Origin of the sequence: Kitasatospora sp. NBC_01250 (genome assembly GCF_036226465.1) — a bacterium.
In the GTDB taxonomy this organism is placed as follows: domain Bacteria; phylum Actinomycetota; class Actinomycetes; order Streptomycetales; family Streptomycetaceae; genus Kitasatospora.
The window spans coordinates 1654392-1712062 of record NZ_CP108476.1 but is presented as its reverse complement, the minus strand read 5'-3'; the positions used below and the strand labels follow the sequence as shown (position 1 = coordinate 1712062).

Annotated in this window: 19 protein-coding genes and 5 pseudogenes (2 of these 24 cut by a window edge); 21 read left to right on the top strand and 3 right to left on the bottom strand. The window is 75.9% G+C overall.

Going from position 1 to position 57671, the window contains the following annotated elements:
• The 17 genes and pseudogenes from OG500_RS38080 to OG500_RS07415 all read left to right on the top strand — a co-directional run.
• Positions 1-663: pseudogene (locus OG500_RS38080) on the top strand (SDR family NAD(P)-dependent oxidoreductase); its annotated part reaches 8211 nt to the left of the window's first position; the annotation flags it as partial.
• Between the two features lie 24 nt (positions 664-687).
• Positions 688-1368: pseudogene (locus tag OG500_RS38075) on the top strand (alcohol dehydrogenase catalytic domain-containing protein); the annotation flags it as partial.
• Positions 1348-2031, top strand: a pseudogene (locus tag OG500_RS38070) (zinc-binding dehydrogenase); the annotation flags it as partial. The pseudogenes OG500_RS38075 and OG500_RS38070, both read left to right, overlap by 21 nt.
• A gap of 3 nt (positions 2032-2034) precedes the next feature.
• Positions 2035-2580, top strand: a pseudogene (locus OG500_RS38065) (SDR family NAD(P)-dependent oxidoreductase); the annotation flags it as partial.
• Positions 2581-2649: 69 nt separating this feature from the next.
• Complete coding sequence (locus OG500_RS38060) at positions 2650-3366, top strand: phosphopantetheine-binding protein (RefSeq protein WP_442907127.1); 717 nt, start codon at positions 2650-2652, stop codon at positions 3364-3366.
• Complete coding sequence (locus OG500_RS07470) at positions 3363-21353, top strand: type I polyketide synthase (RefSeq protein WP_329577952.1); 17991 nt, start codon at positions 3363-3365, stop codon at positions 21351-21353. Before OG500_RS38060 ends, OG500_RS07470 begins: the two co-directional genes overlap by 4 nt.
• Positions 21353-38647, top strand: a complete 17295-nt coding sequence (locus OG500_RS07465) for an SDR family NAD(P)-dependent oxidoreductase (RefSeq protein ID WP_329577949.1) — start codon at positions 21353-21355, stop codon at positions 38645-38647. Before OG500_RS07470 ends, OG500_RS07465 begins: the two co-directional genes overlap by 1 nt.
• A 73-nt stretch (positions 38648-38720) precedes the next feature.
• Positions 38721-40031, top strand: coding sequence for a methyltransferase domain-containing protein (locus OG500_RS07460; RefSeq protein ID WP_327065606.1), 1311 nt, complete (start codon positions 38721-38723; stop codon positions 40029-40031).
• A gap of 158 nt (positions 40032-40189) precedes the next feature.
• Positions 40190-40957, top strand: coding sequence for a thioesterase II family protein (locus tag OG500_RS07455; RefSeq protein ID WP_329577945.1), 768 nt, complete (start codon positions 40190-40192; stop codon positions 40955-40957).
• Positions 40958-41144: 187 nt separating this feature from the next.
• Positions 41145-42743, top strand: a pseudogene (locus OG500_RS07450) (AMP-binding protein); the annotation flags it as partial.
• On the top strand, positions 42723-43214 hold the full coding sequence (locus OG500_RS07445) for an acyl-CoA thioesterase (protein ID WP_327071468.1): 492 nt from the start codon (positions 42723-42725) through the stop codon (positions 43212-43214). The pseudogene OG500_RS07450 and the gene OG500_RS07445, both read left to right, overlap by 21 nt.
• Before the next feature lie 100 nt (positions 43215-43314).
• Entirely contained in the window at positions 43315-45666 is a 2352-nt protein-coding gene (locus OG500_RS07440) for an oxidoreductase (protein WP_329577942.1), read from the top strand.
• A 15-nt stretch (positions 45667-45681) separates the two neighbouring features.
• A complete protein-coding gene (locus OG500_RS07435) occupies positions 45682-46704 on the top strand; it encodes a carbon-nitrogen hydrolase family protein (protein ID WP_327065603.1) in 1023 nt (340 codons plus the stop codon).
• Positions 46701-47834 (top strand): cupin domain-containing protein, encoded by a 1134-nt coding sequence (locus tag OG500_RS07430; protein ID WP_329577939.1) that lies wholly within the window; start codon positions 46701-46703, stop codon positions 47832-47834. The genes OG500_RS07435 and OG500_RS07430 overlap by 4 nt, the downstream gene beginning before the upstream one ends.
• A 32-nt stretch (positions 47835-47866) precedes the next feature.
• On the top strand, positions 47867-48820 hold the full coding sequence (locus tag OG500_RS07425) for a fumarylacetoacetate hydrolase family protein (protein WP_329577936.1): 954 nt from the start codon (positions 47867-47869) through the stop codon (positions 48818-48820).
• 118 nt (positions 48821-48938) lie between these two features.
• Complete coding sequence (locus OG500_RS07420; protein ID WP_329587437.1) at positions 48939-49721, top strand: maleate cis-trans isomerase family protein; 783 nt, start codon at positions 48939-48941, stop codon at positions 49719-49721.
• Positions 49722-49753: 32 nt separating this feature from the next.
• Positions 49754-50590, top strand: a complete 837-nt coding sequence (locus OG500_RS07415) for a PaaX family transcriptional regulator (protein WP_327065600.1) — start codon at positions 49754-49756, stop codon at positions 50588-50590.
• 62 nt (positions 50591-50652) lie between these two features.
• Here OG500_RS07415 and OG500_RS07410 read toward each other — a convergent pair whose 3' ends face one another.
• Entirely contained in the window at positions 50653-52086 is a 1434-nt protein-coding gene (locus OG500_RS07410; protein ID WP_329577933.1) for a hypothetical protein, read from the bottom strand.
• Between the two features lie 294 nt (positions 52087-52380).
• On the opposite strand from OG500_RS07410, the gene OG500_RS07405 reads away from it, so the two are divergent.
• Positions 52381-53427 (top strand): glycosyltransferase, encoded by a 1047-nt coding sequence (locus tag OG500_RS07405; RefSeq protein ID WP_329577928.1) that lies wholly within the window; start codon positions 52381-52383, stop codon positions 53425-53427.
• Positions 53428-53448: 21 nt separating this feature from the next.
• Here OG500_RS07405 and OG500_RS07400 read toward each other — a convergent pair whose 3' ends face one another.
• The gene (locus OG500_RS07400; protein WP_329577925.1) at positions 53449-54867 is read right to left on the bottom strand and encodes a DUF2079 domain-containing protein; all 1419 of its coding nucleotides are present in this window, start codon (positions 54865-54867) and stop codon (positions 53449-53451) included.
• Positions 54868-55056: 189 nt separating this feature from the next.
• Positions 55057-55512: a cold-shock protein gene (locus OG500_RS07395; protein WP_327071466.1), complete on the bottom strand. Its 456-nt coding sequence runs from the start codon at positions 55510-55512 to the stop codon at positions 55057-55059.
• Between the two features lie 232 nt (positions 55513-55744).
• On the opposite strand from OG500_RS07395, the gene OG500_RS07390 reads away from it, so the two are divergent.
• From OG500_RS07390 to OG500_RS07380, 3 genes are all read left to right on the top strand, one after another.
• Entirely contained in the window at positions 55745-56338 is a 594-nt protein-coding gene (locus OG500_RS07390) for a hypothetical protein (RefSeq protein ID WP_329577923.1), read from the top strand.
• Positions 56339-56342: 4 nt separating this feature from the next.
• Positions 56343-56768 carry a hypothetical protein gene (locus OG500_RS07385; RefSeq protein ID WP_329577920.1) on the top strand — a complete coding sequence of 142 codons (426 nt, stop codon included), beginning with the start codon at positions 56343-56345 and terminating at the stop codon, positions 56766-56768.
• A gap of 230 nt (positions 56769-56998) precedes the next feature.
• A protein-coding gene (locus tag OG500_RS07380; RefSeq protein ID WP_329577917.1) for an ArnT family glycosyltransferase crosses the window boundary here: on the top strand, positions 56999-57671 show its start. It continues 1325 nt past the right edge of the window; the window shows 673 of its 1998 coding nt (coding positions 1-673); it begins with the start codon at positions 56999-57001; its stop codon lies beyond the right edge, outside the window.

Genomic DNA, 57671 nt, shown 5'->3' with positions numbered 1-57671 from the left:
CCTGGCACCGGCTTCGTCGACCTGGTGGTCCACGCCGGTCTGGCGGTGGGCTGCGACCTGGTGGAGGAACTGACCCTGGACGCCCCGCTGCTGCTGCCCGCGGCCGGTCCGGTGCGCCTGCAGGTCACCGTCGCCGAGCCGGACGCGCAGGGGCGGCGCACCGTGCGCCTGCACTCACAGGCCGGCGACGGCACGCCGTGGACCGCGCACGGCACCGCCGTGCTCGCCGTCGCCGCGAGCACCGAAGCCGCGCCCGCCCCCGCCGCGCTCCCCGAGGGCGGCACCGCCTACGACGTCGACGACGTGTACGCCACGCTCACCGCGCGCGGCTACGCCTACGGCCCCGCCTTCCGCGCGCTGCGCACGGTGCGCGAGCTCCCCGGCGCCCTGGTCGCCGAGGTGGCGCTGCCCACCGGCGACGCGGACGGGTTCGGCCTGCACCCGGTGCTGCTGGACGCCGCCATGCACGCGCTGGCCGCCACCTCGGACAGTACCGGTGAGGTGCTGCTGCCCTTCTCCTGGAACGGGATCCGGGTGCACGCCACCGGCGCCGCCGCGGTCGGGGTGGAGCTGGTCCGCCACACGCCCGAGACCGTGTCGGCCCGCTTCACCGACGCTTCTGGCGCGCCGGTCGCCACCATCGACTCACTGGTCTTCCGCCCGCTGCCCGCGGCCGGCGCCGTCACGGTGCCGCTGCTGGAGCTCGACTGGGTCGCCCCCGAGGCGGCGCCGCAGCCGGTGGCCGTGCCGGAGCTGGTGGAGCGGATCCCGGCGGGCGCCGACCCCCGGGCCGCGCTGGAGCACGTTCTGACGGTCTGTCAGCACCAGGAGCCGGACCGCATCGCCTTCGTCACTACCGGTGCCGACCAGGACCCCGGCGCGGCGGCCGTGCGCGGCTTCGTCCGCTCGGCCCAGCAGGAGCAGCCGGGCCGGTTCCTCCTGATCGACCGTCAGCCCGGCACGGACGAAGCCGCGTTGGCCGCCGCGCTCGCCACCGGTGAGGCCGAGGTCGCCGTGCGTGGCGGCTCCCCGCTGGTACCCCGGCTGACCCGGCTCGATGCGCCCGCGCCGCTGGTCCCGCCGCAGGGCTCGGACACCTGGCGGCTGGAGGTGGCCGAACGCGGCACGCTGGAGAACCTCGTGCTGCTCGACCACCCGCCGGCCCGCGCCCCGCTGGCTCCCGGCGAGGTCCGGGTCGCGGTGCGGGCCGCCGGGGTGAACTTCCGGGACGTGCTCAACGCGCTCGGCATGTACCCCGGCAAGGCGGGCCCGCTCGGCATCGAGGCGGCCGGCGTGGTGCTGGAGACCGGCGCCGACGTCACCGGACTGGCCGTCGGCGACCGGGTGATGGGCCTGATGCCGGGCGCCTGCGGCCCGGTGGTGGTCACCGACCGCCGCTACCTGGTCCCGGTGCCGTCGGGCTGGACCTTCGCCGAGGCGGCCTCCGTCCCGGTCGGCTTCAGCACCGCCTGGTACGCCCTGATCGACCTGGCCGGCCTCGAGCCGGGCGAGGCGCTGCTGGTGCACTCCGGTGCGGGCGGCGTCGGCTCGGCCGCCCTCCAACTGGCCCGGCACTGGGGGGTGGAGGTGTTCGCCACCGCCAGCCCCGGCAAGTGGGACGTGCTGCGCGCGGCCGGACTCGACGACCAGCACATCGCCTCCTCGCGCACCCTGGACTTCGAGGCCCACTTCACCGCCGCCACCGGCGGGCGCGGCGTGGACGTCGTCCTGGACTGCCTGGCGGGCGAGTTCGTGGACGCCTCGCTGCGGCTGCTGCCGCGCGGCGGGCGGTTCGTCGAGATGGGCAAGACGGACGTGCGGGACGCCGCCGAGGTGGCCAGGACCCACCCGGGCGTCGGCTACCAGGCCTTCGACGTGATCGACGCGGGCCCCGACCGGATCGCCGAGATCCTCGCGGAGCTGGTCTCGCTGGCCAGGCAGGGCGTGCTGCGCCCGCTGCCGGTCACCACCTGGGACGTGCGGCGCGCCCCGCAGGCGTACCGCTTCCTGAGCCAGGCCCGGCAGGTCGGCAAGGTGGTGCTGACCGTGCCGCCGCCGCTGGACCCCGAGGGCAGCGTGCTGGTCACCGGCGGCACCGGGGCCCTCGGCGCCGCGCTGGCCCGGCACCTGGTGACCGCGCGCGGCGCCCGCCACCTGGTGCTGGCCGGCCGCCGCGGCCGGCTGGACGAGGCCGTCGCGGCCGAGCTGGCCGCCGCCGGGGCCGAGGTCCGCGCCGTCGCCTGCGACGTGGGCGACCGCGCCGCGCTGGCGGGCCTGCTGGCCGCGCTCGACCGCCCGCTGACCGCCGTCTACCACCTGGCCGGTGTCACCGACGACGGCCTGCTCGACGGGTTGGACGCCGAGCGGCTGGACGGCGTGCTGCGGCCCAAGGCCGACGCCGCCCGCCACCTGCACGAGCTCACCGCCGATGCCGACCTCGCCGAGTTCGTGCTCTTCTCCTCGGTCTCCGGCCTCTTCGGCAGTCCGGGCCAGGCCGGCTACGCCGCCGCCAACGCCGCCCTGGACGCGGTGGCCCGGCTGCGCCGCGACCGCGGCCTGCCCGCGCTCTCGGTGGACTGGGGGCTGTGGGCGGCGACCGAGGTCGACAGCGCCATCACCGGCCACCTGGCACCCGCCGACCTCGACCGGATGACCCGCTCGGGCCTGGCCCCGCTCACCGCGGCCGAGGCGATGGACCTGCTCGACCGGGCGCTGGGCAGCGGCGAGCCGGTGGTGGCCGCGCTGCGGATCGAGCCGGCCGCGCTCGGCGAGGGGGCACCGGCGCTGCTGCGCGGCCTGGCGCCCCGCCCGGTCCGCCGGGCCGTCACCGCCGCCCCGGCCGTGCCCACCCTGGCCGCGCCCGCCCCCGGCGGCCCGGCCGCGCCCGGCCCGCTCGCGCTGGACGCGCTGGTCGCCGAGCAGACCGCCTGGGTGCTCGGCCACCGCGACCCGGCCGCGGTCGACCCCCGCAAGCCCTTCACCGAGCTGGGCTTCGACTCGCTCACCGCCGTCGAGCTGCGCAACCGGCTCGCCGCCGCCACCGGGCGGCGGCTGCCGGCGGCCCTGGTCTTCGACCACCCGACCCCGGCCGCCCTGGTCGGCTTCCTCACCACGCTGCTCGCCCCGCCGGCCGACCCCGGCGCCGAGTTGGACCGCATCGAGCGGATGGTCCGCGAGGAGGCGCTGGACGAGGCGGCCCGGGACAGCCTGGCCGACCGGCTGCGGGCCCTGCTCGCCACCGTCACCTCCCTCGGCGGACCGGCCCCGGCCGCCGCCGCGGCCCCCGTCGGCGACCCGGCCGACGTGCTCCAAGCCACCACGCTCAGCGAAGTCTTCGACCTCATCGATCGGGAGATCGGCCAGTGAACGACGATCAGAAGGTCCTCGACTACCTCAAGCGCACGCTCGCCGAGCTGCAGGACACCCGGCGCCGGCTGAACGAGCTGGAGTCCCGGCGCAGCGAGCCGATCGCCGTGGTCGGCATGAGCTGCCGGTTCCCCGGCAGCGTGCGCAGCCCGGAGCAGCTCTGGGAGCTGGTGGTGAACGGCCGCGACGCGATCACCGGGTTCCCCACCGACCGCGGCTGGGGGCTGGGCGCCCTGTACCACCCGGACCCGGACCACCCGGGCACCAGCTACGCGCGGCACGGCGGATTCCTGCACGACGCCGCCGAGTTCGACCCGGCGTTCTTCGGCATCAGCCCCCGCGAGGCGCTGGCCGTCGACCCGCAGCAGCGGCTGCTGCTCGAAGGGGCCTGGGAGGCCGTGGAGCGCGCCGGCCTGGACCCGCGCGCCCTGCGCGGCAGCCGCACCGGGGTCTTCGTCGGCTCCATCTACGAGGACTACGGCTCCCGGCTGTGGCGCAACCCGCCGGCCGGCTTCGAGGGGCACCTCGGCAACGGCAGCATGAGCAGCGTGGCCTCCGGGCGGATCGCCTACACCCTGGGCCTGACCGGTCCGACGCTGACCGTGGACACCGCCTGCTCCTCCTCGCTGGTCGCCCTGCACCTGGCGATCCAGGCGCTGCAGCGCGACGAGTGCACGGCGGCGCTGGTCGGCGGCGTGTCGGTGATGGCCACCCCGCTGCCGTTCGTGGAGTTCTCCCGGCAGCGCGGGCTGGCCGCCGACGGCCGCTGCAAGCCCTTCTCGGCCGCGGCCGACGGCACCAGCTGGGCCGAGGGCATGGGCATGCTGCTGGTCGAGCGGCTCAGCGAGGCCGAGCGGCTGGGGCACCGGGTGCTGGCCGTGGTGCGCGGCTCGGCGGTCAACTCCGACGGCGCCACCAACGGTCTGACCGCGCCGAACGGCCCTGCCCAGCAGCGGGTGATCCGGGCCGCGCTGGCCGCCGGCGACCTGTCGGCGGCGGACGTCGACCTGGTCGAGGCGCACGGCACCGGCACCCGGCTCGGCGACCCGATCGAGGCGGACGCCCTGCTGGCCACCTACGGCCAGGGCCGGTCCGCGGACCGGCCGCTGCGGCTCGGCTCGGTGAAGTCCAACTTCGGCCACGCCCAGGCGGCGGCCGGGGTCGCCGGGATCATCAAGGCCGTCATGGCGATGCGGCACGGCGTGCTGCCGCCGACCCTGCACGCCGAGCAGCCCTCGGCCCACGTCGACTGGTCCTCGGGCGCGCTGCGCCTGGTGACCGCCGCGGAGCCGTGGCCGGAGCTGGAGAGGCCGCGCCGCGCCGCCGTCTCCGCCTTCGGGGTGAGCGGGACCAATGCGCACGTGGTGCTGGAGGGCGTCCCCGACCCCGGGCCCACGCCCGAGTCCCTTGCCCATCCGCGGTCCGCCGATCCCGTCCCGGTGCTGCTGTCGGCCCGCGACCCGCGCGCGCTCGCGGCCCGTGCCCGGGAGCTGCGCGCCTTCCTCGCCGACCACCCCGGCGCCGAACTCGCCGACGTGGCCTACTCGCTGGCCACCGCCCGGACCGCCTTCGAGCACCGCGCGGCCACCGTCGCCGGCTCCCGCGAGGAACTGCTGGGCTGGCTCGACGAGCTGGCGCACACCGCGCCGGACAGCCGGCCCGCGCCCAACGCCACCAGCGCCGACCTCGCCGTCGTCTTCGCCGGGCAGGGCTCGCTCGGCCTGGCGGCGGCGCGCGAACTGCACGCCGCGTTCCCGGCCTTCGCGCGGGCCCTGGACGAGGTGTGCGCCGCGATGACCGGGCAGCTCGACCGCGACCTGCGGGAGCTGCTCTTCGACGGTCCGGCGCAGCTGCTGGAGCGCACCGAGTACGCCCAACCCGCGCTGTTCGCCTTCGAGGTGGCCCTGTTCCGGCTGCTGGAGTCCTGCGGGGTCACCCCCGGGCTGCTGATCGGCCACTCGCTCGGCGAGCTGACCGCCGCCCACCTGGCGGGCGTCTTCTCGCTCGCCGACGCCTGCCGGGTGGTCGCCGCCCGAGGCCGGCTGATGCAGGAGCTGGAGCCCGGCGCCATGGTCGCCCTGCCCGCGGCCGAGGCGGAGCTGGCCCCGCTGCCGGCGGGCGGCGCGGTCGCGCTGGCGGCCGTCAACGGGCCGCAGTCGGTGGTGATCTCGGGTGCGGAGGCGGCGGTCCTGGCGGTCGCCGAGCGGTTCCCGCGGGCCCGCCGGCTGCCGGTCGACCGCGCCTTCCACTCGGCGCTGGTGGAGCCGATGCTGGAGCCGTTCCGCCGGCTGCTGGCGACCGTCGCCTTCCGGCGGCCGACCCGCGCGGTGGTCTCCACCCGCACCGGCGAGGCGGCCGACCCGGAGCTGCTGTGCGGCGCCGACCACTGGGTGCGCCACGCGCGCGAGGCCGTCCGGTTCGACGCCGCGCTGCGCACCGCCCGGGCCGCCGGGGTCCGGACCTTCCTCGAAATCGGCCCGGACGGCTCACTGTCCGCGCTGACCGGCGGCATCGCGGGCCAGCGCCGGGGCAAGCAGGCGGTCCCGGCGCTGCTCGCGGCGCTGGCCGGGCTCCACCTGGCGGGCAGCGAGATCGACTGGCGGTCCGTCCTCGGCCAGGGCACCGTGCTCGACCTGCCCACCTACCCCTTCCAGCGCGAGCGGTACTGGCTGGACGCCGTCGCCGAGGCACCGAACACCGGCCGCTACCAGGTGGTCTGGCGACCCCACCGGCTCCCGGCCGTTGCCGCAGCCGCTGCCGTTTCCACCACCGCTGCCACGGTCACCGGTCGCTGGCTGGTCGCCGTCCCCGAGGCGGGACCGAGCCCGGTGGCCGAGGCGATCGTCGCGGCGCTGGCGGCGCGCGGTGCCGTCGCCTCGCTCCTCACGCCCGAGGACCCGGACCAGAAGCTCGACGGCGTGACCGGCGTGCTCTCGCTGCTGGCGACCGCGGGCGGCGGCTTCACCGCCGACCTCGCCCTGCTGCGGCGCCTGCGCGGCACCGGCGCGCGGCTCTGGCTGGCCACCCGAGGGGCGGTCGCGGTGCTGCCGGGCGAGGGCGCCGACGTCGCGCAGGCCGCCAGTTGGGGAGCGGGACGGGTGCTCGCGCTGGAGGAGCCCGAGCTCTGGGGCGGCCTGGTCGACCTGCCGACCGCGCCGCTGGGCGAGGCGGAGCTGTCGGTCCTGGTCGGCCTGCTCACCGCGCCGACCGACGAGGACCAGTTCGCCGTGCGCGGCGGGCGGGCCCGTGTGCGCCGCCTGGTGCGCGACACCGCACCCGCGGGGCAAGGGAGTTGGCGCCCGCGCGGCACCGTGCTGGTGACCGGTGGCACCGGGGCGCTCGGCCGCCGGGTGGCCCGCCGGCTCGCCGAGCGCGGCGCCGAGCGCGTGCTGCTGCTCGGTCGGCGCGGCGCCGAGGCCGAGGGCATGGCGGAGCTGACCGAGCAACTCGCTGCGCTCGGCACCGAGGCGCTGCCGGTCGCCTGTGACGTCACCGACCGGGCCGCGCTCGCCCGGGTGCTGGCGGAGCACCCGGTGACCGCCGTGGTGCACGCCGCCGGCGTCGAGCGGTCCGCGCCGCTGGCCGAGCTGACCGCCGCCGACTTCGACGAGGTCCTCGCGGCGAAGGTCACCGGCGCGGTGCACCTGTCCGAGCTGCTGGCCGGCGCGCCGCTGGACGCCTTCGTGCTCTTCTCCTCGATCTCCGGCGTCTGGGGCAGCGCCCGGCAGGCCGCCTACGCCGCCGCCAACGCCTGCCTGGACGCGCTCGCCCACCAGCGCCGGGCCCGCGGCGAGAGCGCGCTCTCGGTGGCCTGGGGCCCGTGGGAGGGGCCCGGCATGGCCGACGGCGCGGCCGGGGACCACCTGCGGGCCCACGGTCTGGACCTGCTCGACCCGGACGCGGCACTGCTGGCGCTGGAGTCGGCGCTGGGTCAGGACACGCCCGCCACCGTGGTGGCCGAGGTCGACTGGGACCGGTTCCTGCCGCTGTTCACCGCCAGCCGGCCACGCCCGTTCCTGGCCGAGCTGGCCCCCGCGGCCCCGGCCCCCGCGCCCGCCGCCGCGCCGCCCGGCCACGCGCTGGCCGAACTCGCCGGGCTGGCCCCCGCCGAGCGCGCCCGGCAGCTGCTCGACCTGGTCAAGGAGGCGGTGAGCGGTGTCCTCGGCCACCGCGAGGCCGCCGACGTCGAGCCCGACCAGCCCTTCCGCGAGGCCGGGTTCGACTCCTTGATGGCGGTCGAGCTGCGCAACCGGCTCACCGCCCGCACCGGGCTCGACCTGCCCACCACCGTCGTCTTCGACCATCCGAGCGCGGCGGCGCTCGCCCGCCTGCTCGACGAGCTGATCGCGCCTGCCGCGGCACCGGCCGCGACAGCGGTCGCCGCGCGCACCCTGGTGGCCGACCAGCCGATCGCGATCGTCGCGATGGGCTGCCGCTTCCCCGGCCAGGTGGCCTCGCCCGAGGACCTGTGGGCGCTGGTCCGCGACGGCGTCGACGCGATCGGCGAGATCCCGGCCGACCGCGGCTGGGACCTCGTCTACCACCCGGACCCCGACCACAAGGGCACCAGCTACGCCCGCGAGGGCGGATTCGTCGACGGCGTCGCCGACTTCGACGCGGAGTTCTTCGGCATCGCGCCACGCGAGGCGCTCGCGATGGACCCGCAGCAGCGGCTGCTCCTGGAGGTGGCCTGGGAGGCGCTGGAGCGGGCGGGCGTCGAGCCAGGCTCGCTGCGCGGCTCGGCGACCGGCGTCTTCGTCGGCGCCGGCTACCAGGGCTACGGGCACCCCGGCGGCCGGGTCCCCGAGGACGTGGAGGGCTACCTGCTCACCGGGAACGTCTCCAGCGTGCTCTCCGGCCGCCTCGCCTACACCCTTGGCCTGGAAGGGCCCTCGCTGACGGTGGACACCGCGTGCTCCTCCTCGCTGGTGGCGCTGCACCTGGCGGCGCAGGCCCTGCGGTCCGGGGAGTGCGAGCTGGCACTGGCCGGCGGCGTCACCGTGATGACCGGCGGCGAGGCCTTCGTCGAGTACTCCCGCCAGCGCGCGCTGGCCGCCGACGGGCGGTGCAAGGCCTTCGCCGCCGAGGCGGACGGCACGGGCTGGGCGGAGGGTGCGGGTCTGCTGGTGCTGGAGCGGCTCTCCGACGCCGAGCGGCTCGGTCACCCGGTGCTCGCGGTGGTGCGCGGTTCGGCGGTCAACTCCGACGGCGCGTCCAACGGTCTGACGGCGCCGAACGGGCTGGCGCAGCAGCGGGTGATCCGGGCGGCGCTGGCGAACGCCGGGCTGTCGACGGCGGATGTGGACGTGGTGGAGGCGCACGGGACGGGGACGCGGCTGGGCGACCCGATCGAGGCGCAGGCACTGCTGGCCACCTACGGGCAGGACCGGTCGCCGGAACAGCCCCTGTGGCTCGGCTCGTTGAAGTCGAACATCGGCCACGCCCAGGCGGCGGCCGGGGTCGGTGGCGTGATCAAGATGGTGCTGGCGATGCGCCACGGCGAACTGCCGCGCACCCTGCACGCCGAGCACCCCACCACCCACGTCGACTGGGACCACGGGGGCGTCCGCCTGCTGACCCACCCCGCCCCCTGGCCGCACCCCGACCACCGCCGCGCAGCCGTCTCCGCCTTCGGCGTGAGCGGCACCAACGCCCACGTGGTCCTGGAAGCGGCCCCCACCCCGGAGGCTGCCAACGACCCGCTGCCCGCAGGGAGCGGGACGGACGGCGCCGTTGCGCCGGCGGCCGGTCCCGGCTCGCAGGTGCTCGCAGCGAGCGGGACGGACGGCGCCGTTGCGCCGGCGGCCGACCACCCGGCGGCCCACCCCGACACGTCGGTGCCCACCAGCGACCCGCTGCCCGCCGACCCCGGGCCCGCCGCCCCCCTGCCCGTCCTGCTGCACGGGCGGACCAGGGCCGCGCTGCGCGAGCAGGCCGCTCGGCTGGCCGACCACCTCGCGGCCCGGCCCGAGGTGGCGCTGTCCGCAGTGGCGCGCACCCTCGCCACTGCCCGCACGCCCTTCGCCGAACGCGCGGCCGTGCTGGCGCCCGACCGCCCGGCCCTGCTCGCGGCCCTGCGCGAGCTCGCCGCCGACGGCGCCCACCCCGCCCTGGTGACCGGTGTGGCGCGGCGAACCGGCTTGCCGGTGCTCGTGTTTCCGGGTCAGGGGTCGCAGTGGGTGGGGATGGGGCGGGAGTTGTTGGTGTCCTCGCCGGTGTTCGCGGCGCGGATGGGGGAGTGTGCGGCGGCGTTGGCGCCGTTCGTGGAGTGGGAGTTGGTGGAGGTGCTGGGGGACGCGGAGTTGTTGGGCCGCGTGGATGTGGTGCAGCCGGTGTTGTGGGCGGTGATGGTGTCGTTGGCGGCGGTGTGGGAGGCCGCTGGTGTGGTGCCGTCGGCGGTGGTGGGTCATTCGCAGGGTGAGATCGCGGCGGCCTGTGTGGCGGGTGCCCTGTCGCTGGCGGATGGTGCTCGGGTGGTGGCGTTGCGCTCGAAGGCGATCGCCGGGTCCCTGGCGGGCCGTGGCGGCATGGTCTCGGTCGCGCTCCCTCGTGCCGATGTCGAGCCGTTCCTGCGCGCCGGGGTGGAGGTCGCTGCGGTCAACGGTCCGGCTGCCACGGTGATCGCGGGTGCGAGTGCCCCGCTCGAGGAGGTCTTCGCGGCGCTGGCCGTGGCGGGTGTGCAGCCGCGCCGGATCGCGGTGGACTATGCCTCGCACTCGGTGCAGGTGGAGCTGATCCGCGCGGAGGTCCTCGACGCTCTCGCTGCGGTGTCCCCGCGTCCGTCCCGTATTCCGTTCCACTCCTCGGTCACTGGTGGCCGGATCGACACCACCACCCTTGACGCCGCCTACTGGTACGAGAATCTGCGCAGTACGGTGCTCTTCGAGCAGGCGGTGGCCTCGCTGGGTGAGGCCGTGTTCGTCGAGTGCAGTCCGCATCCGGTGCTGGCGAGCGCGCTGCCCGATGCCACGGGCACGCTGCGCCGTGACGACGGCGGCTGGGACCGTTTCCTGACCTCCGCCGCCCAGGCCCACGCCGCGGGCGTCCCGGTCGCCTGGCCGCTGCTCCTGGGCGAGGGTGCCAGGGCCGAGCTGCCCACCTATCCCTTCCAACGCACCCGCTACTGGCTCCCCGACCAGATCCGCACCGCCGCGGACCGCCTCGACCGCAACGTCGGTGAGGTCGACGTCCGGGACGCCGACTTCTGGGACGCCGTCGAACGCGGTGACCAGGCGGCCCTGACCGCGATGCTCGGCGCCGACGCCACCGAGGCGCTGACCGCACCGAATGCGCTGCCCGTGCTGCCCGCCCTGACGCGCTGGCGCCGTGACCGCACCCGGCGGGCCGCGGTCGACGGCTGGCGCTACCGGGTCGTGTGGCGGCCCGTCACCGCCCGCACCGCGACCGCCCTGGGCGGCCACTGGATCGTCGTCACCACCGGCGAGCAGCCCACCCAGCCCACCGACCGCGCCCAACCCACCGAGCCCACCCGCCCCACCGAGCTCGCCGACCTCGTCGCGGCGCTCCGCGCGCACGGCGCCGAGACCGTCACCGTGACCGACCTGACCGACCCGGCCGGCCTCGCCGCGCAGTTGCCCACCGCCACCGGCGTCCTCTCGCTGCTCCCGCTCGCCCAGCAGGGCGACGCGGCGTTCGACCCGCAGGCCTCGCTCGCCCTGTGCCAGGCCGTCGCGCGGGCCGAGGTCCCGCTCTGGACGGCCACCCGCGGTGCGGTCGCGACCGGCACCGCCGACCGGCTCGACCACCCCGGCCAGGCGGCCGTGTGGGGGCTGGGCCGGGTGCTGGCGCTGGAACACCCCGCAGCCTGGGGCGGTCTGATCGACCTGCCCGCCCGGCTCGACCGGCGCGCGCTCGACCGGCTGTGCGCACTGCTCGCCGGCGCCCACGGGGACGAGGACCAGGTGGCGCTGCGCGCCTCCGGCCTCTTCGTCCGCCGCCTGGTGGCCGCGCCCGCCCGCCCGACCACCGCGACCCCGTGGCAGCCCGAGGGCACCGTGCTCGTCACCGGCGGCACCGGCGCGCTCGGCGCCCGGGTGGCCCGGCTGCTGGCCGCCCGCGGGGTGCGCCACCTGCTGCTCGCCGGCCGCCGCGGGCCCGCCGCGCCGGGCGCGGCCGAGCTGGTCGCCGAGCTGGCCGAGCTCGGCTGCACGGCGACCGTGGCGGCCTGCGACGTATCCGACCGGGCCGCGCTCGCCGCGCTGCTCGCCACCGTCCCGGCCGACCGCCCGGTCGGCTGCGCGGTGCACGCGGCGGGCACCGGCGAGGGCATCGCGCTGGCCGACACCACGGCCGAGGACCTGCGGGCGGCGCTGGCCGCCAAGACGCTCGGCGCCGCCCACCTGGACGCCCTGCTGCCGGGCACCCTGGTGCTCTTCTCCTCCGGCGCCGCCACCTGGGGCAGTGCCGGCCAGGCCGCCTACGGCGCCGCCAACGCCTGCCTGGACGCGCTCGCCGAGCACCGCCGGGGCCGCGGCCTGCCCGCGCTCAGCATCGCCTGGGGAGCCTGGGACGGCGGCGGGATGGTCGACGAGCAGGTGCGCGCCCACCTGTCGCTCCGGGGCCTGAACCCGATGGACCCCGACCTGGCGCTCACCGCGCTGGAGGAGGCCGTCACCGGCGGCGAGAGCACGCTGGTGGTCGCCGACATCGACTGGGACCGGTTCCTGCCGCTGTTCACCAGCGCCCGGCCACGCCCGCTGACCGAGGCCTTCGCCCGGTCCGCACCCGTGCCGGAGGCCGCCGGCACCGCCGGTCCGGACGGTCTCGACGCCCTGCCCGCGGTCGAACGCGAGCGGCGGATCCGTCGGCTGGTGCTGGCCACCGCGGCCGCCGTGCTCGGCCACGACAGCGCGGACGCCCTCGACCCCGAGCGCAGCTTCAGCGAACTGGGCGTCAACTCGCTGACCGCCGTCGACCTGCGCAACCGGCTGGCCGCCGCGCTCGGCCGCCCGCTGCCGCCGACCCTGGCCTTCGACCACCCCACCCCGGCCCGCCTCGCCGCGCACCTGATCGGCGCCGCCCAGGCCGCCGCCCAGGCCACCGCCCAGGGCGCCGCCGGGGCCATCGCCGAGGCCGACACCCCCGCCCGTTCCGCCCCGACCGCCGCCGCCGTCGACGACGACCCGATCGTGGTCGTCTCGGCCGCCTGCCGGCTGCCCGGCGGCGTCCGCAGCCCCGAGGACCTGTGGCAGCTGCTGGCCGAGGGCCGCGACGCCGTCACCGCCTTCCCCACCGACCGCGGCTGGGACCTGGACGCCCTCTACGACCCCGACCCGGGCCGCCCGGGGCGGACCTACGCCTTCGAGGGCGGCTTCCTGGCGGACGCGGGCGGCTTCGACGCCGACTTCTTCGGCATCAGCCCGCGCGAGGCGCTGGCCATGGACCCCCAGCAGCGCGTCCTGCTGGAGACCGCCTGGGAGGCCGTGGAACGGGCCGGCATCGACCCGGGCACGCTGCGCGGCAGCGACACCGGGGTGTTCGTCGGCGCGATCCACCAGGGCTACGGCGTCCAGTCAGGCGCCGTGCCACCGGAGTTGGAGGGCTACTTCCTGACCGGCAACGCCGCCAGCGTGATCTCGGGCCGGGTCGCCTACACCCTCGGTCTCGCGGGCCCGGCGGTCACCGTCGACACCGCGTGCTCCTCCTCGCTGGTCGCCATCCACTGGGCCGCCCAGGCGCTGCGCTCCGGCGAGTGCACCCTCGCGCTGGCCGGCGGCGTCACCGTGATGGCGAGCCCCGCGACCTTCGTGGAGTTCTCCCGCCAGCGGGGTCTGGCGGCCGACGGGCGGTGCAAGTCCTTCGCCGACGCGGCGGACGGCACCGGCTGGGCCGAGGGCGCCGGCGTCGTGCTGCTGGAACGGCTCTCCGACGCCCGGCGCAACGGGCACCGGGTGCTGGGCGTGCTGCGCGGCAGCGCCGTCAACTCCGACGGCGCGAGCAACGGCCTGGCCGCGCCCAACGGCCCGGCCCAGGAGCGGGTGATCCGCCAGGCGCTGGCCGACGCGGGCCTGACGGCCGCCGAGGTGGACGCCGTGGAGGGCCACGGCACCGGCACCCGGCTCGGCGACCCGATCGAGGCGCACGCCCTGCTCGCCACCTACGGCCAACAGCGCCAGGAGCCCTTGTGGCTGGGGTCGTTGAAGTCCAACATCGGCCATGCGCAGGCCGCCTCCGGCGTGGCGGGGGTGATCAAGCTGCTGCTCGCCCTGGGCCACGGCGTGCTGCCGAGGACGCTGCACGTGGACGCGCCCAGCACCCAGGTCTCCTGGGGGACCGGCGCGGTCGAGCTGCTCACCGAGGAGGTCGCCTGGCCCGAGACCGGGCGACCGCGGCGGGCCGCGATCTCGGCCTTCGGGGTCAGCGGCACCAACGCCCACCTGATCCTGGAGCAGGCCCCGCCGCAGCCGGCGCCGGAGCCGTCCGAGGAACAGCCCGACGCCCCGGTCCCCGTGCTGCTCTCCGCCGCCGGCCCGGCCGCGCTGCGCGCCCAGGCCACCCGGCTGCGCGCGCACCTCGCAACGGACCGACCGCCGCTGCGGGACGTCGCGTTCACCCTGGCCGCCACCCGCGCCGGGCTGCGCCACCGCCGGGCCCTGGTGGTCGGCGACCGGGACGAGCTGCTGGCCGCGCTGGACGCCGTCGCCGCCGGACCGGACGCGCCCGCGGCCGGCCCCGGCGCCGGCACCGCGCTCGTCTTCTCCGGCCAGGGCTCCCAGCGGCTCGGCGCCGGAAGGGAGTTGCGCGAGCGCTTCGCCGTCTTCGCCGACGCCTACGACGAGGTGTGCGCCCGCTTCGACGGCCTGCTGCCCAAGCCGCTGATCGAGGTCGCCCACGGCCGGGACGCCGAGCTGCTGGCCCGCACCGAGTTCGCCCAGCCCGCCCTCTTCGCCCTGCAGACGGCCCTGTTCCGGCTGGTGCGGTCCTGGGGCGTGCGCCCCGCGGTGCTGCTCGGGCACTCGGTGGGCGAGCTGGCCGCCGCCCACGCGGCCGGCGCGCTGTCGCTGGACGACGCCGTCGCGCTGGTGGCCGCCCGCGGGCGGCTGATGCAGGCGCTGCCCGGCGGCGCGATGGTCGCGGTCGACGCCGCCGAGGAGCTGGTCCGTCCGCTGCTGACCGAGGGCGTCGAGCTGGGGGCGGTCAACGGCCCCTCCTCGGTGGTGCTTTCGGGCCACCCCGAGGCAGTGGCGGCAGTCGCCGCGCGGCTCGCGGCGGCCGGTCACCGCACCAAGCGGCTCGCGGTCGGCCACGCCTTCCACTCCGCGCTGATCGAGCCGGCCCTGGACGGCCTGCGGGCCGCCGCCAGCAGCCTGGTGCCCGGCGCGCTGGAGTTCCCGGTGCTCTCCACGGTGACCGGCCGCCCGGTCGACGCCGCCACCCTGGCCTCGGCCGACCACTGGGTGGGCCACGCGCGGGCCACCGTCCGGTTCGCCGACGCGGTGCGCCATGCCACCGCCGACGGCGTCACCGACTGGCTGGAGGTGGGCCCGGACGCCGTGCTCGCCCCCCTGCTCGCGGACGGGGCGGTGCCGCTGCTGCGTGCCGACCGTGCCGAGCCGCACTCCGCGCTGGCCGCCGTCGCCGCGCTGCACGAGCGGGGTGCGGCCGTTGACACCGCCGCCCTGGTGGGCGGGGGCCGACGGGTCGAGCTGCCGGGCTACGCCTTCCAGCACGAGCACTTCTGGCTCCACCCGGCCCCGGCTCCGGCCCCCGACACCGCGCGGACCGGCGCCGACACGGCCTTCTGGGCCGCCGTGGAGGCCGCCGACCTGGACGCCCTCAGCACGGAGGCCGCCGACGACGGCGCCGACCAGGCCGCCGACCGGGCCGCGCTCGCCGCGGCGCTGCCCGCCCTGAGCCGCTGGCGCGGCGCCCAGCGGGCCCGTTCGGCCGCCGAGGGCCACCGCTACCGGGTCCGCTGGCAGCCGGCCGGCGAGCTGTCGGCCACCGCCGAGGGCGACTGGCTCGTGGTGCACCCGCCCGGCCTCGGCACCGACTGGGCCGCCGGGCTCGCCGCACCATCCTTCGTGACGCCCTCCTTCGTGACGCCCTCCTTCGAGACGCGCTCCTTCGAGACGCTCTGCGTCGACCCGGAGCAGGCCGACCCCGGCGCCGAGGTGGCGCGGGCGCTGGCCGGGCGTCAGGTGGCGGGCGTGCTCTCGCTCCTCGGGCTCGACACCGCACCGCACCCGCTGCACCCAGGCGTGCCGCGCGGCACCGCCGCCACCCTCTCGCTGGCCCGCGCCGGGCTCTCGGTGCCGCTCTGGCTGGCCACCGCCGGGGCCGTTGCGGTCGGCCGCGCCGACGCCGCCCCCGACCCGGCCGCCGCGCTCGTCTGGGGGCTGGGCCGGGTGCTCGCGCTGGAACAGCCCGACGCCTGGGGCGGTCTGATCGACCTTCCGGCCACCGCCGACCCGCGTGCGGTGGAGCGGCTGCGCCGGGTGCTGCGGGCCACCGGCGGCGAGGACCAGGTGGCGCTGCGCGCCTCCGGCGTCTTCGTCCCGCGCCTGGTCCGCGCACCGCTGGAGCGCACCGAGCGCCGCGGCGGGTGGACCCCGGGCGGCACCGTGCTGGTCACCGGCGGCACCGGCGGGCTCGGCGCGCAGACCGCGCGCCGGCTGCTGGCCGCCGGCGCCGCGCACGTGGTGCTGGCCGGCCGCCGCGGCCCGCGGGCCGCGGGCACCGCCGCGCTGCAGGCCGAGCTGGGCACCCGGGTGACCATCGCGGCCTGCGACGTCACCGACCGCGCGGCGCTCGCCGAGCTGGTCACCGGCCACCGGATCACGGCGGTGGTGCACGCCGCCGGAATCGGGCAGGCCACGCCGCTGGCCCGCACCGGCCTCGAGGAGTTCGCCGAGGTGCTGGCCGCCAAGGTCACCGGCGCCGCCCACCTGGACGACCTGCTGGGCGCGGAGGCCGAGGCGTTCGTGCTCTACTCCTCGGTCTCCGGCGTCTGGGGCGCGGGCGACCAGGGCGGGTACGCCGCCGCCAACGCCTACCTGCTGGCGCTGGCCGAACGCCGCCGGGCCCGGGGGCTGAAGGCCACCGCGCTCGCCTGGGGGCCGTGGGCCGGTGACGGCATGGCCGCCGGCGCCGTCGGCGAGCACCTGCGCCGCCGCGGCCTGACCGAGCTGGCGCCCGCCGCTGCGCTCGACGCCCTGGTCCGGGCGCTCGCGGACGACGACTCGGGCCTGGTGCTCGCCGACGTCGACTGGGCGCGCTTCACCCCCGCCTTCACCGCCGCCCGGCCGCGCCCGCTGCTGGCCGCGCTGCCCGAGGCGGACGCCGCGACGGCACAGCCCGACCCCGGGCAGTCCGCGGCCGCGCCGGGCGCCGTCGGACTGGCCGCGCTGCCGCCCGCCGAGCTGCGCCCGGCGCTGACCGAACGGGTGCTGGCCGCCACCGCCGCCGTGCTGGGCCACGCCGACCCGGCCCGGGTGGCGCCCGAACGGGCCTTCACCGAGCTGGGCTTCGACTCGCTGACCGCGCTCGACCTGCGCAACCGGCTGACCGAGTCCACCGCGCTGCGGCTGCCCGCGACGCTGGTCTTCGACCACCCCAGCCCCGCCGCCCTGATCGACCACCTGGTCACCCTGCTGGCCGGCCGCGCCACCGAGCCGGCCGGGCCGACCGCACCGGCCGGTGCGGCGCGCACCGAGGAGCCGATCGCGATCGTCGGCATGGGCTGCCGGTTCCCCGGCGGCGTGCGCGACCCGCAGGGGCTGTGGCAGCTGCTGGTGGAGGGCCGGGACGCGATCACCGGGTTCCCCACCGACCGCGGCTGGGACGTGGAGCACCTCTACCACCCCGACCCGGACCACCCGGGCACCAGCTACGTCCGCGAGGGCGGATTCCTGGACGCGGCGGGCGACTTCGACGCCGACTTCTTCGGCATCGGCCCCCGCGAGGCAGCCGCGATGGACCCGCAGCAGCGGCTGCTGCTGGAGACGGCCTGGGAGGGCTTCGAGAGCGCCGGGATCGACCCGCAGGCCGTGCGGGACACCGCGACCGGGGTCTTCGTCGGCCTCTCCTACCAGGGCTACGGGCTGGGCGCGGCGCCCGACGGCGCCGAGGGCTACCTGCTGACCGGCACCACCACCAGCGTCGCCTCGGGCCGCCTCGCCTACGCGCTCGGCCTGACCGGGCCCGCGATCACCGTGGACACCGCCTGCTCCTCCTCGCTGGTCGCGCTGCACCTGGCCGTGCAGTCGCTGCGCGCGGGCGAGTGCAGCCTCGCGCTGGCGGGCGGTGCGACCGTGATGGCGAGCCCGGCCACCTTCGTGGAGTTCTCCCGGCAGCGCGGGCTGGCCGCCGACGGGCGGTGCAAGGCGTTCGCCGACGGAGCGGACGGCACCGGCTGGGGCGAGGGCGCCGCGGTGCTGCTGGTGGAGCGGCTGAGCGATGCGCAGCGCCACGGGCACCCGGTGCTCGCGGTGGTGCGCGGCTCGGCGGTCAACTCCGACGGCGCGTCCAACGGCCTGACGGCGCCCAACGGCCCGGCCCAGCAGCGGGTGATCCGCAGCGCGCTGGCGGCGGCCGGGCTGGCGCCCGCCGAGGTGGACGCCGTGGAGGCGCACGGCACCGGCACCGCGCTGGGCGACCCGATCGAGGCCCAGGCGCTGCTCGCCACCTACGGGCAGGACCGCCAGGAGCCGCTCTGGCTGGGCTCGGTGAAGTCCAACATCGGCCACACCCAGGCGGCGGCCGGCGCGGCCGGGCTGATCAAGACGGTGCTGGCGCTGCGCGCGGGCGTGCTGCCGCGGACGCTGCACGCCGCCACCCCCTCCTCCCACGTGGACTGGTCCGGCGGCGCGGTCCGGCTGCTCGCCGAGCAGCGGGCCTGGCCCGAGACCGGCCGGCCGCGGCGCGCGGCGGTGTCGGCCTTCGGGATCAGCGGCACCAACGCCCATGTCGTGCTGGAGCAGGCGCCGCCCGCCGCGCCGAGCGCCACGCCGCCCGCGCCCGCCACGGGCCCGGCGCCGCTGCTGCTCTCCGGGCGCACGGCGGCGGGGCTGCGGGCCCAGGCGGCCCGCCTGCTCGACCACCTGCGGGCGTACCCCGACGACACGCTGCACGACGTCGGCCGCTCGCTGGCCGCGGGCCGGCCCCGGCTGGAGCGGCGGGCCGTGATCGTGGCGGACGACCGCGAGCGGGCGATCGCCCGGCTGGCCGCGCTCGCCGACGACGCCCCCCTCGCGGCGCCGGTGCGATCGGGGTCGCCGGCCGTGGTGTTCAGCGGCCAGGGCGCCCAGCACCCGGGGATGGGCCGCGAGCTGTACGCGGCGTTCCCGGTCTTCGCCGACGCCTTCGACGAGGTCTGCGCGCACTTCGACCTGGAGCTGCCGCTGCCGCTGCGCGAGGTCGTGCTCGGCCGGGACACCGAGCCGCTGGAGCGCACCGAGTACGCCCAGCCCGCGCTCTTCGCCGTCGAGGTGGCGCTCTACCGGCTCGTCCGGTCCTTCGGCCTGCGGCCCCGGTCCGTGGCCGGGCACTCGATCGGCGGGATCACCGCCGCGTACGTGGCCGGGCTCTGGTCGCTGCCGGACGCCTGCCGGCTGGTGGCCGCCCGCGGCCGGCTGATGCAGGCCATGCCGCCCGGCGCGATGGCCGCGATCGAGGCGGACGAGCACGAGGTGAGCGGCATCGCACTGGCCGCGGTCAACGCGCCCGGCTCGGTGGTGGTCTCCGGGACGGTCGCCGAGGTCGAGGCGGTGATGGCGCACTGGCGCGAGCGCGGGCGCCGGGTCACCCGGCTGCGGGTCGGTCACGCCTTCCACTCGCCGCTGATGGACGGCATGCTCGCCGACTTCGCGCAGGTGCTGCGCGGCCTGGCCTTCGCCGAGCCCTCGCTGCCGGTGGTCTCCGACCTGACGGGGCGTTTGGCCACCGCCGCGCAGCTGCGCTCGCCGGAGTACTGGGTGCGGCACCTGCGCGAGACCGTCCGCTTCGCCGACGTGGTCGGCAGCCTGGGCGAGGCGGGCGTGGGCACCGTGGTCGAGCTGGGCCCGGACGCCGCGCTCACCCCCGCCGTCCGCGGCCGGGAGTCGCTGACGGCGGTGGCCGCCCAGCGCGCGGGCCGGGACGGCCTGCAGGCGCTGGTCGAGGCGCTCGCCGAGCTGCACGTCGCGGGCGTGCCGCTCGACTGGCGGGCGCTGTACGAGGTGCTCGGCGGCCGGACGACGCCGGTGCCGACCACCGCCTTCCAGCACCGCCGGTTCTGGCTCGCCGCCGCGAACCCCGCCGCGAACACCGCCGCCGATGTCGCCGCGAACACCACACCGGACGTCGACAGGTGGACGCACCGCGTGGCGTGGACCGCCCTGCCGGCCGGAGCGCCGGAGGGCAACGGCAACCCACTGGCCGGCGACTGGCTGGTGGTGGGCGACCGGGAGCGTGAGACGGTCCGCGCCTGCGTGGCCGGGCTCACCCGGGCCGGCGCCCGCGTCCAGCACACCGCGAGCGGCACCACCACCGGCGTGCTCTCGCTGCTCGCGCTCGGCCACGACGGGCCCGAGCTGCTGGCCCGCACCGCCGGCCTGCTGCGCGACCTGGACGAGCAGGGGGTGGCCGCGCCGCTCTGGCTGGCCACCTTCGGCGCCGACCAGGACCCGGGGCAGGCCGCGCTGACCGCGCTGGGCCGCACCGTCGCCGCCGAGGCGCCGCACCGCTGGGGCGGCCTGGCCGACCTGGCGCGCACCGCCTCCTCGGACGACTTCCAGCTGCTCGCCACGGCGCTCGCGGCCGGCGGCGAGGACCAGCTGACGGTGCGTGACGGGCAGCTGCTGGCCGCCCGGCTGCGGCCGGTCAAGCTGCCGGCCGCAGCCACCTGGCGCCCCAGCGGCACCGCGCTGGTCACCGGCGGCACCGGGGCGCTCGGCGCCCAGGTGGCGCGCTGGCTGGTCCGCTGCGGCGCCCGGCACCTGGTGCTGACCGGACGCCGCGGCCCCGCCGCCCCGGGCGCCGCCGAGCTGGTCGCCGAGCTGACCGGGCTCGGCGCCGAGGTCGACGTCGTCGCCTGCGACCTGACGGACCGGGCGGCGGTGGCCGGGCTGATCGCCGCCTACCCGCCGTCCGCCGTCTTCCACGCGGCGGGCGCGCTCGACGACGGCGTGCTCGGGGCGCTGACCGCCGAACGGTTCGCCGAGGTCTGGCGGCCCAAGGCGGAGGCCGCCGTGCACCTGCACGAACTGGCGGGAGAGCTCGACGCGTTCGTGCTCTTCTCCTCGATGGCCGGCACGCTCGGCAGCGCGGGGCAGGGCAACTACGCCGCCGCCAACGCCGCGCTCGACGCGCTGGCCCGGGCCCGCCGGGCCGCGGGGCAGCCGGCGACCGCGATCGCCTGGGGCCCGTGGGCCGGCGACGGCATGGCGGCCGAGCCCGCCGCGCTGGAGCGGATGCGGCGCGGCGGCGTCCACCCGATGGCGGCCGGGCCCGCGCTCGCTCTGCTGCACCGGGCGCTGTCCGGCAGCGCGGCGGCCCTGGTCGCCGCCGACGTCGACTGGCCGCGCTACGCGGGCGAGCGGCGGATCAGCCTGCTCGCCGAGTCCCTCGGCGAGCCCGGGTCCACCGAGAGCGGTCCGGTCCGCACCGACTACGGCCGACTGCCGGTGGCGGACCGGCCGCGGGTGCTGCTCGACGCGGTGCGCAGCCACGCCGCCGCCGTCCTCGGGCACCCCGGGCCGGAGGCCGTCGATGCCGAACGCCCCTTCCGGGACCTCGGGTTCGACTCGCTGGGCGCGGTCGACCTGCGCAACCGGCTGGCCGCCGAGACCGGCCTGGCGCTCTCCGCCGCGCTGGTCTTCAACCACCCGACACCGAACGACCTGGCCGCACACCTGGGCGCCCTGCTCTTCCCGGCCGAGCCGGGCGCAGCACAGGCCCCGGCGGGCCCCGACGACGAAGACCTCGACCTGTCCGAGGCAAGCGACGACGAGCTCTTCGAGCTCCTGGACGAGGAATTCGAGAACTGATGAGCACCAGCACCGGCACCGGCAGCAGCACCGGCCCCACCGACGACAAGCTGCGCGACTACCTCAAGCGGGCCACCAACGACCTGCGCCGCGCCAAGCGGCGGCTGGCCGAACTCGACGCCCGCGACAGCGAACCCATCGCCATCGTCGGCATGGGCTGCCGGTTCCCCGGCGGGGTCCGTTCCCCCGAGGACCTGTGGCAGCTGGCGGCCACCGGCACCGACGCGCTGACGCCGTTCCCGGCCGACCGCGGCTGGGACCCGGACCTGTACGACGCCGACCCCGAGCGCACCGGCCACGTCTACACCACCCGGGGCGGCTTCCTCACCGGCGCCACCGAGTTCGACGCCGCGTTCTTCGGCATCTCGCCGCGCGAGGCGCTGGCCATGGACCCGCAGCAGCGGCTGCTGCTGGAGACGGCCTGGGAGGCCGTCGAGCGGGCCGGCATCGACCCGAGCGGCCTGCGCGGCAGCCGCACCGGGGTGTTCGTCGGCACCAACGGCCAGGACTACCCCGCGGCGCTGGTGCGCTCCGCCGAGCAGTTCGAGGGCCACCTGGGCACCGGCAACGCGGCGAGCATCGCCTCCGGGCGGATCTCCTACCTGCTCGGGCTCCAGGGCCCCTCGCTGACCGTGGACACCGCCTGCTCGGCCTCGCTGGTCGCGCTGCACCTGGCCGTCGGCTCGCTGCGCTCGGGCGAGTGCACGCTCGCCCTGGTCGGCGGCGCGACCGTGATGGCGACCCCGGGGGCCTTCCTGGAGTTCTCCCGGCAGCGCGGGCTGGCCGCCGACGGGCGGTGCAAGGCGTTTTCCGCCGAGGCCGACGGCACCGGCTGGGGCGAGGGCGCGGCGGTGCTGCTGGTGGAGCGGCTGAGCGATGCGCAGCGCCACGGGCACCCGGTGCTGGCGGTGGTGCGCGGCTCGGCGGTCAACTCCGACGGCGCGTCCAACGGCCTGACGGCGCCCAACGGCCCCGCCCAGGAGCGCGTCATCCGGGCGGCGCTGGCGGCGGCCGGGCTGGCGCCCGCCGAGGTGGACGCCGTGGAGGCGCACGGCACCGGCACCGCGCTGGGCGACCCGATCGAGGCCGAGGCGCTGGAGGCGGTCTACGGCCCCGACCGCCAGGAGCCGCTGTGGCTGGGCTCGGTGAAGTCCAACATCGGGCACACCCAGGCCGCCGCGGGGGTGGCCGGCATCGTCAAGGTGGTGCAGGCGCTGCGCCACGGCCTGCTGCCGCAGACCCTGCACGCCGAGCGGCCGAGCCCGCGGGTGAGCTGGTCCGGGGTGCGGGTGCTCAGCGAGCCGGTCGCCTGGCCCGAGACCGGGCGCCCGCGCCGCGCGGGCGTGTCGGCGTTCGGCGTCAGCGGGACGAACGCCCACGTCATCCTGGAGCAGGCACCAGAGGCCGAGCCGGTCGAAGCCGCGCCCGAGGCGCCCGAGGCGGTCCCGCAGCTGTTCCCGGTCTCGGCCGCCGACCCGGCCGCGCTGGCGGCCCGGGCCGCCACGCTGGCCGAACTGGCCGGGCACCAGGTGCCGTTGGCCCCGCTCGCTCGTGATCTCGCGCTGACCCGCGCGCAGTTGCGCGAGCGGGCCGCCGTCGTCGCCGCCGACCGGGACGAACTGCGCTCGGCGCTGGGTGCGTTGCACACCGGCGAGGCGCACCCCGCGCTGCTGCGCGGGACGTCGGCCGCCCGCGGGCGCACCGCGTTGCTGTTCAGCGGCCAGGGCTCGCAGCGCCCCGGCGCGGGGCACGAGCTGTACGCCGCCCACCCGGTCTTCGCGCAGGCCTTCGACGAGGTCTGCGCGCAGGCAGACCCGCGCCTGGGCCGCTCGCTCAGGGAGCTGGCCTTCGAGGGTGATGCCGTCCTGCTGGCCCGCACCGAGTTCACCCAGCCGGTGCTGTTCGCCCTGGAGGTGGCGCTGTTCCGGCTGCTGGAGAGCTGGGGCGTGCGGCCCGACTTCCTGCTCGGTCACTCCATCGGCGAGCTGGCCGCCGCGCACGCCGCCGGTGTGCTGGACCTGCCCGACGCCACCGGCCTGGCGGTGGCCCGCGGCGCGCTGCTCCAGCAACTGCCCGCCGGGGGAGCGATGGTGGCGGTCGAGGCCGCCGAGGACGAGGTCGCACCGCTGCTGGACGAGCACGTGGGCCTCGCCGCCGTCAACGGCCCCACCTCCGTGGTGCTCTCGGGGGAGCAGGAGGCCGTGCTCGCGCTGGCCGCGCGCTTCGCCGCCCTCGGTCGGCGCACCAGCCGCCTCCCGGTCTCGCACGCCTTCCACTCGCCCCTGGTGCGTCCGGCGGCCGAGCGGCTGCGCGAGCTGGTGCACGGGCTGCGCTTCGGCGCGCCGCTCCTGCCGATCGTGCCCACCGGCCCCGGCGGCGACCTGACCGACCCGGAGTACTGGGTGGGCCAGACGGTGGGCACCGTCCGGTTCGCCGCCGGGATCACGCGGCTCGGCGAGCTGGGGGTCACCACCTTCGCCGAGGTGGGACCGGGCGGCACGCTGGCCGCCCTGGCCGGCCGCTGCCTGCCGCAGGCCGTGACGGTGCCCGTGCTGCGGGAGCGGACCGGCGAGCGGCGCTCGCTGCTCGCCGCCGTGGGCCGGCTGCACACCGAACACGTCCCCGTCGACTGGGCCGCCGTGCACGCGGGGGTCGCCGGTCCGCGGGTCGACCTGCCCACCTATCCCTTCCAGGGCGAGCGGTTCTGGCCGACCCCGGCCCCGGCGGCGCCGCGCGGCTGGCGGCACGAGATCGACTGGCAGCCGGTGGCGGGCGACGGCGCTGATGCCGAACTCTCCGGCCGCTGGCTGGTGGTGGCGCCGACGGCCGGCGACCCGCTGACCGAACGGGTGCTCGCCGCACTCACCGGGGCGGGCGCCGAAGCCGTCCTCACCCAGGACGCCGCACCGGACGTCGAGGGCGTCAGCGGCGTGCTCTCGCTGCTGGCCCTGGACGAACGCCCGCACCCCGAACACCCGGCGGTGCCCCGCGGCTACGCCGGCACGCTCGCCCTCGCCCAGCGCGCCGGCGCCCCGCTGTGGTGCCTCACCCGCGACGCCGTCGCGGTGACCGCGGCCGACCAGGTCACCGGCGCCGCGCAGGCCCTCGTCTGGGGGCTCGGCCAGGTGGTCGGCATCGAGCACCCCGAGCGCTGGGGCGGCCTGGTGGACGTCGGCGAGGACTTCGAGCCGGCTGCCCTGGCCCGGGCTCTCGGCGGGAGCGCCGGGGAGGACCAACTCGCCGTCCGCGGCGGCGTGCTGTACGCGCGCCGACTGGTCCGGGCGGCCGAGCGGCCGGCTCGGCCCTGGGCACCGCGTGGCACCGTGCTGGTCACCGGCGCGACCGGCGCGCTCGGCGCGCGGGTGTCCCGCTGGCTGGCCGCGCAGGGCGCCCGCCGGCTGCTGCTCACCAGCCGCAGCGGCGAGAGCGCACCGGGCGCGGCCGAACTCCTGCGCGAGCTGCGGGAGTCGGGTGCCGAGGTGACGCTGGCCGGCTGCGACGTGACGGACCGCGAGGCCGTCCGCGCGCTGCTGGCCGGGCTCGACGAGCCGGTGACCGCGGTCTTCCACACCGCCGCGCTGCTCGACGACGGACTGCTCGGCGACCTCACCGCCGAGCGCGCCCAGGCCGTGCTCGCGACCAAGGCGCTCGGCGCCCGGATCCTGCACGAACTCACCGGCGAACTCGACGCCTTCGTGCTCTTCTCCTCCACCTCCGGCCTGCTCGGCGGCGCCGGGCACGGCAACTACGCGCCCGGCAACGCGTTCCTGGACGCCTTCGCGCACCGGCTGCGCGCCCTCGGCCGGCCCGCCACCTCGATCGCCTGGGGCCCCTGGGACGGCGGCGGCATGGCCGAGGGCGCGATCGGCGAGCGGCTGCGCCGCCACGGCGTGCACCCGATGGACCCGCGGCGGGCGCTGGCCGAACTCGCCCAGGTGCTGGGCGAGGACCGGCCGCACGCCGTGATCACCGACACCGACTGGCCGGCCTTCACGGCCGCCCACCAGGACGGCAGGCCCCGGCCGCTGTTCGACACCCTGCTCGGGCGCACCGGCCCGGCCGCTGCCGCCGCCCCGGCGCTGCCGGGCGCCGGGTCGGCTCGCACCCACCTGGCCGCCCTGCCGCAGGCCGAGCGCTCGCGCGCGGCGCTGGACCTGGTCCGGGCACGCACCGCGACCGCCCTGGGCCACGCCGACCCCGCCGCGATCGGCCCCGACCGGCCCTTCGGCGAGCTGGGCCTGGACTCGCTGACCGCCCTCGAACTGCGCGGCGCGCTGCGCTCGGCCACCGGCCTGGAGCTGCCCGCCACCCTGGTCTTCGACCACCCGACCCCGCGGGCGGTCGCCGACCAGCTGCTCGCCCTGCTGACCGGCCCCGACCCCGTCCAGGCCGCCCCCGCGCAGGCCGCCCCCGCCCCGGCCGCGGACCGCGCGCCGCAGGAGCCGATCGCGATCGTCGCGATGGCCTGCCGGTTCCCCGGCGAGGTGGCCTCGCCCGAGGACCTGTGGCAGCTCGTGCTCTCCGGCACCGACGCCATCACCGCCCTGCCCACCGACCGCGGCTGGGACACCGCCGGACTCTACGACCCGGACCCGGACGCGCTCGGCCGCTCCTACGCCCGCGAGGGCGGATTCCTCACCGGCGCCACCGAGTTCGACCCGCAGTTCTTCGGGATCAGCCCCCGCGAGGCCCTGGCGATGGACCCCCAGCAGCGCCTGCTGCTGGAGACCTCCTGGGAGCTGTTCGAGCGCGCCGGCCTGCCGCCCACCGCCGTCCGCGGCTCCCGCACCGGCGTCTTCGTCGGCACCACCGGGCAGGACTACGTCCCGCTGCTGCTCGCCTCCGAGGACACCGTCGAGGGGCACCTGGGCACCGGCACCGCGGGCAGCGTGGCCTCGGGCCGGCTCGCCTACGCCTTCGGCCTGCAGGGCCCGGCGATCACCATCGACACCGCCTGCTCCTCCTCGCTGGTCGCGCTCCACCTGGCCGTCGCCTCGCTGCGCTCCGGCGAGTCCGCGCTGGCACTGGCCGGCGGCGTCACGGTGATGTCGACGCCCGGCACCTTCGTCGAGTTCTCCCGGCAGCGCGGGCTTGCCGCCGACGGGCGGTGCAAGGCGTTCGCCGCCGAGGCCGACGGGTTCGGCCCCGCCGAGGGCGTCGGCCTGCTGCTGCTGGAGCGCCTGAGCGACGCCGAGCGGCACGGCCACCAGGTGCTGGCGGTGGTGCGCGGCTCCGCGGTCAACTCCGACGGCGCCTCGCACGGCCTGACCGCGCCCAACGGCCCGGCCCAGCAGCGGGTGATCCGCGACGCGCTCGCCGACGCCCGGCTGCCCGCGGCGGCGGTGGACGTGGTGGAGGCGCACGGCACCGGCACGCCGCTGGGCGACCCGATCGAGGCCCAGGCGCTGCTGGCCGCCTACGGGCAGGATCGCGAACACCCGCTGCTGATCGGCTCGGTGAAGTCCAACATCGGCCACACCCTGGGCGCCGCCGGCGCCGCCGGGGTGATCAAGACCGTGCTGGCGCTGCGGGCGGGGCTGGTCCCGCCGACCCTGCACGCCGAGCGGCCCACCCCGCACGTCGACTGGTCGGCGGGCAGCGCCGGCCTGGTCACCGAGCCCACCGCGTGGCCGGCCACCGGCGCGCCGCGGCGGGCCGGCGTCTCCTCCTTCGGCATGAGCGGCACCAACGCCCACGTCGTCCTCGAACAGGCCCCCGAGACCCCGACCGCCGCCCCGTCCGCGCCGGCCGCCCCGTCCGCGCCGGCCGCGCCGCTCGCCCGCACCGCGCCGCCGCTCCTGCCGCTGGTGCTGTCGGCGGCCGACCGGCCGGCCCTGGCCGCGCAGGCCGACCGGCTCGCCGAGGCCATCGAGTCCGGGACCGACCCGCTGGACGCGGCGTTCTCGCTCGCCACCACCCGGGCCCGGCTGGACCAGCGGGCGGTGCTGCTCGCCGCGGACGGCGCCGAGGCGCTCACCGCGCTGCGGCGGCTCGCGGGCGGCGAGGCCGCGCCGGCCCTGACCACCGGCACCGCGCGCGAGGGCCGGCTGGCCTTCCTGTTCGCCGGGCAGGGCACCCAGCGCCTGGGCATGGGCCGTGACCTGCACGCCGCGTTCCCGGTCTTCGCCGCCGCCTTCGACGAGGTCTGCGCCGGGTTCGCCGACCACCTGCGACTGCCGCTGCACGAGGTGCTCCTCGGCACCGACGCGGCGCTGCTCGACCGCACCGAGTTCACCCAACCCGCCCTGTTCGCCCTGGAGGTGGCGCTCTTCCGGCTGCTGGAGAGCTGGGGTGTGGTGCCCGACGCACTGCTCGGCCACTCGGTCGGCGAGCTGGCCGCCGCCCACGTCGCCGGCGTGCTGTCGCTTCCCGACGCCTGCCGGCTGGTTGGCGCCCGCGGACGGCTGCTGCAGTCGCTGGCCGAGGGCGGCGCGATGCTGGCGCTGGCGGCCGGTGAGCAGCAGGTGCGGGCCTGGCTCACCGCGGGGGTCGAGGTCGCCGCGGTCAACGGCCCCGCTGCGACGGTGGTCGCCGGCGACGCCGAGGCCGTGGCCCTGGTGGCGGAGCGGGCCGCGGCGGCGGGCGTGCGGGCCCGGCGGCTGCGGGTGGACCGCGCGTTCCACTCGCCGCGGGTCGAACCGGTGCTCGCCGCGTTCGCCGAGGTGGCCGCGACCGTGCGGTATTCGCCGCCGCGGATCCCGATCGTCTCCAACGTCACCGGCGGCTTCGCGGCGCCCGTGACGGCCGACTACTGGGTCCGCCACCTGCGCGAGGCCGTGCGGTTCGGCGACGGCGTGGCCGCCCTGCTGGCCGACGGCGTGCGCGGCTTCCTCGAACTCGGTCCCGACGGCGTGCTCAGCTCGCTGGCGGGCTCGGGGGCGGGCGCGGACTGCGCCGAGGCGGTCTTCGTCCCGCTCCAGCGCTCGGTGGGCTCCGGCGTGGAGTCGGCGCTCGCCGCCCTCGCGCGCCTTGAGGTCACCGGCAGCCCGGTCGACTGGGCGGCCCTCCTCGAGGGCACCGGCGCCCGGCGGGTCGACCTGCCCACCTACCCGTTCCAGCGCGCCCGTTACTGGCCGGTGCTGCGCGAGGCGCAGCCCGCCGCCGAACGCGGCCCGCGCCCGCCCGCCGCGGCGGCGCCCGTGCCAGCGCCGATCGTCGTCCAGGGCGAGCGTGCCCGGCTGCTCGCCCTGCCCGCCCAGCGGCGTGAGGCGGCGCTGCTCGACCTGGTCCGGACCCAGACGGCCGGCGCGCTCGGCCTGGCCTCGGCGGCCCAGGTGCGGCCCGGCAAGAACTTCCGCGATCTGGGCCTCGACTCGATCCTCGCGGTCGAGCTGCGCAACCGGCTGGCCGGGCTGCTCGGCACCGCGCTGCCCGCGACGCTGGCCTTCGACCAGCCGACCCCGCAGGCGCTGGCCCGGTTCCTGCTGGCCGATGCCGTCACCGACGCCGCCCCCGCGGCCGCGGGCGGCGCGGCCACGACCCCGGTCCGCGCCGCGGCCGAGGACCCGGTGGTCATCGTCGGCATGGACTGCCGCTACCCCGGCGGCGTCGACTCGCCCGAGGCCCTGTGGCGGCTGGTGGCCGAGGGCGGCGACGCGATCGGCGGCTTCCCCGGCGACCGCGGCTGGGACCTCGATGCGCTCTTCGACCCCGAGCCCGGCGTGCCCGGCCGCTGCTACACCGACCAGGGCGGCTTCCTGACCGGTGCCGCGCTCTTCGACCCGACCCTGTTCGGGATCTCGCCGCGCGAGGCACTGGCCATGGACCCGCAGCAGCGGCTGCTGCTGGAGACGGCCTGGGGCGCCTTCGAGGACGCCGGGGTGACACCGGCCGACCTGCGCGGCAGCCGGACCGGGACGTATGTCGGCATCAGCGTCCAGGACTACGTCAACCTCGCGGCCGGTTCGGCCGAGGACCTCGGCGGACACGTCGGCACTGGCAACGCGGGCAGCGTGGTCTCCGGGCGGCTGGCCTACGTCTTCGGGCTCGAAGGACCCGCCGTCACGGTGGACACCGCGTGCTCCTCGTCGCTGGTGGCGATCCACCTGGCGGCGCAGGCCCTGCGCTCCGGCGAGTGCGAGATGGCGCTCGCCGGCGGCGTCACGGTGATGTCGACGCCGGGCGCCTTCGTCGAGTTCTCCCGCCAGCGCGGCCTGTCGCCGGACGGGCGGTGCAAGGCGTTCGCGGACGGTGCGGACGGGACGGGCTGGGCGGAGGGCGCGGGTCTGGTGCTGCTGGAGCGGCTGTCGGACGCGCGGCGCAACGGGCACCGGGTGCTCGCGGTGGTGGCGGGTTCGGCGGTGAACTCCGATGGTGCGTCGAACGGTCTGACGGCGCCGAACGGTCCTTCGCAGCAGCGGGTGATCCGGGCGGCGTTGGCGAGCGCGGGGCTGTCGGCGGCCGATGTCGCGGTGGTGGAGGCGCACGGGACGGGGACGCGGCTGGGTGACCCGATCGAGGCGCAGGCGCTGCTGGCCACCTATGGTCAGGATCGCCAGGAGCCGTTGTGGCTGGGGTCGTTGAAGTCGAACATCGGGCACAGCCAGGCGGCGGCCGGGGTCGGTGGTGTGATCAAGATGGTGCTGGCGATGCGGCACGGGGTGCTGCCGCGCACCCTGCACGCCGAGCAGCCGAGCTCCCAGGTGGACTGGGAGTCCGGTGCGGTGCGGCTGCTGACGGAGCGTCAGGAATGGACCGGTCCGCGCCGGGCCGGCGTCTCCGCCTTCGGCATGAGCGGTACCAACGCCCACCTCCTGCTCGCCGAGGCCCCGCCGGCCGCCGAGGAGCCCGTGCTCGCGGCCCCCGCGCCGGCCGTGCTGCCGGTCGCCCTGTCCGCCACCAGTGCCGAGGCTCTCGCCGAACAGGCCCGCCGTCTGCGGGAGTTCGCGGACAGCGGGGTCGAGCTGCGGGACCTGGCCTGGTCCTCCTTCGCCACCCGGGCCGCGCTGGACCACCGCGCGGTGGTGCTCGCCGAGGACCTCGGGCAGCTGCGCGAGCGCCTCACCGCCCTGGCCGAGGACCGACCCTCGCCGCACGTGCTGACCGGCCTCGGCGCCGGGGTCTCGGTGGGCGTGGTGTTCGCGGGGCAGGGGTCGTCGGGGGTGGGTGCGGCGCGGGAGTTGTGCGCGGCGTATCCGGTCTTCGCGGCGGCCTTTGACGAGGTGTGCGACGGCGTCGACGCTTTCGTGCACTGGTCGTTGCGCGAGGCGGTGTTCGCCGGGGCCGTGGAGCGGACGGAGGTGGCGCAGCCGGCGCTCTTCGCGTTCGAGGTGGCGTTGTTCCGGCTGTTGGAGTCCTGGGGTGTGTCGGCCGGTGTGGTGTTGGGGCATTCGCTGGGTGAGGTGGTGGCGGCCTATGTGGCGGGGGTGTTCTCGCTGGCGGATGCGTGCCGGTTGGTGGTGGAGCGTGGTCGGTTGATGGAGGGGTTGGTGCCGGGGGTGATGGTGGCGCTGCCGGTGCCGGTGGCGGAGGTCCGTCCGTTGCTGGTGGGGCGTCGTGCCGATGTGGCGGCGGTCAACGGCTCTGCCTCCGTGGTGGTTTCGGGCACCGAGGAGGATGTTCTCGCGGTGGCTGCGCAGTTCCCCCGGTCGCGGCGTCTGGAGGTCGACCGGGCCTTCCACTCGGTGCTGGTCGAGCCTGCTCTGCAGCCGCTGCGGGAGCTGCTCTGCTCGCTCGAACTCCGCGTGCCGCAGCGCACGGTGGTGTCGGGGCTGACGGGTGAGGTGGCCGATCCGGAGCTGCTGTGCACGCCGGAGTACTGGGTGCGGCACGCACGGGAGGCCGTGCTCTTCGGCGACGCGCTGCAGGCGGCCCGAGCGGCGGGGGCCGAGGTGTTCCTGGAGGTGGGTCCGGACGGGTCGCTGTCGGCCCTGACCGGCGGCGTCCCGGCGCAGCGCCGGGAGCGGGACGCGGTGGCGGCGCTGCTCGCGGCGGTGGGCGAACTCCACGTCCGGGGCGCCGAGATCGCCTGGCCGGCGGTCTTCGCGGGCACCGGTGCCCGCCGCGTCCCGCTGCCCCGCTACGCCTTCCAGCACCGCCGGTTCTGGGCCACGCCCTCGGCCGCCGGCGACGTGACCGGCGCCGGGCTCGCCCCCGCCGCGCACCCGCTGCTCGGCGCCGCGCTGCCGATCGCCGGGACGGACGGGGTGGTCCTCACCGGAGCGCTCTCCCTGCACACCCACCCCTGGCTGGCCGACCACGTCGTCAACGGCACCGTCCTGCTGCCGGGCACCGCCTTCCTGGAGCTGGCCGTGCGCGCCGCCGACGAGGTGGGCTGCGCCGCGGTCGAGGAGCTGACGCTGGCCGCGCCGCTGGCGCTGACCGGCACCACGCGGCTGCAAGTCGTCGTCGACGAGCCCGCCCCGGACGGGCGGCGCGCGCTGCGCGTCTACTCCCGCCCGGCGGGGGAGAGCGACGCCGAATGGACCTGCCACGCCACCGGCCTGCTCGCCGAGCGGGCGCCCGCGCACACGGACGCCGACCTGGCGGCCTGGCCGCCGCCGGGCGCCACACCGGTCGAGGTCGACGGGCTCTACGAGGCGCTCGCCGAGGCGGGATTCGGATACGGCCCGGCCTTCCGCGGCCTGCACACGGCCTGGCGGCTCGGCGAGGAGATCTACGCCGAGGTGCGGCTGACCGGCGATCCCCGGGGCTTCGCCCTGCACCCCGCGCTGCTCGACGCGGCCCAGCACGCCGTGCTGCTCGGCGGGTTCCTGCCCGGCGACGGCGGCAGGCTGCCGTTCTCCTGGAGCGGTGTCTCGGTGGCCGCCACCGGGGCGAGCGAGGTCCGGGTCCGGATGACGCCCGCCGCCGGCGAGGCCGTCCGGATGCTGGTCGCCGACCCGGCCGGCCAACCGGTGGCCACCGTCGACTCGCTGGCCTTCCGGCCCGCCGCGCCCGCCGCCGCCCCCGACCACGGCCGCGACGCGCTCTTCCGGCTCGCCTGGGCGGAGTACGAGACCGCCCCGGACACCGGCGGTCAGGAGCCCGTCGTGCTGGCACCCGCACGGGCGTCGGCGCTGGCCCAGCTGCCCGCGGGCCCGGCCCCGCAGGCCGTGGTCGTCCCGCTCACCGCCGCGTCCGGCGAGGTCCACCCGCTGCTGCACGACGTGCTCGCGCTCAGCACCTGCTGGCTGGCCGAGGACCGCTGGGCGGACTCCCGGCTGGTGCTGCTCACCCGGGGCGCGGTCGACACCGGTCCCCAGGACCGCCTGCACGATCCCGCGATGGCCGCCGTCTGGGGCTTCGTGCGCTCCGCGCAACTGGAGAACCCGGACCGCTTCCAGCTGGTCGACACCGACGCCAGCGCCGCCTCCACCGCCCGCCTGGCCGCCGCGATCGCCACCGGCGAGCCCCAACTGGCGCTGCGCGAAGGGCGGGTGACCACGCCGCGGCTGGTCAGGACGGCCCCGGGCACGGCGCTGGTGCCCCCGGCCGAGGGGCCCTGGCGGCTGGGCATCCTGGAGCAGGGCAGCCTGGAGGGCCTCGGCCTGGTCGCCGACCCCGCGCTCGACGGGCCGACCCCGCCCGGCTGCGTCCGGCTCGCGGTGCGGGCCGCCGGGCTCAACTTCCGCGACGTGCTCAACGCGCTGGGCATGTACCCGGGCGACGCGGGCCTGCCGGGCAACGAGGGCGCGGGCGTGGTGCTCGACGTCGGCCCCGGCGTCCACGACCTGGCCCCCGGCGACCGGGTGATGGGCCTGGTGCCCGGCGCCTTCGCCACCGTCGCGGTGGTCGACCGGCGCTTCCTCACCCCGGTCCCGGCCGGCTGGACCTTCGCCCGCGCCGCCTCGCTGCCGATGGCCTACCTGACCGCGTACTACGCGCTCGTCGACCTGGCGGGCCTGCGCCCCGGTGAGTCGGTGCTGGTGCACGCGGCGGCCGGCGGGGTCGGCATGGCCGCGGTGCACCTGGCCCGGCACCTGGGCGCCACCGTGCACGCCACCGCGGGCCCCGCGAAGTGGGCGGCGGTCCGGGCGCTCGGCGTCCCCGAGGAGCGCATCGCCTCCTCCCGGACGCTGGAGTTCGGCGAGCGCTTCGCCGACGGCGTGGACGTCGTCCTCAACGCGCTGTCCGGCGAGTTCGTCGACGTCTCGCTCGGCCTGCTCGGCGCGGGCGGGCGCTTCGTGGAGATGGGCAAGACCGACATCCGGACGGCCGAGCAGCTGGCCGCCGCCCACCCGGGCGTCGCCTACCGCGCCTTCGACCTCGTCGAGGCGGGCCCGGACCGGATCCAGCAGATGCTCACCGAGGTCGTCGCCCTGCTGGCCGAGGGCGCGCTGGCCCCCCTGCCGCTGACCGCGTGGGACCTGCGCCGCGCCCCCGAGGCGTTCCGCCACGTCAGCCAGGCCCGGCACATCGGCAAGGTGGTGCTCACCGTGCCCGCCCCGCTCGACCCGGCGGGCACCGTCCTGGTCACCGGCGGCACCGGCTCGCTCGGTGCCCTGGCCGCCCGGCACCTGGTCACCGGCCACGGCGTCCGGCAGCTGCTGCTGACCAGCCGGCGCGGCGCCGAGGCACCGGGCGCCGCCGAGCTCGCCGCCGAACTGACCGCGCTCGGCGCCCGGGTGACGATCGCCGCCTGCGACGTGGCCGACCGCACGGCGCTGGCCGCACTGCTGGCCGGCATCCCCGCCGAGCACCCGCTCACCGGCGTGGTGCACACCGCGGGCATCTCGGACGACGGCGTGCTCGGCTCGCTCACCCCGAGCCGGGTGGACGCCGTGCTGGCCCCGAAGGCGGACGCCGCCCTCGCGCTCAGCGACCTGACCCAGGGCGCCGACCTGGCGCTCTTCGTGCTCTACTCCTCGGTGGCCGGCGTGCTGGGCAGCCCCGGCCAGGCCAACTACGCCGCCGCCAACGGGCTGCTCGACGGCCTGGCCCGCCGGCGCGGCGCCGAGGGCCTGCCCGCCCAGGCGCTCGACTGGGGCCTGTGGGCGGACGACTCCCGGCGCAGCGCCATCAGCGGTCACCTCGCCGCCGCGGACCTGGAGCGCCTGACCCGCACCGGCCTGGCGCCGCTGCAGCCCGAACGGGGCCTGGCGCTGTTCGACCTCGCGACCGCCGCGCCCGACCCCGTGCTGGTGCCGGTCCCGGTCGACACCGCGGTGCTGCGCAAGCACCTGGACAGCCTGCCCGCGATGCTGCGGGCGCTGGTGCGGGCCCCCGCCCGGCGGGCGGTGTCCGCACTCGCCTCCGACGCCGGGCTCGCCTCGCTCCCGCCGGCCGAGCGGGCCGCCGCGCTGACCGGGATCGTCCGCGCCCACAGCGCGGCCGTGCTCGGCCACGAGGGCACCGACGCGATCGAGGACGGCCGCGCCTTCCGCGACCTCGGCTTCGACTCGCTGACCTCGGTGGAGCTGCGCAACCGGCTGGCCGCGGCCACCGGGGCCCGGCTGCCCGCGACGCTGGTCTTCGACCACCCGACCCCCGCCCGGCTCGCGGAGTACCTGCTCGCCGAGCTGTTCGCGGAGGAGGCCGAACCGGGCCCGGATCCGGCCGTGGCCGCCGCACCCGCCACGGTTGCGGGCGACGACCCGGTGGTGATCGTCGCCATGAGCTGCCGGTTCCCCGGCGGCGTCGGCTCGCCGGAGGACCTGTGGCGGCTGGTGGCCGAGGGCCGCGACGCGGTCGGCGACTTCCCCGCCGACCGCGGCTGGGACCTGGCGCGCCTCTACGACGCCGAGCGGAGCAGGCCCGGCACCTCCTCGGTGGCCCGCGGCGGCTTCCTGGCCGAGGCGGGCGGCTTCGACCCCGCGTTCTTCGGGATCGCGCCGCGCGAGGCGCTGGTGATGGACCCGCAGCAGCGGCTGCTGCTGGAGATCGGCTGGGAGGCCTTCGAGCACGCCGGCATCGATCCGGCGACCGTCCGCGGCAGCCGCACCGGTGTCTTCGTCGGCGCCTTCGACCAGGCCTACGGCGCGCTGGCCGGCCCGGCGCGCGAGGAGCTGGAGGGCTACTTTCTGACCGGCAACGCCGCGAGCGTCATCTCCGGGCGGGTCGCCTACACCCTGGGCCTCGAAGGCCCGACCCTGACGGTGGACACCGCGTGCTCCTCGTCGCTGGTGGCGATCCACCTGGCGGCGCAGGCCCTGCGCTCCGGCGAGTGCGAGATGGCGCTCGCCGGCGGTGTCACCGTGATGTCCAACCCCGGGGTGTTCGTGGAGTTCTCCCGGCAGGGCGGTCTCTCCCCGGACGGGCGGTGCAAGGCGTTCGCGGACGGTGCGGACGGGACGGGCTGGGCGGAGGGCGCGGGTCTGGTGCTGCTGGAGCGGCTGTCGGACGCGCGGCGCAACGGGCACCGGGTGCTCGCGGCGGTGGCCGGCAGCGCGGTGAACTCCGATGGTGCGTCGAACGGTCTGACGGCGCCGAACGGTCCTTCGCAGCAGCGGGTGATCCGGGCGGCGTTGGCGAGCGCGGGGCTGTCGGCGGCGGATGTCGCGGTGGTGGAGGCGCACGGGACGGGGACGCGGCTGGGTGACCCGATCGAGGCGCAGGCGCTGCTGGCCACCTATGGTCAGGATCGCCAGGAGCCGTTGTGGCTGGGGTCGTTGAAGTCGAACATCGGGCACAGCCAGGCGGCGGCCGGGGTCGGTGGTGTGATCAAGATGGTGCTGGCGATGCGGCACGGGGTGCTGCCGCGCACCCTGCACGCGGAGCAGCCGAGCTCCCAGGTCGACTGGGAGTCCGGCGCGGTACGGCTGCTGACGGAGCGTCAGGTATGGACCGGTCCGCGCCGGGCCGGCGTCTCCGCGTTCGGCGTGAGCGGCACCAATGCGCACGTCATCCTCACCCAACTGCCGGAGCAGGCAACGGCGGAGGCTTCGGCACAGGCGCCGGAGCGCGCGGTGCCGCTCGTCGTCTCGGGCCGCAGCCGGGCCGCGCTGCGGGCCCAGGCGGCCCGGTTGGCCGAGCACTTGGCAGCGGTGGACGCCCCGCTCGGCGACACCGCCCACGCGCTGGCGACCGGCCGGTCCGCCTTCGAGCACCGGGCGGCCGTGCTGGCCGCCGACCTGCCGACCGCCCTCGCCGGGCTGCGGGCGGTCGCCGCCGGCGAACCCCACCCGGCCGTCGTCACCGGCACGGCTGCCGGTCGCGGTGGGGTGGCCCTGATGTTCGCGGGGCAGGGGTCGTCGGGGGTGGGTGCGGCGCGGGAGCTGTGCGCGGCGTATCCGGTCTTCGCGGCGGCGTTCGACGAGGTGTGCGCGGTGGTGGACGGCCTGGTGGCGTGGTCGCTGCGCGAGGTCGTGTTCTCGGGGGAGGGGCTGGAGCGGACGGAGGTGGCGCAGCCGGCGCTCTTCACGTTCGAGGTGGCGTTGTTCCGGTTGCTGGAGTCCTGGGGTGTGTCGGCCGGTGTGGTGTTGGGGCATTCGCTGGGTGAGGTGGTGGCGGCTTATGTGGCGGGGGTGTTCTCGCTGGCGGATGCGTGCCGGTTGGTGGTGGAGCGTGGTCGGTTGATGGAGGGGTTGGTGTCGGGGGTGATGGTGGCGCTGCCGGTGCCGGTGGCGGAGGTCCGTCCGTTGCTGGTGGGGCGTCGTGCCGATGTGGCGGCGGTCAACGGCTCTGCCTCCGTGGTGGTTTCGGGCACCGAGGAGGATGTTCTCGCGGTGGCTGCGCAGTTCCCCCGGTCGCGGCGTCTGGAGGTCGACCGGGCCTTCCACTCGGTGCTGGTCGAGCCTGCTCTGCAGCCGCTGCGGGAGCTGCTCTGCTCGCTCGAACTCCGCGAGCCGCAGCGCACGGTGGTGTCGGGGCTGACGGGTGAGGTGGCCGATCCGGAGCTGCTGTGCACGCCGGAGTACTGGGTGCGGCACGCGCGGGAGGCCGTGCTCTTCGGCGACGCGCTGCAGGCGGCCCGAGCGGCGGGGGCGGCCGCCTTCGTCGAGATCGGCCCGGGCGGCGTGCTGGCGGCGCTCGCCGCCGACGCTCTGGACGCGGCCGCAACCGTCGTCTCCGGGGCGGCCGGGCCCGTCGCCGCTGCCGCCGCGCTGCACGTCGCGGGGCACCCGGTCGACGTCGCCGCGCTCCTCGGCCCGGCCCGCCCGGTCGAGTTGCCGACCTACGCCTTCCAGCGCACCCGCTACTGGCTGGAACCCGTCCCGGTGGAGCAGTCGGCTCCCGCCGCCCCGAGAGCAGCCCAGCAGGACGAGCCGGACAAGCCGGACGAGCAGGACGACCCGATCGGTGCCGGGCCCGACCTGGCCCGCCTGGTCCGCGCCGAGGTGGCCGCCGAACTGGGCTACCCGGACGCCGCCGAGGTCGAGACCGGCCGGGCCTTCCTGGAGCTGGGCTTCGACTCGCTCTCGCTGGCCGGACTGCGGGCCAGGCTGCGCCGGTCCACCGGTGTCGACCTGCCGGCCACCGTGCTCTTCGACCATCCGACTCCCGAGGCGCTGACCGGATACCTCACCGAGCAGCGGTCCGCCGACCAGCGCTCCACCGCGCCCGGCGGGAGCCCGGCGCACGGGTCGGCGCCCGCCCCGGCGCCCGAGGGGCCGGTCACCGCTCTGTTCCGTCGGGCGTTCGCGCAGGGCGGCTACCGCGGCGCCTGCGACCTGCTGCGGATCGCCGCCGGGCTGCGCCCGCTCTTCGCGGCCGCCGAGGCCGCCGGCAAGGCGCTGCCGGTGCGCCTCTCGGACGGCGGCGAGGGCGAACCGCTGCTCTGCGTCCCGTCGTTGGTGGCACCGGTGAGCCCCGTGCAGTTCGCCCGCCTCGCCGCGGCGCTGCGCGGCAAGCGGGAGGTGTGGGTGCTGCCCACCCCGGGGTACGGTACCGGTGAGCCGCTGCCCGCCGACCTGTCGGCCGCCGCGGCCCAGCACGCCGACACCGTGCGCCGGGCCTTCGGCGACCGGCCCGTCAGCCTGGTGGCCTACTCCTCCGGCGGCTGGCTCGCCCATGAGCTGGCCGTCCGGCTGGCGGCCACGGGCACACCGCCGCGCGCGCTGGTGCTGCTCGACTCCCCGGCCGGCGCGGGCGAGGACCTCGCCCTGCGGATGGCGGGCACCACCCACCGGCTGCTGGAGCGGTTCCCCGAACTGCCCGTCGACGACGACCAGCTGACCGCCATGGCCTGGTACGCGCAGCTCGTCGAGGACTGGCAGCCGCGGGCCGCCGGCACCCCGACGCTCTTCGTCCGCGCGGCCGAGTTCGTGCCGGACCTGCTCGGCGGCGGCGCGCGGCCCTCGTGGTCGCTGCCGCACAGCGTGCGGGAGGTGACCGGAAACCACTCCTCCCTGCTGGAGGAGCACGCCAGTACCACCGCGACCGCGGTGCACGACTGGCTGCACGACCTGCGCTGACCACCTGCCACTGAACGGCCGGTACCGACCGGCACGTTCGACGAGTACGACCAGAACGGAGCAAGAGGCAAGGATGACTGTCGAGGAAACGAACCTGGCCGCCGTCGCCACCTGGGCGGCGCTCTACAACACCGATCCGGACCGGATGATCGACGAGTGCTACGCCGTCGACCCCGAGGTGGTCGCTCCCGAGGAGCTGCGCATCACCGACTCGGCCACCTTCCACGCGATGGAGAAGGCCGGGCGCGAGGCGATGCCCGACCGGCACTCCGAGGTGTTGAGCACCGCCGCCGTCGGCGACCGGGTCTTCGTCGAAGGCGTCATGACCGGCACCAACCCCGTCAACGGGACGCCGCTGCGGGTGCACTGGATGAGCGTGCTGACCTTCGCGGACGGTCTGATCGTCAAGGACCGGACCTACATGGACTGGTCGGTCTTCAAGGACTTCAACCGCACCGCCGAGTACCGCGCCGCCGACGCCGGACTCGACCTGACCGCAACCGCAGGCCCGACCCCGGCCACCGACCGGCCCACCACCACAGGAGCGACCATGACCACCGCCGAGCCGCTGCCCAGCACCGACTCCATCTCCGCCTTCTACGACATCGCCTCCCAGGTGCTCTGCGAGCTGTGGGACGAGAGCTTCCACGCCGGCTACTGGGAGTCCGAGGCCGACGACAGCTCCAACAAGGTCGCCGCGGACCGGATGACGGACGAGATGATCGGGCTGCTGGCGCCGGTGGACGGCGCCGAGATCCTGGACGTCGGCTGCGGCATCGGCACCCCGGCCTTCCGGCTGGCCGGCGCCGCCCGGGCGCGGGTGCGCGGGATCTCCATCAACGAGGCGCAGGTGGTGGAGGCCAACCGGCGGGCCGGCGAGCGCGGGCTGGCCGACCGGGTCTCCTTCGACCACGGCGACGCGCTGGCGCTGCCCTACGCCGATGCGTCCTACGATGCCGCCTGGGCCTTCGAGTCGCTCATCCACATGGACCGCCTGGCCGCGCTGCGCGAGATCAGCCGGGTGCTCAAGCCCGGCGCCCGGCTCGTCGTGGCGGACCTGCTGCAGACCGGCCCGCTCGACGAGGCGGACCAGGAGCTGGTCCGCGACGGCCTGCAGCGGATGTCGGCCAGCCCGATGCTGACCGAGGCCGAGTACCGCGCGCTCGTCGCGGAGGCCGGCTTCGAGCTGGAGGAGTTCCGCGACGTCAGCCGGCACACCGCCAAGATGGCCACCCGCATGGTGGAGTCCACCGACCGGCGCTACGACGAGATGGTCGCCCGCTTCGGCGAGGAGGCCATCGAGCTGATGGACCTCATCCGCTCGCCCGCCGCCCAGCTGCCCGAGATGGGCTACCTGCTCGCCGCCCTGCGCAAGCCCGCGTAACGGCGCCGACCGGTCGGTGGCGGCCCGCCCGGCCGGGCGGGCCGCCACCGCGCCCCGACGGGGTTTGGGCGCGGCGGCCGGGAGACAGGATCCATGAGTGATCTTCACGCAGTGCCACACGATCGAGCAGTGCTTTCGAGAACGGGGACGAACTCACCATGACCGCACCTGACGCGGACGCCGGCCTGTGGGCCCGGCGCTTCCACCCGGCTCCGCTGGCCCCCAGCCGACTGGTCTGCTTTCCGCACGCGGGCGGCTCGGCGAGCTTCTTCTTCCCGGTGTCGGCCGCGCTGAGCCCCGGCGCCGATGTCATCGCCCTGCAGTACCCCGGCCGCCAGGACCGGCGCGCGGAGCCGTGCATCGAGGACATCCACCGGCTGGCCGACGCGCTGCTCCCGGTGCTGCGCCCGCTGACCGACCGGCCGTTGACCTTCTTCGGCCACAGCATGGGGGCACTGATCGCCTTCGAGGCCGCCCGGCGCCTGGAGCGCGACGGCGAGGGCCCGGTGCACCTGTTCGCCTCGGGCCGCCGGGCCCCCTCCCGCTACCGGGAGGACGAGGACGTGCACAAGCGCGACGACGAGGGCGTGGTGGCCGAGGTGCGCTCGCTGAGCGGGACCGACCCGCAGGTCTTCGCCGACGAGGAGCTGCTGCGCATGGTGCTGCCGGCGCTGCGCAGCGACTACAAGGCGGTGGAGACCTACCGCAGCGAGCCCGGCTCGGTGCTCCGCTGCCCGATCACCGCCCTGACCGGTGACAACGACCCCAAGACCACGATCGACGAGGCGCGCGCCTGGCAGGAGCACACCTCGGCGGCGTTCGACCTCCAGGTCTTCCAGGGCGGGCACTTCTACCTGAGCGGCCGGCCGGGCGAGGTCATGAAGGTGCTCTCCGCGCACCTCGACGCGGTGGCCGCCGAGGCCTGACCAGTCGACGAAAGGGCCGTGGCGGGCGATGCGACAAGCATCGCCCGCCACGGCCCTTTTCGCGTCCGGGCGCGTCCGGGCGGGGACGGGTGGCGGCTGACCAGCCCGGATATACCGATCTCTTGACTGTCGTCACAGGCGCGGCATACTGGCCTCACTCCCCGCTGAGCCGATTGAGGTGCCGCCGATGGAGCTCTCCCCCTCTGCCCATGTGGACACGTTCTGCCGTGACCGGCTGCCACCGGCCGAGCAGTGGCCGGAACTGCTCTTCGAACTGCCGGAGTTGGCCTACCCCGAGCGGCTGAACTGCGCCGCGGCGCTGCTCGACGACACCATCGAGGCGTTCGGCGCGGACCGGCGCTGCCTGATCACGCCGACCGAGGAGTGGAGCTACCGGGACCTGCGCCGCCGCGCCGACCAGGTCGCCCAGGTGCTGACCGAGGACCTCGGCGTGGTGCCCGGCAACCGGGTGCTGCTGCGCGGACCCAACAACCCCTGGCTGGTGGCCTGTTGGCTGGGCGTGCTGAAGGCCGGCGCGGTGGCCGTCAGCACCGTGCCGCTGCTGCGCGCGCACGAGCTCTCCGCCCTGCACGAGATCAGCGCGCCGGTGGTCGCGCTCTGCGACCACCGCTTCCTGCCGGAGCTGGCCGCCGCGCGCACCCCGGGGCTGGTGACGCTCGGTTACGGCGGCGCCGGACCGGAGGACCTGGCGGCGCGCTGCGCGGCCAAGGAGGGGGTCTTCACCGCCGTGCCCACCGCGGCCGACGACGTGGCGCTGATCGCCTTCACCTCGGGCACCACCGGGCGGCCGAAGGCTACCCTGCACTTCCACCGGGACGTGCTGGCCAATGCCGACACCTTCTCCCGCCACGTGCTGCGGCCCGCGCCGGACGACCTGTTCGCCGGCACGCCGCCGCTGGCCTTCACCTTCGGCCTCGGCGGCCTGGTGGTCTTCCCGCTGCGGGCCGGTGCCGCGGCACTGCTGCTGGAACAGCCCGGCGCCGAGCAACTGGCCGAGCAGGTGGCACGGCACGGCGCCACCGTGCTCTTCACCGCCCCCACCGCCTACCGGGCGATCATGTCGGCCGGGCTCACCGACCGGCTGGCGGGCGTGCGCCGCTGCGTCTCGGCCGGCGAGTTCCTGCCCGCCGCGCTCTGGGAGGCGTTCCACCGGGCCACCGGGATCAAGCTGATCGACGGCATCGGCGCCACCGAGATGCTGCACGTGTTCATCTCGGCCGCCGACGGCGAGATCCGCCCGGGCGCCACCGGTCGGCCGGTGCCGGGGTTCCGGGCCGCCGTGCTGGACCGGGCGGGCGCACCGGTGCCCGACGGGCAGCCCGGGCTGCTGGCGGTGAAGGGCCCGACCGGCTGCCGCTACCTGGACGACGAGCGGCAGGCCGACTACGTGCGCGACGGCTGGAACATCACCGGTGACACCTATGTCCGGGACCAGGACGGCTACTTCTGGTACCAGGCGCGCAGCGACGACATGATCGTCTCGGCCGGCTACAACATCGCCGGCCCCGAGGTCGAGCAGGCCCTGATCGAGCATCCGCAGGTCGCGGACTGCGCGGTGGCCGGGGCGCCCGACGAGCGGCGCGGCATGATCGTCAAGGCCTTCGTGGTGCTGCGCGAGGGCGTCCCGGCCGGGCCCGAGACGGCCCGGGAGCTGCAGGACTTCGTCAAGCGCAGTATCGCGCCCTACAAGTACCCGCGCGCGGTGGAGTTCGTCGCCGCGCTGCCCCGCAACTCCAGCGGCAAGGTGCACCGGGCCGAACTGCGGCGCTGGGCCCGGGCCGGCCTGCCCGAGCCGGGGGCGGGGGAGGGGGTCGCGGAGCCGACGCCGGCGAGTGTGGTGGTCGAGCGCCGGGTGGAGTGGTCGGACACCGACGCGGCGGGCCACTACCACTTCTCCGCCGTCCAGCGCTGGGTGGAGGCCGCGGAGGCGGTGCTGCTGCGCCGGCTCGGCCTGGCCGCGCTGTTCGGCAGCATCCCGCGGGTCCACTTCGAGGCGGACTACCGGGAGCGGCTCTGGTTCGGCGACACCGTCCGGGTCGAGTTCAAGGTGGCGAAGGTGGGCAACTCCTCGCTGCACTACGCCTTCGAGGTGCACGGGCCGCAGGGCCTGGCCGCCGGCGGGCGGATGGCGGTGGTGCACTCGGCGGCCCACGCCAAGGGCAGCGTGCCGTGGCCCGAGGAGGCCCGGCGGGCCCTGTCGGGGGCCGGTGCCCAGGAGCCGGAGACCTACCGGTGAGCCCGCTGCGCCCGGTGGGCACGGGTGCGCGTATCGCGTGCTCTTGACGGTCGTGGAATAACCGCAATACCTTGGAATCGCCGGACCACGGGAGGTCGTCGTGCGGGTAGCAGTCATCGGAGGCGGGCCGGGCGGGCTCTACTTCGCGGCCCTGGCCAAGCAGCTCTCCGCCGAGTGGGAGATCACCGTCTGGGAGCGCAACGCCCGCGAGGCGGCCCTCGGCTTCGGCGTCGTCTTCTCCGACGAGACCCTGGACGGCATCGCCCAGGCCGACCCGGCCGTCTTCGCCGCGATGTCCGCCGAGTTCGCCCGCTGGAGCGACATCGACGTCCGGCACCGGGGGCAGCTGCGCACCTCCGGCGGCCACGGCTTCGCCGCGCTGGACCGCAACCGGCTGCGCGAGATCCTGCAACAGCGCTGCGCCGAGCTGGGCGTGGACGTGCGCTACGGCACCCCGGCCCCGCCGGTCGAGCAACTGCGGGCCGGCTACGACCTGGTGGTCGCCGCCGACGGCATCCGCTCGGCCACCCGCGAGGCCTTCGCCGCGAGCTTCGGCCCGCAGTTGGACGAGCGGCACAGCCGCTACATGTGGCTCGCCACCGACAAGGTCTTCGAGGCCTTCACCTTCATCGTGGCGCAGCACGACTTCGGCGTCCTGCAGGTGCACGCCTACCCGTACAGTGCGCAGCGCTCCACCTTCATCGTGGAGATCGCCGAACAGGCCTGGCAGCGCGCCGGGTTCGCGGCCCTGGCCGAATCGGAGCCGGCCCGCGGCGAGAGCGATCTGGCGAGCGTGCGGCGCTGCGAGGAGCTCCTGGCCGAGCACCTGGACGGCCACCGGCTGATCCCCAACGCCTCGCGGTGGATCCGCTTCGAGACCGTGCGCAACGCCTGCTGGCGGCACGAGAACGTGGTGCTGCTGGGGGATGCCGCGCACAGCGCCCACTTCTCGATCGGCTCGGGCACCAAACTGGCCATGGAGGACGCCCTCGCGCTCGCCGCCGGCCTGCACGAACACGCCACCGTGACCGAGGCGTTGGCGGCCTACGAGGCCGAGCGCCGCCCGGTGGTGGAGTCGACCCAGCGGGCCGCCCAGGCGAGCCTGGAGTGGTTCGAGGGCATAGGCCGCTACGCCGACCAGCCGATCGACCAGTTCGCCTTCAACCTGCTCACCCGCAGCCGCCGGGTCACCTATGAGAACCTGCGCGAACGGGACGCCGGCTTCGTGGCCGCCGTCAGCCGGGCGCAGGGGCTGGACGGCGAGAGCGGCGCGCAGGGCGTGCTGCCGCCGATGTTCCAGCCGCTGAAGCTGGGCCAACTCGTGCTGTGCAACCGGGTGGTGGTGCCGCCGCTGGCCACCTTCACGGCCACCGGTGCCTGCCCGGGCGCCTTCGAACAGGCCCAGCTCGCGGCGCACGCCCTCGGCGGCGCCGGCCTGGTCTTCGCGGGGATGACCGCCGTCAGTCCGCAGGGCCGGACCACCCCCGGCTGCCCGGGGCTGTGGACGGACGAGCAGGAGGCGGCCTGGCGCGCCGTCGTGCGGGCCGTCCGCGAGGTCAGCGACACCCCGCTGGGCATCCAGCTCACCCACGCCGGGCGCCGCGGCGCCACCGCGCCGCCCGGCCCGGACGGGATCGGCCGGCCACTGGGCGCGTCCGGCTGGCCCACCCTGGCGGCCTCCCCGCTCGCCTGGGGCCCGGGACACCCCGTGCCGCACGAGGCGAGCCGGGCGGAACTCGCCGCCGTCACCGCGGACTTCGCCCAGGCGGCGGCCCGCGCCGAGCGCGCCGGGTTCGACGCGCTGGAGCTGCAGTTCGGCCACGGCCAGCTGCTCTCCGGCTTCCTGTCGCCGCTCACCAACCAGCGCACCGACCGCTACGGCGGCCCGCTGGACAACCGGCTGCGCCTGCCGCTGGAGGTGCTGGCCGCGGTGCGTGCCGCCTGGCCCGCCGGCAAGCCGCTGGTGGTGCGGATCTCGGCCGCCGACTGGGCGCCGGGCGGCACCACCGAGGCCGAGGCGGTCGCGATCTGCCGGGCGCTGGCCGCGGGCGGTGCGGACGCCGTCGACGTCTCCACCGGCGAGGTCGTGGCCGACCAGCGGCCGCCCTACGGCCGCAGCTACCAGACCCCGTTCGCCGATCTGATCCGCAACGCCACCGGGGTGCCGACCATCGCGGTCGGCGCCATCTCCAGCTACGACGACGTCAATTCGATCCTGCTGGCCGGGCGGGCCGACCTGGTCGCGGTCGGCCGGGCCCACCTCTACGACCCGCTCTGGACCCTGCACGCAGCCGCCGAACAGGGCTACACCGGCCCCGGGGTGTGCTGGCCGGCCCCGTGGCAGCCCGGCAGCCGCAAACCCCCGGGCCCGCGCGCCGACCGGGTGCCGCCCCGCCTCGAACTGCTGCGCGCGCCCGCGGCGCCCGTCCACCGGCGCTGGCTCCCGGCCTAGGAGGAGAGAGAACCGATGCTCCAGCTGCCCCGCTTCACCGCCGCCGCCGTCCAGGCCGCCCCGGTCTACCTGGACGCCGCCGCCACCGTCGACAAGGCCGTCGCCCTGATCCGGGAGGCGGCCGGCAACGGCGCCGAACTGGTCGTGCTGCCCGAGGTGTTCGTCCCCGGCTACCCCTACTGGAACTGGACCATGAACCCCGTCCAGGGCTCGCCCTGGTACGAACGCCTCTACCGCGCCTCGATCGACATCCCCGGCCCTGAGGTGGAGACCCTGCGCGACGCCGCTCGCCGGGCCGGTGTGGTGCTCGTGGTCGGCGTCAACGAGCGCGGCGCGCACAGCCTCGGGGTGCTCTACAACACCCTGCTGACCATCGGCGCGGACGGCGAACTGCTGGGTGTGCACCGCAAGCTGGTGCCGACCTGGGCCGAGAAGCTGACCTGGACCGGCGGCGACGGCAGCTCGCTGCGGGTGCACCGCACCGCCGTCGGCCCGCTCGGCGCCCTGGCCTGCGGTGAGAACACCAACACCCTGGCCCGCTTCGCCCTGCTGGCCCAGGGCGAACTCGTGCACGCCGCAAGCTACATCGCGCTCCCGGTGGCCCCCGAGGACTACGACATGGCGGACGCCATCGCGCTGCGCACCGCTGCCCACAGCTTCGAGGGCAAGGTCTTCTCGGTGGTCTCCTGCTCCACCATCTCGCCCGAGATGGTGGACCTGATCGCCGGCGAGGACGAGAGCGTGCGCAAGCAACTGGCGCGCAAGCGCAGCGCGTTGTCCGGGATCTTCGGCCCCGACGGCCGCCCGGTCGGCGAGCCGCTGGTCGACGAGGAGGGCATCGTGTACGCCGAGATCGACCTCGGCCGGTGCATCCAGCCCAAGCAGATGCACGACATCATCGGGCACTACAACCGCTTCGACGTCTTTCAGCTCCAGTTCGACAACCGCCCGCGCGGCCCGCTGGCCTTCACCGCCCCCGCCGCGGACCAGCCCGCCCCCGACCCCACCGCACCCCTTGTCGATCGGGAGGAAGCATGACCGGCAACGACAGCTACGACGACCGCAGGATCGGTCGGGCCAGGGTCTCCGACAGCCAAGAACTGCTGGCCTACTACGACGAGTTGGCCAAGCTGGAGGCCGGTGCCCTGTGGACGGTCGCCAACGAGATCGAGCCCTGGTACCCGCAGCCCAAGTCCGTGCCGGTGCTCTGGCGCTACGCCGACCTGCGCCCGCTGGTGCACCGCGCCCTGCCGCTGGTCAAGGCCGACGACGCCGGGCGGCGCGTGGTCATGCTGGTCAACCCCGGCCGCCGGGACATCAGCGCCGCCGTCGGCCTGCTCTACACCGGCCTGCAGATCATGGGCCCCGGTGAGGCGATGACCGCCCACCGTCACCAGGCCGCCGCGCTGCGCTTCGTCCACGAGGGCACCGGTGCGTGGACCATCGTGGACGGCCAGAAGCTGCGGGTCGGCCCCCGCGACTTCGCCATCACCCCGAACGGCAGCTGGCACGAGCACGGCAACGAGTCCGAGGAGGCGCCCGTCGTCTGGCAGGACGGCCTGGACATCCCCCTGGTCAACGCCCTGGACGCGGGCTTCTACGAGGTCCACCCGGAGCTGTACCAGCGGCCCGGAAAGGTCGTCAACTCCTCCCTGCTCAGCTACAGCGGCAACCTGCTGCCGTACGGCATGGAGAAGTGGACCCGCCCGTACTCCCCGGTCTTCGGCTACCCCTGGGAGCCGAGCTACCAGGCCCTGCTGGACCTCGCCAAGGCCAGTGCGGGCTCCCCGTACGACGGCGTCATCATGCAGTACGCCAACCCGCTCACCGGCGGCCCGGTGATGCCCACCATGGGCGCCCACCTCCAGCTGCTCCGGCCGGGCCAGGCCACCACCGCGCACCGCCACACCGGCTCGGTGGTCTACACGGCCGCCAAGGGGCGGGGGTACTCGGTGATCGCCGGGCGCCGCTTCGACTGGCAGCAGGGCGACATCTTCTGCGTGCCCTCCTGGGCCTGGCACGAGCACGTGAACCTCGACCAGGGCGAGGACGCCTGCCTGTTCTCCTTCAACGACTTCCCGGTCATGGACTCGCTGACCTTCACCCGGGAGGAGGCCTACTTCGAGCACGGCGGCCACCAGCCGATCGTCCAGGACAGCGACAAGTAACCGCCCCGCCGCCCCTCTGCAAGGAGCCAACGATGCGCCTGGTCAGCTACTCACCGAACGACGCCCGCGACGCCCGCGACGCCCGCGACCCGATCGGCGCGGGCGAGCCCGTCCGGTACCTGGGCGCCCAGCTCGGCGACCGCGTGGTCGACCTCGCCACGCTGGCCGGCGCGGCCGGCACCGAGCTGCCCGGCGACCTGCTCGCGCTCGTCCGGGCCGGGCAGCCGGCCCTGGACGCGGCGCGGGCCCTGCTCACCGCCGGCGAGGCCGCCGGCTGGCCGCCCGCCGCCGTGCACGCGCTCGACGAGGTCCGGCTCTGGGCCCCGCTGCGCCCCGGCAAGGTCGTCGGCGTCGGACTCAACTACGTCGAGCACGTCGCCGAGTCCAGCCGCACCCTGGACACCGACCGCGAACTGCCCGACCGCCCGGTGCTGTTCTCCAAGCCCGCCACCGCGATCACCGGTCCGGGGCAGCCGATCCTGCACAACGCCGACCTGACCGAACAGCTCGACTGGGAGTGCGAACTCGCCGTCGTCATCGGCCGCAAGGCGTTCCGGGTGGCCGAACAGGACGCCTGGCAGCACGTGTTCGGCTACAGCATCATCAACGACATCAGCGCCCGCGACCAGCGCCGCTCCGGCCAGTGGTTCTTCTCCAAGGGCCAGGACTCCTACGCCCCGTTCGGCCCCGCCGTGCTGACCGCCGACGAGATCGCCGACCCGCACGACCTCGAACTCGGCCTCACCGTCAACGGCGAGACCAAGCAGCACTCCAACACCCGCCACATGCTCTTCCGGATCCCGCGGCTGATCGCCGACATCTCCTCCGGCATGACCCTCGAACCCGGCGACGTCATCGCCACCGGCTCGCCCTCCGGGGTCGGCGCCGGACTGGTCCCGCCGCAGTTCCTCCAGCCGGGCGACCTGGTGGAGGCCACCATCCAGCACATCGGCACCCTCGCCAACCCGGTCCTGGACGCCCGCTGACGCCGCCCCCCGACAAGGAGCCCCGCCCGTGACCCAGCCCGTGACCCAGCCCACGGCTCCGCCCGTGACCCCGCGCACCTTCCGGATCGGCCAGATCGTGCCGAGCTCGAACGTCACCATGGAGACCGAGGTCCCCGCGATCCTGCGGGCCCGCGAGACCATTGCGCCGGAACGCTTCACCTTCCACTCCAGCCGGATGCGGATGACCCACGTCACCCCCGAGCAGCTCAAGGCGATGGACGCCGACTCCGACCGCTGCGCCCTCGAACTCTCCGACGCGGCCGTCGACGTCATCGGCTACGCCTGCCTGGTCGCCATCATGAGCATGGGCACCGGCTACCACCGCGTCTCGCAGGACCGGCTGCACGCCCGCACGGTCGAGAACGGCGCGCCCGCCCCGGTCGTCACCAGCGCCGGCGCCCTGGTCAACGGGCTGCACACGATGGGCGCCCGGAAGATCGCCCTGGTCGCCCCGTACCTGCGCCCGCTCACCCGGACGGTGGTCGACTACCTCACCCACGAGGGCATCGAGGTGCTGGACTACGAGGCACTGGAGATCCCGAACAACCTGGACGTGGCCGCCCACGACCCGGCCAAGCTGCCGGTCATCGCGCGCGGACTCGACCACGCGGACGCCGATGCCGTGGTGCTCTCCGCCTGCGTGCAGATGCCGTCCCTGGCCGCCGTCGAGGAGGCCGAGCAGCGACTGGGCAAGCCCGTGGTCTCCGCGTCCATCTGCACCGTCCACCAGCTGCTGCGCTCCCTCGGCCTGCCGGCCGTGGCGCCCGGCGCCGGACACCTGCTCTCCGGCGCCTACGCCCACAGCCCGCTGGACGGGAGCCGAGCGGACGGCAGTCCGGTGGACGGGAGCCCGGCCCAGGGGGGAGCCGCATCGGTATGATCATCGCGGGTATCCCCGTGAGGAAGGCGACCATGTCGGAGACCGCGACCCGGCCCAGCGCCCTGATCCACACGATCTACGGCGAGTTCGTCCGCCGGCTCGGCGGCTGGATCTCCATCGCCGACCTGATCGCGCTGATGGCCGAGCTGGAGGTGGACGGCCCGGCCGTCCGTTCGGCGATCTCCCGCCTGAAGAAGGCCGAGACGCTCCGCCAGGAGCGGCGCGAGAGCACCGGTTACCGCCTCGGCCCGCAGATGGGCCCGGTCTTCGACGAGGGCGACCGCCGGATCTTCCACAGCCTCGAACCCGCCGCCCTCCAGGACGGCTGGGTGGTCGCGGTCTTCTCCGTCCCCGAGTCCGAGCGCGCCCACCGCCACCAGCTCCGCTCGCGGCTCACCTGGCTCGGCTTCGGCAACGCCGCCCCGGGCGTCTGGCTGGCCCCGGCCCGGCTGCTGCCGGACGCCCGACGACTGCTGGAACGGCTGGAACTGAGCGCCTACGTCCACCTGTTCACCTCCGACTACGCCGGCTTCGCCGAGCTGCGCGACGCGGTCGGCTCCTGGTGGGACCTCCCGGCCATCGAGTCCCAGTACGCGGCGTTCACCGACACCTACCGGCCGCTGCAGGAGGAGCTGGCCCGCGGGCCGCAGCCCGACGAGGTCGCGGCCTTCCGCGCGTACGTCCCCATGCTCACGGAGTGGCGGCGCCTGCCCTACCTGGACCCCGGCCTGCCGACCGAACTGCTGCCCGCCGACTGGAACGCGGTGCAGGCCCGGCGCGTCTTCGTGGAACTCCACGGCCTGCTCGCGGAGCCGAGCCTGCGTCACGTCGTCAAGGTGACCGGCCTGGAGCAGCATCCGGCCCGGTGAACCGGCCGCCCCCGGTCGGGAGCGGGCGGTTCACCGGGCTGGATCGGATCGGGATGCGCGGCTCAGGACAGCCGGCGGACGAACGACTCCCAGGCCACCTTGACCGACCGCACCGCCTGCGTGGCGGTGGGGTGATGCGGTTGCGAGTTGGCCGGCGGTGGGGCGGCGCCCTGCTCCGGTCCCATCGGCTGGCTGCTGACCAGAATCCAGTTGTTGGTGCAGGTCACCGGGCCGGAGCCAGTCGCGAATTGGCAGTTGGTCCGGTAGAGCGTCCCGTCGGTGGTGAGAGCCTCCACCAGGAGGGTGCCGCCCTGGTCCGCCACGGTGACGCCGCAGGCGGGACTGGTCCCGGGCAGGGCCGGGGGGCTGGTGAAGGTGGCGGCGCCCGGGGGCATCGGGTTGACCTTCTGGCTGCCGACGTCGATGTGGCCGGGGCTGCCGATGACCACGCCGGTGTAGAGGTAGTCGCCGTGGACGACGCTGTCGAGGGTCACACAGGGCCCGGTCGGTCCGGTGGGTCCGGTGGGTCCGGTGGCGCCGGTGTTCCCCTGCGCTCCGGTGGGTCCGGTGGCGCCGGTGTTCCCCTGGGGTCCGGTGGGTCCGGTGGGTCCGGTGGCGCCGGTGTTCCCCTGGGGTCCGGTGGGTCCGGTGGCGCCGGTGTTCCCCTGGGGTCCGGTGGGTCCGGTGGGTCCGGTGGGTCCGGTGGGTCCGGTGGGTCCGGTGGCGCCGGTGTTCCCCTGCGCTCCGGTGGGTCCGGTGGCGCCGGTGTTCCCCTGGGGCCCGGTCGGTCCGGTGGCGCCGGTGTTCCCCTGCGCTCCGGTCGGCCCGGTGGCGCCGGTCACCCCGGTGTCCCCTTGGGGGCCGGTGGGTCCGGTGGCGCCGGTGTTCCCCTGCGCTCCGGTCGGCCCGGTGGCGCCGGTCACCCCGGTGTCCCCTTGGGGGCCGGTGGGTCCGGTGGCGCCGGTGTCCCCTTGGGGCCCGGTCGGGCCGGTCGCACCAGTGTCGCCCTGCGGCCCCGTCGGCCCGGTGGGTCCGGTCGGGCCAGGGCAGCCCTCATCGCCGTGACCGTGCCCGTGCCCGTGACCGTGCCCGTGGTCGTAGTCCCCGCCGCCACCCCCTCCGCCGCCGTTCTGCGGGGTGCTGCCATCGGTGCCGTCGCTGCTCCCGCCAGCGCTGCCGTTACCGCTGCCGTCACCTCCGCTCTGCGCGGTGCCGTCGTCCGTAGCGTCCCCGCTGCCCCCGCCGTTCCCGTCACCGCCGCCGTCGCGCCGCGCCGTCCGGCTGCCGACGTGGTGCGTCGGCATGCCGTCGGTGGAGTGGATCAACGACGCGTGGTTGTGCATGGTCCGCGGCGCCGCGTACTCCATCGGCGGACAGGGGTGCTCCCCGTGACCCCGGGTGGGCCCGCCCGCGAAGGCGGTGCCGCTGGTGGCCACGACGGCGGTGATGAGCAGGGCCGCGCTCCCGGCGAGCTGTTTCCGGCGGTTGGCCGGCACCCGACGTGGCTCCTGTGGTTCTGGTGCGGACACGCCTGACCTCCTGGTCTCGTCAGATCGCGCGGACCGGAGCGGCCCGCGCGTACTGTCGGATGATCGACACAGAGGTTCGAATCCATGTGCGACGGCTCCGCAAAGTCACCGGGGCGGCCCACAAGAGCCACACGTTCGGCCCGCTGTGTGGCAACCGGCATCGGCGGCGCCCCCGACCTACCATCTGCAGGTGTGGCGCAACGCGAGGATTCCCGTTCCGACGGAGCCGGCACCGGTCCGGCGCCCACCATCTGCCTCTGCATGATCGTCAAGGACGAGGCGAAGGTCATCGAGCGCTGCCTGGCCTCGGTCCGTGGCCTGGTGGACACCTGGGTCATTTCAGACACCGGATCGACCGACGGCACACAGGAGTTGATCCGTCGAGCGCTCGCCGGTGTGCCCGGCGAGCTGCATCAGGATCCCTGGGTGGACTTCGGGCACAACCGCACCCGCAACATCCGGCGGGCCCGCGGCAGGGCCGACTACCTGCTGCTCATCGACGCCGACATGGTGGTGCGGCAGGAGGGCGCGCTGCCGCCCCTGACCGCCGACTCCTACCTGCTGCGGCACGCCGCCGACCTGGAGTACCGGATCAAGCGGCTGGTCAGGGGAACCGTGGACTGGCGCTACGAGGGCGCCACGCACGAGTATCTGACGACCGATCAGCCGGAGCGCGCGGCCGACCTCGACGCGCTGGTCATCGAGCACTTCGCCGACGGCGGCTCGCGGTCCGACAAGTTCGAGCGGGACGCCCGGCTGCTGCGGGCCGATCTCGAACGCGATCCTGGCAATGCGCGAGCCGTCTTCTACCTGGCGCAGACCATGCGTGACCTCGGCAGCACCGAGGAGGCCGTCGAGCTCTACCGGCGCCGGGCGCAGATGGGGGGCTGGGCGGAGGAGGTCTACTACGCGCTGCTCCAGGTCGGCGTGCTGACCGCCGAACTCGGCGACTGGCCGACCGCGATGGACGCGCTGCTCCAGGCCTGGGAGAGCCGACCGCAGCGGCTCGAAGCCTGCTACGAACTCTCCTCCCGGCTACGGAAGTTGGGCCGCTATCGGGCCGCGCATGCGTTCGCCGGGGCCGGCCTCGGCGAACGCATGCCGCGCGACTGGCTGTTCACCCAGCCCTGGGTGTACCGCTGGGGGCTGCTCTTCGAGTACTCCATCACCAGCTACTGGGTCGGCGACCCGCAGGGCTCGCTGGCGGCCTGCGACCGCCTGCTCGCCCTCACCGACCTGCCCCCCGTCTACCGTGAACAGACGCTGGCCAACCGCGAGTTCGCCGCCCGACTGGCCTCGGCGAGCTGAGGCCGGTCGGGCAGCCGGCCGTCATGTGCCGCTCTTCGCCGTCCTGTTGAGCAGGACGAAGCCGTCCTGGGTGGCGACGGCGCGATAGCCGTGCTCGACGTTCCAGGCCAGCGCCGCCCGCTCCTGGTCGACCGTCAGCGGCCAGCGCTTGTAGTACGGCGTCCAGGTGTCCACCATGATCCAGGCCGGATCGGGGCGGCTCTGCGCCCAGCCGTAGAGGCTGACGCTGGTGCGGTTGGTGAGCTGGGGGACCAGCAGGGTGGAGGCCTGCACGGTGGCGTTGTCGGGGATCCGGTCCATCAGCCGGTGCGCCTCGGCGACCCGCGGATCCGTCCGCCAGGTGGCCGACTGGACCAGCTGCCACAGCGGGTACTGCGGCAGGAGCAGCAGGGTGACGGCGGCGCTGCCCAGGAGGTGGCGGCGCAGGCTGCGCGCGGTCGGTTCGCGGGTGGCCAGCGCGTCGACGAAGGCGGCGAAGACGATCGGCATCAGCACCAGCGAGTAGTGGTAGCCGGTGCCCCAGTGCACCGAGTCGTTGGAGGCGAAGCGCCACAGCAGCGTCGGCAGCGCGATCCACAGCAGGGGGGAGCGCAGGGCCAGGAAGAGCGTCGGGGCCAGCACGAGCAGCAGGGTCGTTGCCTTCGCCTCGGGGGTGACCAGGCCGATCGTGCTCCGGTAGAGCAGCTGGGCCGCTCCGCCGCCACCACCGCCCGGCGTCTCCAGGAAGGACCAGTAGGCGAAGGAGCCGCCCGGGTTGAAGGCCGGCAGCGCCACCAGGATCGCCAGCAGCGACCCGGCCAGCCCGGCCGCGGCGGTGGCGAGCCCGAGCCTGCGCTCGCCGCGCCCGGCGATGACCAGGCCGATCGCGAGCACGGTCAGCCCCAGGTCCTCCTTCACCACCAGCAGCGGCAGCGCCCAGCCGGCCGCGGCCCGCGCCCGCCCCTCGCCGAGGGCGGCGAGCGAGCAGGCCAGCAGCGGGACGGCGAAGGCCACTTCGTGGAAGTCGAAGCCGACCGCGCTCGCGATGCCCCAGGACAGGCCGTAACAGAGTCCGACGGCCACCGCCGCCTGGCTCCCCAGCGCCCGCCGGGCCCAGGCGGTCAGCGGCAGCACGCTGACGGCGATCAGTGCCGCCTGCGCCACCAGCAGCGTCCGCGCCGTCGGCCACAGCCGGTAGCACGGCGCCAGCAGCGCGAGCACGGGGGAGAAGTGGTCCCCCAGCACGGGGAAGTCCGGTGCCTTCAGTTCGGAGACCGGCAGCTGCCCGTGCGCGTAGGAACGGACGACCTGTTCGAAGATGCCCAGGTCGTAACTGTTGGAGAGGATCCGCTGGTGGATCCGTAGCGAGAGGGCCGCGTAGACGACGAAGAGCGCCCCCGCCAGGGCCCACATCCACCCGCTGGTCCGCAGGCGCCCGGCACCGACGGATTCCGCGCCCACCCGCTTTCCGGGACTCGCCGATCGTGGCGGGTGAATGGCGCTGTCGGTGCGGGCTGCCTGCATGACTACACCTTCCGGGAACGGACGCCGATTCCCTCAAGATGCCAGCAGGATTGCGGTACTTGAGCGAGCGTCAATTTCCCATCGGTGCAGAATCATCCGATTGGCCCTGCGGCCTTCGGCCGTGGGTCAGCCCTCGGCCCAGCCGTGGTTCTTGCCGAACTGCAGCAGCCCGCGGCGGATCTGCAGGATCTGCTCCCCGGTCAGCGAGGGCGCCGCGGTCAGCAGGGCCTCGGTCACCTCGTGCAGGAATTCCTCCGTGCTGAGCACGTCGCACAGGGAGTCGTCGCCGTCCGGCTTCGGGGCGAGGGAGTTCGGGGCGAGGGCGTGCGAGCGGGTGCCCGGCAGGGGCGCGGGAGGCGCCACCGGATTCCCGTCGGGGCCGAGCGGAAGGCGGACCCCGGAGGCCTTCAGGCCGCGGTCGCCGTCCTCGATCTCGAACTCCACCGCCAGGCCCGAGCGCACATAGGACTCGGGAATCAGCATGTCGTTCACGTGCAGGAAGACATCCTCCCCGCCACCTTCCGGAGCGATGAATCCATAGCCCCGCGCACTGTCGAAACGCACCACACGACCAGCAACCACGACGAACCCCCAGACACCATCGGGCCCCTTGCCCGAAGAACCTGGACGGAAGAGTAGTACGGCCCCGGCGTCCGGGTCGAGCGCCGGTTTCGGCTGCGGTCCGCGTCCGCCGGGGCCGAACGGGTGGATCCCGCAGGGCCCTCTCCGTCGCTCCCCGCCCTCGCGCCGCCGGTACGTCAGGCTGCCCCCTGGAAGGGAGATCAGACTCATGCATCACCGCACAGTCGGATCCGTGGCAGTCCGCGCAGCCGTGCTCACCCTCGGGGTGCTGCTCGCCGCGACCGCGTGTTCGAGCAGCAAGAGCAGCAAGGCGAGCAGCTCCGCCGGCAGCAGCGCGAGTACGAGCGTAACCGCGAGCCCCAGCCCGAGCGCGAGCGGCAGCGCAAGCGCCAGCGCCAGCACGTCCCCGGTGGGGACGAGCGTCACCGTCGGCGAGAAGGAGTATTCACTGACCCTTTCGCAGACCCAGTTCGCGCCGGGGACGTACACCTTCACGGCGCAGAACAACGGCACGGTGGAGCACGCGCTGGCCATCTCGGGGCCGGGCCTGACCCAGGTGCAGACCCCGACCCTGTCGCCGGGCAGCTCCGCGCAGCTGACCGTCACCCTGCAGGGCGGCAGCTACGAGCTGTGGTGCCCGATCGACGCGCACAAGTCGCTCGGGATGGACACCCACATCCAGGTCGGCTCCGCCGGCGGCGGCGCCACCGGCAGCACGGCCTCGCCCAGCAGCAGCGGCTCGGCGAGCAGCAGTGCGAGTGCCACCGGCACCACCAGTGCCTCCGCGAGCTCCACCAGCACGGCGACCAGCGGTGGCGGCTACTAGGTCCGTGGCGGAACCGGCGCTCTGGGCGCTGCGGTTGGTGACCGCCGCGGCGCTCGCCGTGGACGCCTACGTCCACGCCGACCTCGCCGCCACCTACGACTCGGTGACGGCGAGCATCAGCCAGGGCACCCTGTTCCGGATCGAGGCGGCTGCCGCCGCACTCGCCGCCCTGCTGCTGATCGTGGCCGGCCGCCGCCTGCTGGTCTGGGCGTTCGCCTTCCTGGTCGCCCTCGCCGGTATCGCTGCGGTGCTGGTCTATCGCTATGTCGACCTGGGGGCCTTCGGACCGTTCCCGAACATGTACGAGCCGATCTGGTTCACCGAGAAGACCGTCTCCGCCGTCGCCGAGGCGATCGCGGCCGTCACCGCGCTCGCCGGCTTCCTGACGGCCCGTCAGCTGCGCCGGGCCCGCCGCCCGGCCGCAGCCTAGGGCCTCGGCTCGTCGGTCGTGAGCGGGCGCCATGGTCGGCGCGCAGCCGCTCCAGCCTCATCGTCGGCCCTCCGAACCGTAGGGGCGTCGGCCTCACCCGGGTGGGTCCATACCGTACTCCGACGTCCGCGTCCGCCGTCCGCAAAATCTTCGTCTGCGCCGGTATGACCTTCGAGGGTGCACCGTGTCCCTGACGGTTCGGCCCGGTGCCGGGGCGAACGCTGGTCGACATGGCTACCAGTACACTTCCCGAACTCCGCGAACCGGTGCCGGTCCGGCGGCGGGTGTGGCAGTCGCCCGTGGGGCAACCCGCCTGGGCCAGGCCCGCGTTGCTCGCCATCGCGGCGCTCGCCGGACTGCTCTACCTGTGGGGCGCCGACCAGGACGGCTACCACTCCTTCTACGCCAACGCCGTGCGCAGCATGACCGTGAGCTGGAAGGCGTTCCTCTTCGGCTCCTACGACCCCGCCAACACGATCACGCTCGACAAACTGCCGGGCTTCCTGTGGCCGCAGGCGCTGCTGGCCCGGCTGCTGGGCTTCCACGGCTGGGCGCTGGCGCTGCCGCAGGCGGTGGAGGGCGTGCTCTCGGTGCTGGTGCTGTTCCGGACCGTCCGGCTCTGGGCGGGGGCCGGTGCGGCGCTGCTGGCCGCCGCCCTGTTCACGCTGACCCCGGAGCTGGTCGGGCTGTTCCGCACGCCGGTGGAGGAGCCGGTGTTCACCCTCCTGCTGCTGCTCGCGGCCGAGTCGGCGCAGCGCGCGGTGCGCACCGCCGGGCTGCGGGCGCTGCTGCTCGCGGGGGTCTGGGTCGGGCTGGCGTTCCAGGCCAAGATGCTGGAGGCGTGGGCGGTGCTGCCGGTCTTCGCGGGCGTCTACCTGCTCGCGGCGCCGACCCGGCTGCGCC

Bases quoted from the DNA above. Each gene is read 5' to 3' on its own strand.
- OG500_RS38060 (WP_442907127.1), top strand. From the start codon at position 2,650: ATGACCCGCTCGGGCCTGGCCCCGCTCACCGCGGCCGAGGCGATGGAC.
- OG500_RS07465 (WP_329577949.1), top strand. From the start codon at position 21,353: ATGAGCACCAGCACCGGCACCGGCAGCAGCACCGGCCCCACCGACGAC.
- OG500_RS07460 (WP_327065606.1), top strand. From the start codon at position 38,721: ATGACTGTCGAGGAAACGAACCTGGCCGCCGTCGCCACCTGGGCGGCG.
- OG500_RS07455 (WP_329577945.1), top strand. From the start codon at position 40,190: ATGACCGCACCTGACGCGGACGCCGGCCTGTGGGCCCGGCGCTTCCAC.
- OG500_RS07435 (WP_327065603.1), top strand. From the start codon at position 45,682: ATGCTCCAGCTGCCCCGCTTCACCGCCGCCGCCGTCCAGGCCGCCCCG.
- OG500_RS07430 (WP_329577939.1), top strand. From the start codon at position 46,701: ATGACCGGCAACGACAGCTACGACGACCGCAGGATCGGTCGGGCCAGG.
- OG500_RS07425 (WP_329577936.1), top strand. From the start codon at position 47,867: ATGCGCCTGGTCAGCTACTCACCGAACGACGCCCGCGACGCCCGCGAC.
- OG500_RS07420 (WP_329587437.1), top strand. From the start codon at position 48,939: ATGGAGACCGAGGTCCCCGCGATCCTGCGGGCCCGCGAGACCATTGCG.
- OG500_RS07415 (WP_327065600.1), top strand. From the start codon at position 49,754: ATGTCGGAGACCGCGACCCGGCCCAGCGCCCTGATCCACACGATCTAC.
- OG500_RS07405 (WP_329577928.1), top strand. From the start codon at position 52,381: ATGATCGTCAAGGACGAGGCGAAGGTCATCGAGCGCTGCCTGGCCTCG.